Here is a 56453-nt window from a genome sequence, read left to right as displayed (position 1 = left end):
GCAATGGCCAGGTGCTCGCTTCGTCCGTGCCCGTGAAAGCCATCTGGGCCATTCCCGACGACGTGCTGCAGGCATCGCCCGAAAAAATCAATGCGCTGGCCGGCCTGCTGGAAATGAACGTCAACGAATTGCGCAAGAAGCTCGATTCGGACCGCAGCTTCGTTTACCTGAAACGCCAGGTCGAGATGGACGTGGCCGACAAGATCTCCAAGCTGGGCATCGACGGCATCGACGAGCGCAAGGAATACAAGCGCTTCTATCCGCAGGGCGAAGTGATGACCCACGTGGTCGGCTTTACCAACGTGGAAGACGTGGGCCAGGAAAGCATGGAACTGGCGCAGCAAAAAACCCTCGTCGGCACCACCGGCAGCCGCCGCGTGATCAAGGACCGCCTGGGCCACATCGTCGAAGACATCGGCTTCATCCACGAACCGCATGACGGCAAGGACCTGACCCTGTCCGTCGACAGCAAGATCCAGTACATCGCCTTCACGCAGCTGAAGGAAGCGGTGGAGAAATTCAATGCCAAGGCCGGCGGCGCCGTGGTGCTCGACGTGCACACGGGAGAAGTGCTGGCCCTGGCCAATTATCCGAGCTACGACCCGAACGACCGCCGCAAGCTCACGGGCCAGCAGCTGCGCAACCGCGTCATGACCGATACCTTCGAACCCGGTTCGACCCTGAAGCCGATCACGGTCTCGCTGGCGCTCGACACGGGCCGGGTCAAGCCGGGCACCCTGATCGACACGGGCCCGGGCCGCTACACCATCGCCGACCGCACGATCACCGACACCAAGCCGCACGGCGTGATCAATGTCTCGGAAATCATCGAGATGTCGTCGAACATCGGTACCTCGAAAATCGCGCTGGGCATGCCGTCGCAGGAAATGTGGGAAATGTTTACCAAGGTGGGCTTCGGCCAGCAGCCGAAATGGGGCTTCCCCGGTGCCGTGGCCGGCCGTGTGCGTCCATACAAATCGTGGCGCCCGGTGGAACAGGCCACCATGAGCTACGGTAACGGCATTTCCGTCTCGCTGATCCAACTGGCGCGCTCTTACATGATGTTCGCGCGCGATGGCGACACCATTCCCCTGTCGTTCCAGAAGGTCAATGAACTGCCCGTGGGCCAGCAGGTGATCAAGCCGAAGACGGCCGCCGAAATGCGCGCCATGCTCGAACTCGTCGTCTCCGGCGCGCACGGCTCGGCCAAGCGCGCCCAGGTCGCCGGCTACAGAGTCGGCGGCAAGACGGGTACCGCCTATAAAGTGGAAAACGGCCGCTATGCGATGCCGCGCAAATACATCGGCTCTTTCGTGGGCATGGTGCCGATGTCGGCGCCGCGCTTCATCATTGCCGTGATGATCGATGAACCGACCGGCCCAGCCCACTATGGCGGCCAGGTTGCCGCTCCCGCTTTCGCGGCGATTGCGACCAACGCGCTGCGCGCGATGAACGTACCGCCCGATTCCTCCGTTACCGAAATCGTGGTCCCGGCCAATGCCGGCCCGGAGGCCATGTGAAGTCACTCATGACCATACAAGACATCAGTTTGTGGATCAAAACGGCTGCCCCGTCCGGGCAGCTGACGTCCGATTCGCGCCGCGTGCAGCGCGGCGACGTGTTTTTCGCCTATGCGGGCGCCACCGATTTCATCGCCGCCGCCATCGAGCAGGGCGCCGCCGCCATCGTGCATGACGCCGTGGAATGGAACGCCGCATGGAGCCAAGTGCCGCACCTGCTGGTCAGCGACCTGAAACGCCTGGCCGGCCCCGTGGCGCATGCTTTTTACGGCATGCCCGACAGCGCCATGTTCAGCGCCGGCGTGACGGGCACGAATGGCAAGACCTCGTGCGCGCTGTGGCTGGCGCAAGCGCTGGCGCGCCTGGGTGAAACATCGTCCGTCATCGGGACGTTGGGCGTCGGCCTGTGCAAGCCGCGCGGCGCCATCGAATTCGACGTCACCGGCTACACGACGCCGGACGCCGTGCTGCTGGCGCGCAAACTGGCCGCGATGCGCGACGCCGGCGCCAAGGCCGTTGCCATCGAAGTGTCGTCGATCGGCCTGGACCAGGACCGCGCGGCCGGCATGCATTTCGACGTGGCCATGTTTACCAATCTGACGCGCGACCACCTCGACTACCATGGCGACATGGCGGCTTACGAGGCGGCCAAAGTCAAACTGTTCGACTGGCCCGGCCTGAAAACGGCCGTCATCAACCTGGACGACCCCATGGGCCTGCGCCTGGTGCGCCACGTGGATGGCAAGCTGTCCGGCGAATATCCCGTCATCGGCTACACCTTGCAGGATGCGGCAGCCTTGCCCGACTTGCCGGGTGTGCTGATGCTGCGCGCCAGCCAGTTCCGCAGCCGCAATGCAGGCACCGACTTCCATCTGGAATGCGCGCTCGGTGTGGCGCTGGTCAAGACGCAGCTGGTGGGCCACTTCAATATCAGCAACGCGCTGGCCGTGCTGGGCGCCTTGCTAGCGCACGGCACCGGCCTGCGCGCGGCCATCGACGGCATCGAATCGCTGCAGCCGGCCCCGGGTCGCATGCAGCAGGTGGGCGGCCAGGAAGCGCCGATGGTCGTCATCGATTACGCGCATACGCCGGACGCGCTGGAAAAAACCCTGGCTGCCTTGCGCCAGGTGGCGCAGGAGCGTGGCGGCCAGCTGTGGTGCGTGTTCGGCTGCGGCGGCGACCGCGATCCGGGCAAGCGTCCGCAGATGGGCGCCATCGCGCAGCTGGCCGATCACGTGCTGGTCACCAGCGACAATCCGCGCAGTGAAGATCCGCACGCGATCATCGCGCAGATCGTCGCCGGCATGCGCGCAGACGGCCCGCAGCCGCAAGCCATCGAAGACCGCGCCGCCGCGATCCTGTCTGCCATCAAGCACGCGGCCAAGCCGGACGTGATCCTGTTGGCGGGCAAGGGCCATGAGCCGTACCAGGAAATCAAGGGCAAGAAACTGCCGTTCTCCGACGCCGACCATGCGCAGCTGGCCCTGTCCGCGCGCCTGACGATGATGAGGACGAACTGATGGATCGCCTCATGCATGCAAGCCTGGCGGAACTGATGCCATCGCTGCAAGGCGCGCAGCTGACGGGCGACGCCGTTTTTGACGGCGTGTCCACCGACAGCCGCAGCGCCCCGGCCGGCTCGCTGTTCGTCGCCCTGCGCGGCGAGAGTTTCGACGCCCACGACTTCCTCGACCAGGTGGCCGCGCGCGGCGTCGCCGCCGTGGTGGTCGAGCGCCTGCCTGATGGCTGGGACAGCGGCAAGGTGCCGGCCATCGTGGTGGCCGATACCCTGGTCGCGCTGGGCCGCATCGCCAACCATTGGCGCCGCCGCTTCGATGTACCTGTCATCGGCGTCACCGGCAGCAATGGCAAGACCACCGTCAAGGAGATGATTTCGTCCATCCTGGCGGCGGCCTTCGGCGAAGAGGGGCGGCTGGCCACGCGCGGCAACCTGAATAACGAGATCGGCGTGCCACTGACCCTGTTCCGCCTGAGCGAGCAGCACAAGGCGGCCGTCATCGAGATGGGCATGAACCATCCGGGAGAAATTGCCCGCCTGGCCGCAATTGCCGCGCCGACCCTGGCGATGGTCAACAACGCGCAGCGCGAACATCAGGAATTCATGCATACGGTGGAAGCCGTGGCGCGCGAGAATGGCGCCGCGCTGGCGGCCCTGGCAGACGACGGCGTGGCCGTCTTCCCGCATGGCGACGAATTCACGCCCGTGTGGCGCGAGCTGGCCGGCGCGCGTGCCGTCATCACCTTCGGCCTGTCGAAAGACGCCGACGTCAGCTGCACGCACCGCGCTGCCGAGGATTTTGGCAGCGACCTGTTCGTCAGCGTGCGCGCGCAGGACGGCAGTCTGCGCCAGTTCTTTGTCGGCTTGCAGGCGGCCGGTGAACACAATGTGCGCAATGCGCTGGCGGCCGTGGCATGCGCCGTCGGCGCCGGCATCGCCATCGAACATATCAAGCAGGGCCTGGAGGCGTTTTCTCCCGTGAATGGCCGTCTGCAGAAAAAACGTGCCGCCAATGGCGCCACCATCATCGACGACACGTATAACGCCAATCCGGATTCGGCGCGCGCGGCCATCGATGTGCTGGCGCAGGCCGCGGCACCGCGCATCCTGGTGCTGGGCGAGATGGGCGAAGTCGGCACGCAGGGGCAGCAGTTCCACGAAGAGATCGGCGCCTACGCCGCCGCCAAAGGCATCGAACACGTGCTGGCGACGGGCGGCCTGGCGCGCCATCTGGTCAATCCGGCGCAAGCTGCCGCGAGCCAGGAATCGGGCACGGTCGTGGAGTATTTCGAACAGTTCGACGGTTTGCTGGCGGCGCTCGATGCGCATTTGTCCGGCCGTTCGGATGCAACAGTATTAATCAAGGGCTCCCGTTTCATGAAGATGGAACGGGCCGTGCAGCATTTGATTGGTTCAAACAACAATAACAAGGAAGCTCACTAATCATGCTGCTCTGGCTCGCTCATTATTTCCAGGACGACATTGGCCCACTGCGGGTCTTTAACTTCATCACGTTCCGCGCCGTCTTCGCCACCTTGACGGCGATTTTGATCGGCCTGTGCGCCGGTCCCGCCGTGATCCGCATGCTCACGCGCATGAAGGTCGGCCAGGCCGTGCGTACGGACGGCCCGCAAACGCATCTGAAAAAACACGGCACGCCCACCATGGGCGGTGTGCTGATCCTCATCGCCATCGGCATTTCCACCCTGCTGTGGGCCGACCTGTCGAACCGCTTCATCTGGCCGGTCTTGATTGTCACCCTGGGTTTTGGCGCCGTCGGCTGGGCCGACGACTACCGCAAGGTGGTGCACCAGGACCCGGAAGGCATGCGCTCGCGCGAAAAATACTTCTGGCAGTCGCTGATCGGCATCGTCGCCGCGTTTTACCTGGCGTTTTCCGTCTCCGTGTCGGAACCCGACGCGGGCCACGTGTGGAATCTGATCTACGCCTGGGTGCAGTCGGGCTTCGCCATGGACCTGCCGCCGAAGGCCGACCTGATCGTTCCGTTCTTCAAGACCATCAGCTATCCGCTGGGCGTGTGGGGCTTCATCGCGCTGACCTATTGCGTCATCGTCGGCACCAGCAACGCCGTCAATTTCACGGACGGTCTCGATGGCCTGGCCATCATGCCAACCGTGATGGTGGGCACGGCCCTGGGCCTGTTCGCTTACCTGACGGGTAACGCCACGTATGCGCGCTACCTGTTCATCCCGCACATCCCGGGCGCCGGCGAACTGGTGATCTTCTGCGGCGCGCTGGCCGGTTCCGGCCTGGCTTTCCTCTGGTATAACACGCACCCCGCGAAAGTGTTCATGGGCGACGTGGGCGCGCTGGCACTGGGCGGCGCACTGGGCACCATTGCCGTCATCGTGCGCCAGGAAATCGTCCTGTTCATCATGGGCGGCATCTTCGTCGTCGAAACGCTGTCCGTGATCATCCAGGTCGTCTGGTTCAAGTACACGAAGAAGCGCTATGGCGCCGGCCGCCGCGTCTTCCTGATGGCGCCATTGCATCACCATTTTGAACAAAAAGGCTGGAAGGAGACGCAGGTTGTCGTGCGTTTCTGGATCATCACCATGATGCTGGTGCTGCTCGGCCTGACTACCTTGAAGCTGCGCTGATGATGTACGACGCTAAAACCGCACTGGTACTGGGCCTCGGCGAATCGGGGCTGGCCATGGCCCTGTGGCTGGCCCGCAGCGGTGCGCTAGTCCGCGTGGCCGACACGCGCCAGGCGCCCGAGCGCCTGGCCGTGTTGCAGGCCGCCGTGCCGCAGGCGCAGTTCATCGCCGGCGCCTTCACGGCCGACCTGCTCGATGGCGTCGATTTCGTCGTCGTCAGCCCTGGCCTGGCGCCGGGCCGCGAACTGGCGCACATCGCCCCGGCCGCGCAGGAAAAAAATATCCCCGTGTGGGGCGAGATCGAACTGTTCGCGCAGGCGCTGGCCGCGCTCAAGGCGGAACGCGGCTATGCGCCGAAAGTCATCGCCATCACGGGCACGAATGGCAAGACGACCGTCACCAGCCTGGTAGGCCTGCTGTGCGAACGCGCGGGCCTGGCCACGCGCGTAGCCGGCAATATCAGTCCGGCCGCGCTCGACGTGCTGCGTGAAGTGCTTGATGCCGAGCCTGCGCCGCAGCCTGTGGCTGAAGGAGAAGAAGCGGCGGAACCCGTCGCCAGCAGCTTGCCGCAAGCGTGGATACTGGAATTGTCCAGCTTCCAGCTGCACACGACGTTCAGCCTGCAGGCCGATGCGGCCACGGTCTTGAACCTGTCGCAGGACCACCTGGACTGGCATGGCGACATGGCCGCCTACGCAGCCGATAAGGCGCGCATCTTCGGCGAGCAGACCGTGCGCATATTGAACCGCGACGATGCGGCCGTCATGCACATGGCCGATCCGCTGGCCGAGACGATCACCTTCGGCACGGGCGAACCGGTGGACGTGGACAGCTTTGGCCTCGTCAATGAACGCGGCATCTTCTGGCTGGCGCAAGCCGTGCCCAGCGAAGAAGTGATCGAGAAAAAGCGCAAGAAGAACGATCCGGCACCGGAACCGGTGCCGACGATGGCGAAAAAACTGATGCCGGCCGACGCGCTGAAAATCCGCGGCCAGCACAATGCGTCGAACGCGCTGGCGGCGCTGGCCCTGTGCCGCGCCATCGGCTTGCCATTCGCGCCGCTGCTGCACGGCTTGCGCGAATACCAGGGCGAGCCGCACCGCGTGGAGCTGATCACGGCCGTCAATGAAGTCGAATACTACGACGACAGCAAGGGCACGAACGTGGGCGCGACGGTGGCGGCCCTGTTCGGCCTGGGCAAGGCGTTTGGCGGCGCGGAACAGCGTCTGGTGCTGATCGCCGGCGGCGACGGCAAGGGACAGGATTTCTCGCCGCTGGCCGAACCCGTTTCGCGTTATGTGCGCGCCGTGGTGCTGATCGGGCGCGATGCGCCTGCGCTGCGCGCGGCCCTCGAGCCGGCCGGCGTGGACATCGTCGACTGCGCCACCTTGCCGGAAGCCGTCAAGCGCGCCAGCAGCCTGGCGCTGGCCGGCGATGCCGTGCTGCTGTCGCCCGCGTGCGCCAGCCTGGACATGTTCAAGAACTATGCGCACCGCGCGCAGGTGTTTGTCGACGCCGTGCGCGACATCGCCCTGGAAAACGGACAGGATATCTGATGGCCTTCCAACTGCCCTTCAGCTTTGGTTCCGGCTCGGCTGCCAAGCCGCTGGATAGCCGCGCGCGGCAGTCGAAGATGATGGACTACGACAAGCCGCTGGTGTGGGTGGTCCTGCTGCTCATGTTGCTGGGCATGGTGATGGTGTATTCGGCGTCGATCTCGCTGTCGGACGCGCGCAAGTTTGCCGCCTATACGAACAATTACTTTGTCGTGCGCCAGGCGCTGTTCATCGGTATTTCGATCATCGTTGGCGCGCTGGTGTTCCGCATCCCCGTCGCCACCTGGCAAAAGATCGCACCGTGGCTGTTCATCGGCACCCTGGTGCTGCTGGTGATGGTGCTGATACCGGGCCTGGGCGTGTCGGTCAACGGCGGTCGCCGCTGGCTGAACCTGCCGGGCCTGCGGCCGCAGCCGTCCGAGCTGATGAAGGTGGTGATGGTGCTGTATGCGGCCGACTACACGGTGCGCAAGCAGGAATACATGCACAAGCTGACCAAGGGCTTCATGCCGATGGCGCTGGCCGTGAGCTTCGTCGGCCTGCTGCTGCTGATGGAGCCCGATCTGGGCGCTTTCGGCGTGATCGTCTGCATCGCCATGGGCATTCTGTTTTTGGGCGGCGTCAACGCCATCTGGTTCGGCGGCATCGGCGCCATGCTGACGGCGATCTTCGTCACCATCATCGCCTTGTCGAAATTCCGCCGCGAGCGGTTTTTTGCGTATCTCGATCCGTGGCAGGAAGACAATGCGCTGAACAAGGCGTACCAGCTGACGCACTCCTTGATCGCCTTCGGGCGCGGCGAACTGTTTGGCGTGGGCCTGGGCGGCAGCGTGGAAAAACTGCATTACCTGCCCGAAGCGCATACGGACTTCTTGCTGGCCGTGATCGGCGAGGAACTGGGCCTGGTTGGCGTGCTGATCGTGATTGGCATGTTCTACTGGATTATCAAGCGCGCGTTCGACATCGGCCGCCAGGCGATCGCCATCGACCAGACCTTTGCGGGCCTGACGGCGAAGGGCATCGCCATCTGGATCGGCGTGCAGACCTTCATCAACATGGGCGTGAACCTGGGCCTGCTGCCGACCAAGGGCCTGACCTTGCCCCTGATGAGTTATGGCGGCACGGGCGTACTGATTAACTGTATCGGCCTGGCGATTTTGCTGCGCATCGATTACGAAAACCGGATCCTCATGCGCGGAGGCCGGTTATGAACAACGTGACAAATTTGAAAACGACGAAAAGACTGATGATCATGGCGGCCGGCACCGGCGGCCATATCTTCCCGGGCCTGGCGATTGCGCAGACGATGCGCGCGCGCGGCTGGGAAGTGAGCTGGCTGGGCACGACCCACGGCATGGAGCAGGACCTGGTGCCGAAGAGCGGCATTCCCATGGACGCCATTGCGTTCTCGGGCATGCGCGGCAAGGGCCTGGCGCACACGGTCAAGGGCGGCTTCAAGATGCTGGCCAGCTTCTTTGCCATCCGCCGCTTCATCGCGCGCCGCAAGCCGGACGTGGTGATGGGCATGGGCGGCTACGTCACCGTGCCGGGCGGCCTGATGGCGCGCCTCAAGGGCGTGCCGCTGGTGCTGGTCAATGCCGACGCGGCGCTGCTGCTGTCGAACAAGACCCTGGTGCCGCTGGCGCAGCAAGTGTGCTTTGGTTTCCCTGCCGATTTCGGCAGCGCCGCCGGCAAGGCCGTCGTCACGGGCAATCCCGTGCGCGCCGAGATCCTCGCGATGGCGCCGCCGGCGCTTCGCTTCGCGGGCCGCAGCGGACCGCTGCGCATCCTCGTGGTGGGCGGCAGCCTGGGCGCGAAAGCGCTGAACGACAATCTGCCCGCCGCGCTGGCGCTGATGCCGGAGGGCGAACGCCCGCTGGTGACGCACCAGTCGGGCAAGAAGAATATCGACGCCCTCCATGCCGCGTATGCGCAGGCGGGCGTGCAAGCCAATGTGGTCGACTTCATCGACGACATGGCCAAGGCGTATACCGAAGCCGACCTGGTGATTTGCCGCGCAGGCGCCATCACCCTGTCGGAATTGACGGCGGCCGGCGTGGCCAGCGTGCTCGTGCCGCTGGTGGCCTCGACCACCAGCCACCAGCGCGACAACGCGCAATGGATGGCGAAACAAGGCGCGGCGATTCATCTGCCGCAGACGGAAATGAGTGCGGCGTCGCTGAGCACATTGCTGGCGTCCTTGACGCGCGATACCTGCCAGCACATGGCGCAAGCGGCACTGGCAGCAGGCAAGCGCGACGCCAATGAGGCGATCGCACACGTATTGGAAAAACTGGCATGAGGTTAGCTCTGTGAAGCATAAAGTAAACAATATCCACTTTGTCGGCATTGGCGGCAGCGGCATGAGCGGCATCGCCGAAGTGCTGGTCAACCTCGGCTACAAGGTGTCGGGCTCCGACCTGGGCAGCAATGCGGCGACGCAGCGCCTGGCGAGCCTGGGCGCGACCGTCATGCTCGGCCACGCGGCCGAGAACATCGGCGACGCCGATGCGGTGGTGACGTCGGGCGCCGTCCCGCAAGACAATCCGGAAGTGGCGGCCGCGCGCGCGCGCAAGATCCCGCTGGTGCCGCGCGCCGTGATGCTGGGCGAGTTGATGCGTTTGAAACGCGGCATTGCGATTGCCGGCACCCACGGCAAGACGACGACGACCAGCCTGGTCGCTTCTGTGCTGGCGCAGGGCGGTCTCGACCCGACTTTCGTCATCGGCGGCCGTTTGACCAGCGCCGGCGCGAACGCCAAGCTGGGCTCGGGCGACTATCTCGTGGCCGAAGCCGATGAATCGGACGCCTCGTTCTTGAACCTGACGCCGATGATCGAAGTGATCACGAATATCGACGCCGATCACATGGACACCTACGAGCACGATTTCGAAAAGCTCAAGCAGGCCTTCGTGCAGTTCACGCACCGCTTGCCTTTCTATGGCCGCGCCATGCTGTGCATCGACGATCCGCACGTGCGCGCCATCATCCCGTTCGTCACCAAGCCCGTCACCACCTATGGTTTCGCGGAAGACGCGCAAGTGCGCGCCATCAACGCGCGCGCCGTGGGCCTGGAAATGCATTTCACCGTGCTGCAGGAAGGCTATCCGGATCTGGATGTGGTGCTGAACCAGCCCGGCATGCACAATGTGCAGAATGCCTGCTCGGCGATCGCCATCGCGCGCGAAATCGGCATCGCCGACAGCGCCACGCAGCAGGGCCTGGCCGAGTTTTCCGGCGTGGGCCGCCGCTTCACGCGCTATGGCGACGTGGCGCTGCCGAACGGCGGCAGCTTCGCGCTGGTCGACGATTTCGGCCACCATCCGGTGGAAACGGAAGTGACCCTGGCCGCCGCGCGCGCCGCCTATCCTGGCCGCCGCCTCGTGCTGGCGTTCCAGCCGCACCGCTACAGCCGCACGCGCGACCTGTTCGAGGATTTCGTCAAGGTGCTGGGCGCGCCCGACGTGCTGCTCTTGTCCGAAGTGTATGCGGCGGGCGAAGCGCCCATCGTCGCCGCCGACGGCCGCGCCCTGGCGCATGCGCTGCGCGCGCGCGGCAAGATCGAACCGATTTTCGTCGAGTCCATGAAGGACATGGCCGATACCATCATGAGCGTGGCGCGCGACGGCGACGTCGTGCTGACCATGGGCGCGGGCTCCATCAGCGGCATCCCGCAACAACTGACTACGTATCCATCCAACACTGTAAAGGCCTGATGTGAACCAAGCTTCAGCTATCGATGTAAAACAATTGGGCAAGGTAGGCGTCCTGTTCGGCGGCAGCTCGGCCGAGCGCGAAGTGTCGCTGATGTCCGGCACGGGCGTGCTGGCCGCGTTGACAAGCCGCGGCGTGGACGCGCACGCGTTCGACACGGGCGAACGCAGCCTGGCCGAACTGGCCGCTGAAAAATTCGACCGCGTCTTCATCGCGCTGCACGGCCGCTTCGGCGAAGACGGCAGCCTGCAGGGCGCGCTGGAACAGCTGGGCATTCCCTACACGGGTAGCGGCGTGATGGCTTGCGCGGTGGGCATGGACAAGATTTACACCAAGATGATCTGGCTGATGCATCAACTGCCGACGCCAAAGTACGCGGTGCTCGATGACAGCTCCGACCTGGCCAAGGTCGCCGCAGAACTGGGCTTGCCGCTGATCGTCAAGCCGCCGCATGAAGGCTCGAGCATCGGTATCACCACGGTCAACGAGGCGGGCGCCTTCCAGGCAGCCTACGACATCGCCGCCGGTCTCGATGATTCGGTGCTGGCCGAGGAATTCGTCAAGGGCCGCGAATTCACCGTCGCGATCCTGGGCAAGGGCGCCACTGCGCGTGCGCTGCCGCCGATCGAGATCGTCGCGCCGCAAGGCAATTACGATTACCAGAACAAGTACTTCACGGACGACACGCAGTATTTCTGCCCGCCGCAGCTGGACCCGGCAATCGTGGCGGAGATGGAACGCATCGCCGTGGCGGCCTACCGCGCCCTTGGTTGCGAAGGCTGGGGACGGGTCGACGTGCTGATGCGCGCGGCCGACAGCAAGCTGTTCCTGCTGGAAGTGAATACCTCGCCCGGCATGACGGGGCACTCGCTCGTGCCGATGGCGGCGCGCGCGGTGGGCATTAGCTATGAAGACCTGTGCCTGGAAATCGTCGCTGGCGCGCGTCTGAAAATGCACAAGGGACAGCACTGATATGTGGCATGACGCTAAAAGCCTCAATACGACTGCCAACGGCTTGCTGGCCGCGGTTCTGGTCGTGTGCGTGGCCGCCGGCGTCTGGTGGGTGTCGCAGCGTCCCATGTTCGACCTGCGCACGATCAAGGTGGAAAGCGCGGACGACAACGGCTTGCGCCACGTGAATTACCTGACCCTGCGCAGCGGCACTTTGGGCCGCATCAAGGGCAATTTTTTCACGACCAACCTCGATAGCGTGCGCGGCGTGTTCGAATCGGTGCCCTGGGTACGCCGTGCCAGCGTGCGGCGCGAGTGGCCGAACCAGCTGATCGTGGCGCTGGAAGAACACGAAGCGCTGGGCACCTGGGGCGAGGATGGACGCCTGCTGTCGGTCAAGGGCGACGTGTTTACGGCGAACGTGGCCGAAGCCGAAGACGACCATGAATTGCCTGCGTTTGCCGGTCCCGATGGCAGCGAAAAAGAAGTATTGGCCACCTACGTGCAGCTGGCAAAGTGGTTTGCGCCGCTGAAGATGGTGCCGGAAACCCTGTCGCTGTCGAGCCGCTATGCGTGGACAGTGAAACTGAATAACGGCATGAGCGTGGCGCTGGGACGCGAGCAGAATCATACGACCCTGAAGGCGCGGGTCGACCGGCTGGTGGGCATCTACCCGCAACTGGCGAGCCGGCTGGAAAATATCGACACGATCGATATGCGCTACCAGAATGGCCTGGCGCTCAGTTCCGCCGGCCTGGTGATACCGGCCGAAGGCAAGGATGGCAAGCCAGTGATCAAGAAGAAAAACAGCAGTCCGATTAAAAAACCGGCTTAACCGAATACCCAATTAATTAATAGCCCAAAAAACTAGGCGAAAGAAATGACAAAAGACGCGAAAAACCTGATCGTCGGCCTCGACATCGGCACCTCGAAAGTGGTGGCGGTGGTAGCCGAAGTGATGTCCGACGGGCGCCACGAAGTGATCGGGCTGGGCCAGCACGAATCGAAGGGCCTGAAAAAGGGCGTGGTGGTCAATATCGAGGCCACGGTGGAGTCCATCCAGCGCGCGCTGGAAGAGGCCGAGCTGATGGCCGACTGCAAGATCCGCAATGTGTACGCGGGCATTGCGGGCAGCCATATCCGCAGCTTCAATTCCAGCGGCATGGTGGCCATCAAGGACAAGGAAGTGACGGCGACCGACGTGGCGCGCGTCATCGAGACGGCAAAAGCGGTTAACATTCCGACCGATCAGCAATTGCTGCACACGGTGCCGCAAGAGTTCATCGTCGACAGCCAGGAAGATGTGCGCGAGCCTATCGGCATGAGCGGCATCCGCCTGGAGGTGAAGGTGCATATCGTCACCGGCGCCGTGTCGGCGGTGCAGAACATCGTCAAGTGCGTGCGCCGCTGCGGCCTGGAAGTGTCGGACCTGATTCTGCAGCCGATGGCGTCCGCCGATGCCGTGCTCACGCCCGACGAGAAGGAACTGGGCGTGGTGCTGATCGACATCGGCGGCGGCACGACCGATGTGGCGGTATTCTCCGATGGCGCGATCCGCCATACGGCAGTCATTCCCATCGCCGGCGACCAGATCACCAACGACATCGCCATGGCCTTGCGCACCCCGACCGCGGAAGCGGAAGAAATCAAGATCCGCTATGGCGTGGCCAAGCAGGTCCTGGCCGACCCCGGCGAATCGCTGGAGGTGCCTGGCCTGGGCGACCGCGGCCCGCGCAACCTGTCGCGCCAGGCGCTGGCGGCAGTGATCGAGCCGCGCGTCGAGGAGCTGTTCGCCATGGTGCACCAGGTGGTGCGCGAATCCGGTTACGAAGGCGTGCTGTCCTCGGGCATCGTGCTCACGGGCGGCACGTCCATCATGCCCGGCATGGTGGAAATGGCGGAAGACATTTTCCTGAAACCGGCGCGCCTTGGCACGCCCGAGTATCGGGGCCAGCTGGCCGACGTGGTGCGCAGTCCGCGCTATGCCACGGTATTGGGCCTGCTGCTTGAGGCGAAGAAGCAATACCTGCGCGGCCACATCGTGACGCGTCAGGACGGCTCGGTGAAGGCAGTCTGGCAGCGCATGAAGGAATGGTTTTTAGGGAATTTTTAAGGGCATGATTTACGCCCGGCAGTACAGGTTTTTTGGCAGCATCGCAGGTACACACACATAACTTAATTTTATATTTAACCGCAGTTTTCAATCTCCAGTTCTCCTACCAATATGAGGCCTGGCGCTTGGAAACCGCATCTGATAGGAGCACATCATGGAGTTCGATATGGTCGATAACACAGCTTTAGGTACCGTCATCAAGGTCGTCGGCGTCGGCGGTGCGGGTGGCAATGCAGTCCAACACATGATCAACAAAGGCATGTCGGGCGTGGAGTTCATTGCCGCCAACACCGACGCACAGGCCCTGTCGACATCGAAGGCCCACAACATCATCCAGATCGGCGATACCGGTCTGGGCGCAGGCATGAAGCCTGCCGTCGGCCGCCAGCTGGCCGAAGAGTCGCGCACGCGCATCGCCGATTCGCTGCGCGGCGCGCACATGGTCTTCATCGCCGCCGGCATGGGCGGCGGCACCGGTACGGGCGCCGCCCCCATCGTGGCCGAAGTGGCCAAGGAACTGGGCGCGCTGACGGTGGCCGTGGTTTCCAAGCCATTCTCGTACGAAGGCCAGAAGTGCATGGACATCGCCGACGAAGGCCTGGAGCAGCTGTCCCTGCACGTCGATTCGCTGATCATCATCCTCAACGAAAAGCTGGAAGAGATCTACGAAGACGAAAGCATGCTGGAATGGATGCAGCACGCCGATGACGTGCTCAACAACGCGGTGGCCGGCATTGCCGAGATCATCAACGTGCCTGGCCATATCAACGTCGACTTCAACGACGTGAAAACCATCATGGGCGAGCAGGGCAAGGCCATGATGGGTACGGCGACGGCGTCCGGCGTCGACCGCGCGCGCATCGCCGCCGAACAGGCTGTCGCTTCGCCGCTGCTCGATGGCATCGATCTGTCCGGCGCGCGCGGCGTGCTGGTCAACGTCACGGCCAGCCGTGGCTTGAAAGGTAAAGAGATCAAGGAAGTCATGGCTGCCGTGCGCGCGTTTGCCGCGCCGGACGCGTCGATCGCGCAAGGTATCGCCTACGACGACGCCATGGGCGACGACATCCGCGTGACCGTGGTGGCCACGGGCCTGGGCCGCGCCAAGAAGAACATCCAGCTGGTACCGCAGCAAGTGCTGCGCACCGGTACCCACAACAGCCCGCTGACCCCGTCGGCCGCCATGGGTAGCGCGCAAGCGGCGACGACGACGGTAGGCGTGGCCACGCCGGCCGCCGGTTTCGACGGCATGAAGGCGCCGGCAGTATGGCGCCGCGAATCGGCTTCCGAGCAAGTGCGCGCGATGGAAAAGAATGGCATGGAGACGTACGACATTCCAGCCTTCCTGCGCAAACAAGCCGATTAAGTGCAGTGAAAAAAGCCCATGGCGGCGTTGCATAGCCTTGCCGTACATTCGTACTGTCTTCGGCCATGCGCCTTGCCCTGAGCATTTTTCATGCGCTTCAATATGGAAAAGGTGATCTGATGTATGCAACGATGACGGCGGCCTGAGGGTCGCCGTTTTTTTTGCCGGCTTTTGACTTTTGACTTTGCCTTTCCGGCCATTTTCTGCACAAATACGGCAAGTCAGGCATACTATCGCGCAGTGTCGGCATCATGCCGGCAGAACCCTCAACCGACAGTACACAAGGAGTCAACATGACCATCAAGATCGGCGACACCCTGCCAGAAGGCACCCTGGCCGAATTCATCGAAAGCGAAACCGAAGGTTGCGCACTGGGCCCGAACACGTTCAACGTGCAAGACCTGGTCAAGGGCAAGAAGATCGCCATCTTCGGCCTGCCAGGCGCCTACACCCCGACCTGCTCCGCACAGCACGTGCCAGGCTACGTGCAGCACGCTGCCGACCTGAAAGCCAAGGGCGTCGATGAAATCTGGTGCATCTCCGTCAACGATGCGTTCGTGATGGGCGCCTGGGGCCGCGACCAGAAAGCCACCGGCGTCGTGCGCATGATGGCTGACGGCAATGCTGCCTACAGCAAGGCACTGGGCCTGGACGCCGATTTCTCCAAGCACGGCATGGGCACGCGCTCGCAGCGCTACTCGATGCTGGTCGACAATGGCGTCGTGACGCAATTGAACGTCGAGCAGGGCGGCAAGTTTGAAGTGTCGAATGCCGAGACGCTGCTGGGCCAGCTGAAATAATCGTGGCGTAGGTCGGATTAGGCGCAAAGCGCCGTAATCCGACAATATTGTTGACGCCTTCGTGGTGTTGTCGGATTACGCGCTACGCGCTAATCCGACCTACGATGTAAAAAAACGGCGCCATGTTGGCGCCGTTTTTTTTATTGCACCACCGGTTTTGTCGCCTCGAACATGGCCGCATCGATGCTGAACGAATAGTCGTCCTGCAGCGCGAAATACCGGCGCGCTTCCTCGGGCGCGCCATCGAACAGGTTGCGGATGGCTGCCACTCTTTCGCTTGGTGTGCGCATGCGCGCCACCCATTCGTCGAACTGCATCGTCAGTTTCCACACGCTGCGCAAGCTGTGCGTGAATCCCGCGTTGTTGAATTTGGCGCCCCATTCGCAGGTGCGGTAGTCGCGCACGTGGGAAGCATCGCGCAGCATTTCCACCGCCTGCAAGGTGCTGTCGTACAGGGCCGTTTTCGGCGCGACGATGTCGACCACCAGCAAGGTGCCGTTCGGACGCAGCACGCGCCACGCTTCCGCGAGGGCCGCAGCCACGTCGTTCCAGTGGTGCGCGGAAAAGCGCGTGACGACCATGTCGAAGCTGGCGTCGGCAAACGGCAGGCGCGCCACGTCGCCCTGTTGCGTGCTGATGTTGTGCAAGCCGCGCTGCACCTTCGCGTGGTCGACGACGTCGAGCATGGGCTGCGCCAGGTCGTAGGCGACCACCGATTGCGCCACGGGGGCGACGGCAAAGCTGGCGTGGCCGGCGCCGCAGCCCAGGTCCAGGACGACGGGCTTGCCGTGGCGGCGCGCGCATTCCTGCATCAGCACCAGGTCGGCGCCTTGCGCGTGGACAGCGCTGCTCAGGTAGGCGTTGGCCATTTTGCCAAACTGTTCGGTAACGACATCGTGCTGCTGCATGGTTTTCTCCTGTTGATGGGTGAGTTCCTGCAGAATAAGGATAAAATTATCCTGTAACAAGACCATAATTTATACTGGTATATTCACTACCATGCATCCATGTCATGTCGAATAAACTTGCTGAATTCATCCGCGCCAGGCGCGAAGCCGTCACCCCCGTCATGGCTGGCTTGCCCGGCGGCGGGAGGCGGCGCACGCCGGGCTTGCGGCGCGAAGAGTTGGCGCAGCTGTGCGACGTCAGTCCCACGTGGCTGACGTGGTTGGAGCAGGGGCGGCCCGTGTCGGCGTCGGCCAAGATGCTGGCCCGCCTGGCGCAGGTGCTGCAGCTGAGCGCGGCCGAGCGCGCCTATCTGTTCGAGGTGGCCGACAAGCACGACCCCAGCCACGCGACAGGCGAGGGCGGTGGGCCTGCCAGCGCCGAACTGGCCGCCATCGTGTCCGCCATTGACGCGCCCGCCTACATCCTCGACCGCGCATGGAACGCCGTGGCGTGGAACGGCGCCGCGTCCACCTTGTTTGCGGGCTGGCTGCAGGCCGGGGACGGCGCACCGAACCAGTTGCGCTTCATGTTCCTGGAGCCTGGAGCGCGCGACCTGGTCGTCGGCTGGCCCGAGCGGGCACAGCGGCTGGTGGCGGAGTTCCGCGCCGATATCGGCCGGCAGGCGGACCAGGCGCCGCTGGCCGGCCTGATCGCGGAACTGGCCGGCGCCAGTGCGGACTTTCGCCGGTGGTGGGGCGCGCAGCAGGTGCAGGGCCGCGATGGCGGCTTGCGCCAGTTCCAGCATGCGCAACAGGGGCTGCTGGCATTCAACCAGGTGACCTTGCACCTGGCGCGCCAGCATGAACTGAAGCTGGTGATGCTGTTGCCTGTGTCGTAGACGTCACTCGCGTGCTTGCCAGGTCCCGGCGTGCTCGTGCCGCTCTGCACCTGCAATGCGCGCTTGCATGGCTGCTGTCATGTGGACATTACGCTGGGCGTCAACCATCAGCACTTCTTTCAGGTCGAGTTTTTCCGCCATCGCTTGCCAGTCTCGGGGGCCGGTGATGAACAGCGGTTTGGAGTGGCCGTCCGAGCGCAGGCCAGGGTCGCGCCCGCCGCTGGCGATGATGGTGACCGAAGCGACCAGATCGATCGGGTAGCCGCTGCGCGGGTCGATAATGTGCGGGCGGCGCTTGCCGTCCTTCATGAAGTAGCGTTCATAGTCACCGCTGGTGCCGATCGCTTCGTTGTCGCGCAAAGCGATCTGCGCAACTGTCCCGGCGCCACGCGGATCGCGGATGCCGACCTGCCACGGTCGTTCACCGGGCTGGCCTATGGCGATGACGTTGCCACCGATGTTGACCAGCGCCGCCTTGACGTGCGCTTCGCGCAGCAGCGCGGCGGCGCGGTCGAGCGCGTAACCTTTGGCGTAGCCGCCGAGGTCGATCATGACGGCAGGGTTGACGCTGCTGATGATGTTGCCGTTGTAGCGCAGGTCGGACAGCGATGGCCGCGCGTCGACCCAGCGCTTGATCCCGGCGGCCGGCGGTCCCTGCGCGCCGATGTCGTTTTTCTGGAAGCCCCACAGCCTGATCAGATGCCCAATGGTGGGGTTGAACAGCAGGCCGGAACGCACTGACAGCTTCTCGGCCGATTTTAGCAGGCCGACCATTTCAGCGTCGGCGCGCATTGGCTCGCCTTTGGCGATGCTGTCGTTGAGGGCGGTGAGCATGCTTGGCTCCCACGCGTGGAATTTACGGTGCAGGCGATCGAATTCTCTCAATACCTCGGCGCCAAGCAGGTCGGCGCGCTGCTGCGAACCACCGTAGATGGTGATGTCGACCGTGGTGCCGAACACGTGGCCCCGGGTTTTGTAGAGGCGTTCCTCGCCGGAACAAGCAGTCAGGAACAGCAGTAGCGCCAGCAGCGTGCGGGTGAACATGGAATATCTCCGGGTGTGGCCGCCGCGCGCAGGCGGCGGCCAGCAGTCTTAATTGCTCTTGGCGACCATGTAGTCGACCAGTGCTTTCACTTCATCATCCTTCAGGCCTGGATTGCCGCCGCGTGGCGGCATCATTTTCACACCGTTGATGGCGCTCAGGTACAGCGCCGGCTTGCCTTTGGCGATACGCGGTTTCCATCCCGCCTTGTCGCCAACCTTGGGCGCGCCCATGATGCCGCTGCCGTGGCAGGCCAGGCAGGTGGTGGAGTAGGTTTTCTCAACCTTGGCGGCGTCCGGCGCGGCGGCGCTGGTGGCAGAGGTGATGGCTGCCAGCATTGCTGCCAGTGCAAGTAGTTTCTTCATGGTCTGTCTCTTTTCAAAAGTAAGTCGGCAAATGCCGGGGTAAAAACGGACCGGCGCTTTCCGCCGAACGGCAATGCCGGCCCAGGCGGTGGTGTTTCAATGCGCCATGGCGTGCGTCGGCATGGCGCCGCTGGCTTCGTTCAGCAGGGCCGGCGTGATCTGCTTGAAGCGCAGCACGCGGCCGCCTTCCTTGCGAACAAACGCTTCCGCGTCCACCTGCCGGCTGAACGAGGCGATGGCCGGGCCCATCGAGCCCTGCGCCTTGCTGCCTAATACATAGAGCGCGTCGTGTGCCCCGATCCAGTGGCCTTGCGGCTGTTGCCAGTTGGCGCTGCCCATGTCCTGCACGTAGAAGGCGCTGGTGGCGCGACGCTGTTCCGGCGCCAGCATTTCACCGAGCAGTTCTTTTACGTCACAGAAGTAGCTGGTCTTCCCGTCGGCGAAGCGAACCTGCGCTTTCGGCCCAGGGAAGTCGCGCAGCAGCATGCCGTCCAGCGCACACGCGGCTTCGTCGGACGGATCAATGGCTGGCAGGTTGGTGGCGCTGTACGTGCAGGCGGCCAGCGCAAGGGTGGCCAGTGCGGCCAGCGCGCTCCTGCGCAGGTGGAAAATAGTCATGAAAATCTCCTGAGTGCGATAGAAAACGGTAAAAAAATCCAGGCTAGCATCACGCCCGACAGCAGCGCCGGGTGGGTCCAGCCTTGCGGCATCACGGTGGCCAGGCCATACATGGCTTGCGCCTGGTCCGAGCTGAACACGTTCAGCAGGCGAAATACGTCGGCCGGGTTCAGCATCAGCATGGCGGCGAACAGGCCGCTACCGAGCTGGCCCTGGCTGAGCACCATCACCCCCATCAGCAGCAGGTCGAACACCAGCACGAACAGGAACCACAGCGCCAGTGCAATGCCGCTGGCGCGGACGCGGTCGCGGGTGCTGACCGATACCAGCATGGCAATGCTGAGGAAGGCCAGTCCCATCAGCACGGCGCTGGCGACGAATTGGGCGTAGCGCCAGCCCTCGGCCACAGTCAGTTGCGAGAACAGCGGCAGCAGGCCGGCGCCAAAGCCGATCGCGGTGGCGCTGGTGAGCGCCGCCGCCAGGCCGAGATACTTACCGAGCAGCACTTCCAGCGGCGTCACCGGCATCGACAGCAGCAGTTCCAGCGCGCCGCGCTCACGCTCGCCGACAATCGCGTCATAGCCGAGTATCAGGGCGATCAGCGGCACCAGATAGATCACCAGGCTGGACAGGCTGGCGATAGTGGCGTCGATGCCGTGGAAACCAACCTGTCCCTGCTGGGCTGCGCCGAAGTAGGCGATGGCCAGTGCGAAGAAGGCAAACACCAGCGCCACGGCCAGCACCCAGCGGTTGCGCAGCCGCTCACGCCATTCTTTTGCGGCCAGCACGCCGACCTGGCGCCATTCAATGCGTGCGCGCATGAGTGCCTCCGTAGCCGAGAAATACTTGTTCCAATGTCGATTCCTGAATCGCGATGTCGTCGGCGCAAGCGGCCAGCTGGCGCAGCACCGCCATCTTGTCGGCCCTGGCGCAGCGCACGTGCAGCTGTTCGCCATGCACCTCCAGCGTCAGCTCCAGCGGCAACGCGGCCAGCGCCGCGCGCACGCCCGCCTGCAGCGCAGGCGCAATCGTGGCGGTAATGGTCAGCATCCGGGGCGCATGGGTACCCGTCCGCAACTGCCTCAGCGTGCCTTGCGCGGCCACCGTGCCGCTCTGCATGATGAGCAGCTGGTCGACCCTGTGCTCGATCTCTGCCAGGATGTGTGAGGTGATGACGATGGTGGCGCCGCGGTCCTGCGCGGTGCGCAAGATGGCGTAAAAGTCGGCGATGCCTTGCGGGTCCAATCCGTTGGTCGGCTCATCGAGGAAGATCAGGTCCGGCTCGCCCAGCAGAGCCTGCGCCAGGCCGAGCCGCTGGCGCATGCCCTTGGAGTACCCCTGTACCGGCCGCGCGGCGGCATGCGTCAGGCCCACCAGGTCGAGCAACGGTGCGCAAGCAGCGCGCGCAATGTGCTTCAAGTCCGCAAAAAAGTGCAGTACTTCCTGGCCACTCAGGTTATCGTAGGTGAGAAAACTTTCCGGCAGATAGCCGACGCGCCGGCGCGTCTGGCGAAAGGCAGGTTCGGCCGCGTTCTGGCCCAGTACGTGCAGCGTGCCGGCGCAGGGCGTGATCAGACCGAGCATCAGCTTGAATAGCGTGCTCTTGCCGGCGCCATTGTGGCCGATCAGGCCGAACATGGCGCCATGGGCGATGTCAAAGCTGACGTCCTGCAGCACTGTGAGCGCGCCGTAGCGATGCCGGATGCCGCGCAGGCTGACGGCGGCTTCAGTTGTATTCGATGCGGGGAGCGATGTCATTCCATTTCTTCCAATTCTGTGAGAGCGGGCGCATGCGCGGATGGCGGTCGACTACGCTTGGCGCGCGCAGCAGCGGAAACTGACGCGCGGCAAAGCGCAGCGTCTGCAGCGCGGGGCTGGCGCCGAGCAGCTTGAGCAGCGGGTATTGCCAGTTCAGACGGTCAACCAGGTCGTTCGCTTCATACGCCACGTCACCCTGGCCGTCGCCGTTCTGGTCCCAGCCGTTGTAATTGCTCCAGTAGTTGCCTTCCTGTTTGCCCCATTCGACATCGCGCGCGGCAACAAAGCGCACCTGCTCCTGGTTGCCGATGAAGTCGTTGCCATCGACTTGGTTGTTCGACGAGCCGGCCGACAGGTGCACGCCGGTGCGGTTATTGATGATCAGGTTGTGGCGCAGCGTGTTGTACTCGGCGTCATAGATGAAAAAACCACGGTCGTTGCCGGCCACCACGTTGTCTTCGATCAGCGAGTCCTGGATGGTGCGCAGCATGATGCCGTGATCGGTATTGCCCCACGCGATATTGCGGCGCACGGTCAGGCTGCGCACCTCCATCAGCGCCAGCCCGGCCCGGCTCAGATATACCTCGTTGTCTTCCCAAGTACTGTGGTGGGTGTTCATGTAGTGCGTGCCGTAGCGGACATGGTGGATGCGGTTGTGGCGAAATTGCGCGTCGCGCGAGACGTCGACATAGATGCCGTCGCGCGTGCCGCTGATTTCGTTGCCGGTGACGCGCGCTCCGCGCGTGTCGTACACCTGGATGCCATTGCCGCGCTGCGCCGATTGCAGGTCGCGCCGACCGGTGATGGTGTTGTTCAGCAAGCGCGCATCGTCAACGCCTTGCAGCCAGATGCCGAACAGGTTGGCGACCAGTCGACAGTTGTTGATCTGTACGCGATGCGCGCCAGGTACGATATAAATGCCGGCGTTCTGCGCAGTGAGGTCCGCGCCGCTGTCGATCACGACCAGACCGATCAGGGTGACGTCGGGGGCGGTGATGCGGATGGTGTCGCCGTGCCCTCGGCCGCTGATGGTGGGATGGCTGCGCCCTTGCAGCGTCAGCGCCTTGTCGACCAGCACGTGTTCGTTATACCTGCCGGGTGCGATCAGCAGTGTGTCGCCTTTCTGCGCACTGGCGATGGCCGCATTGATCGACGTGCCCGGCGCCACTTCCAGCACGGCGGCGGCCAGGCCCGTCCCATAGCCGGCCAATATGACTGCCAGCACCAGCGCGCGCATCAGCGCCAGCAGGGCGGAAGGCGCCAGCCTCATGCGTCTTCCTTGCCTTGCGACGGCAGCGTTGAGCGCAAGCTGTCGAGCGTAAGGAAGTAGCCGTCGGCGCCGATACGCGTCAGCGCTTCGCCCTTGGCAGCGCGCCGCTTGCGCTCTTTCACCAGGGGTGGACAGGCGTGATCGTCGTAGTACATCACCATGCAGTCCAGGCACAGCATGCATTCCATCTGATCGATTTTGCCTTGGCTGTCGATGGCGTGCGAGCCGCAACCGGCGGCGCAGGCGTGGCAGCTGGTGCATTCTGCCTTGCGCTTCAGACCGAACAGACGGAACTTGCCGGGCAGCGCCAGGCCCGCGCCCATCGGGCACAGGTATTTGCAGTAGGGGCGCTCGCTGAACAGCGACAGGCCCAGAATGGCGCCGATAAAGAGCCAGAATGGCCAGCTGCGGTTCCATACGCCGACCAGGAAAGTGGTCTTGAAGGGTTCGATTTCGGCCAGATGTTCGGCCGTCTCCATTGAGAACAGGGATACGCCGATCAGGCCGAAGAAGATGACGTACTTCAGCCAGCGCAGCTTGTCGTGCAGTGGTTTTGGCAGCAGTTTCTGCCAGCGTTTCAGGCCGATGGCGGAACCGAGTTTCAGCATCAGGTGCTGCAGCGAGCCGAATGGACATAACCAGCCGCAGAACAGGCCGCGTCCCCAGATCAGCACCGTGATGATGATGAACCACCAGAACAGGAAGATGAAGGGATCGGACAGGAACAGCTCCCAGCGCCATTGATGGATCAGCGAATGGAGCCAGGTCATGATCTGCGTGATGCTGGGCTGCGCCTTCAGGTAGAAACCGATGAAGCCGGCGCTGATGATCCACAGCACCAGCCGCGGCCAGCTGATCAAAGGCTTGTGCTTGCGCGTCGATGCACGCACCAGCCGGTCGCGTCGTGCGTACCAGATGGCGGTAAACAACAGGGTGGCGACGAAGAAGCCGATTTGCGCAATCCGGTCCAGCCAGATGTTTTGCCACGCCGGGCGCGCCGTCACCACTTTCGGATGGCCGCCTTCCAGATAGCGGGCCGGCAGCCAGTATGTCTGGTCGTAGTGGGTGAAGGTCTTGGCGCCCTTGGCGTCCAACTGATTGACCAGCAGCGTTAGCGTCCAAGGCCACGCCGGATTGAAGTGTTTCGAGCGGACGATGAAGATGCCCGATTCGCGGTATTGGGGCACATCGCCGGGCTGCAGGTGATACAGATTGAGATAGTCGGTATCGCGGAAGGTGTAGGTTTCAGGATCTTGCCGCACCTGGATGCGGTCGTAGATGCCGCCGCGCACAAAGCCCGAGCCCTTGAACGAGGTCTGGCCGCTGGCGATGACGAAGATCGCATGCTCGTCCGGCTTGAGGTCGCGCATCAGGCGCTGGTAGTTGTCCTCGCCCAGCAGGCTGTTGCCCAGCGTCGGCGTGTTGAGGTAGCCGAAGTAGAGATCGATGTAGTCGCCGCGTGCGCTGTCGGCGCCGACTTCGCGCGCGGTGATCGTCAGGCGGCCGACCGAGCCCTCGTCGGCCAGCTTGCCCCAGTTGAGGCGCTCGTCGAGCGGCGTGAAGCGGGCTGGCGGCCGCGCCGCCGCAGTGAAGATGCCGACCTGGCGGCCGATCTCATAGGCGCTGCGGGAAATTACCTGGTTCTCGGCGATGGCCGTCACGGTGGCGCCGCTGATCGCGTCCAATCCCACGCTGCCATCGCCGCCACGGCCAATTTCCAGCCTGGCGTCACCGCGCAGGCCGACATATTGTCCGATGAACTTGAGCAGCGCCGATTCCGGTATGCCGGCCAGCAGGATCGGTTCGGAATGCTTGATCACGCGCACGCCGGTAATGATGCCTGCGGTGTCCATGCCGATCAGTGTAATGACCGGCTTGCCGGAATAGGCGGGAATGTCCACCACGTCGGTTGACAGGAAAACGTAGCCAACGAGCTTGCCGCCGGCGTCCAGCGCTTGCACATAGCGTGGAGAACCCATGCGCTGCGAGAAGCGCTGCGCTTGCGGCATCACGTCGCGGCAGGCGGCATGCGCGCACAGGTCGGCGCCGTGCAACAGTTCGGAGGAAAGTTCAGCGTCGTAGATGTTGGCGGCGGCGATGGGCGGTGCCAGCATAGCCAGTAACATCAAGCACGACGCCAGCGAATTGAACAAGGTTTTTAAAGTAGTCGTCATGAGAATATGCCATGCCGGCTGACGCATCAGCCGGCATGGACTTGCGGGACAACTCAGGCTTCAACCAGGAAACGGCTACGCATTTCCAGATGCAGGGCGTGGCAGAAGTGCGTGCAATACAACCAGAACGCACCGGCGTGATCGGCCTTGAAAGTGACCGACTTGGTTTCCTGCGGATTGACGATAAAGTTGATGTTGTAGGTCGGGATGGCGCAACCGTGGGTTAAATCTTCGACCTTGTCGTAGTTGGTCAGGGTGAGCGTGACTTCATCGCCTTTTTTGACCTTGATGACCGGCATGCTGAACGCCGGCGCTTGCGACATCAGACGCACATGCACCTTGTTGCCCTTGCGCTCGATGCCGGCGTTTTCCGGCGTGACGGCATTCGGGAAGTCGGTCATGGTGTGGATCTGGCGCGTCTTGACCACGTCGCGGCGCACGATAATGCCATCGTGCGGTTCCGGGTAGGCAGTGTGATCGGCTATCAGCTTCATGCTGGCGCCGCTGATGTCCACCAACTGTTCGGTTTCAGGATGCAGCGGGCCGACTGGCAGGAAGCGGTCCTTGGAGAACTTGTTGCCGGAGTTGAGGTATTTGCCGTCAGCTTCCCTGGTTTCACCCATCGATGAGTAGTTATGGCCCGGCTGGTAGTGCACGTCCAGCTTCTCGATGATGACCTTGGCGTTTTTGTCGCCCTTGAACTGGGCAATGGCTGCATCCACATTCCATTTGACGGCTTGGCTGTCGAGGAACAGCGAGGTATAGGCGTTGCCCCTGCCGTCGAAGGCGGTGTGCAGCGGGCCGAGGCCGATTTCCGGTTCGGCCACCACGGTGTCGCGCGGATCCTTGACGTTACCGTCGAACCACTGCAGCACCTTGCTCAATTCAATCACGGTGGCGGTCGGCGACAGCTTGCCGGAGCAGACGAAGTATTTTCCGTCCGGGCTGGCGTTGACGCCATGCGGGTTCTTGCTGACCGGGACGTACAGCGAGATCGCGCTTTTCGGATCGGCGTTGGCAGCCTTGCGGCCATCGACCACGGGGACCTTGGAACTGCCGATGGTGGTGAACTTGCCTGCCTTGACCAAGGCCTCGACGCGTTCGATATGCAGGAACACGCAGGCATCGCGCTCGGCCGCCATCATGCCGTTCAGGTCGGCGGCGTTTTCCACGTTGTACTGGTTGCAGGCGGCCAGCTTGCCGTCGTACGAGGTGGCGCACAGATCCATATTGCCGTCAACGCGCACCTGCCACATCACTTCCATGGTCTCTGCGCTGACGCAGCTGAACAACGCACCCCACTTGTCCGGATTGTCCAGGTCGCGGCCGTCGTTCGGCAGCGGGATATGGAATTCGGCGCCGCAGAACACGCGGGTGGTGTAGTCAATCTTCTGGTCGACCGGATCGCGCTTGTCAGGGAACAGGCCGTGGAAGCCGGCCACATTCGGCAGTTCGGTGATCTTGTCGCATTCCATGGTGTCCATGCGGATGCGCGCCACGCGTGAATGCAGCTTGTCGTTGATGAACAGCCAGCGGCCGTCATACGTGCCGTTCTTGTAGCTACCGTGGACGTGGTGGGTGTCGCCGGTGATGTATTTCAGCGTGCCGTCGGGCTTGGTGCCGATGATGGCTTTCGATTCATTGGTAATACCCCAGCCGACCATGCAATCGACGTTGAACACCGGGATGCGCTTGAGCGTGCGTCCGGAAGGCAGGCCGAGCACCCGCGCTTCGCCCGAATGGCCGGAACTGATGAAAGCATAGTAGTCGTCCAGCTGGCCTGGCGCGATCTCGGTGCCGTGATGTGCGGCCGGTGCGGCAGCGCTCTTGCCACCGGCGGCAGCTTCCTCCTTGCAGCCGGCCAGGCCCAACGTGACGCCTGCCAGGCCCAGTGCGGCGCTCTTGCCGAGAAAGCCGCGGCGGCTCGACGGCGTGTCGTTGGTGGTATCTATCTTCTTGCTGTCCATCTCTCGTTCTCCATCGTTGCAAAATTATAAACAAGCATTTTACATGCATCTTTTAAAAAAACGATGACGTGGATCAAGCATTTCAGGCACCGCCGCCGCGATTGCGGCAGTACTTGATCCAGGCACTGTTTTCGTCGTCGCCCCTGATGAGCTGGCCGGCTTGCTATAATCAATCCCGGCAGCGCCTCCGCTGTGCTGGCTCCGGACGTCGCCATAATGACGTTCCCAGTGGTCCGCCCCGGACCGGTCGTCAAGGAGCATTCCCTGTCTTCTCGTCAAGAAAATCTGCACAGCATCTATGCGATGCTGATTGCGGTCGCCATGTTCTCGTGCATGGATACCGCCATGAAGCTGCTGTCTGCCCATTATCCCGCCACGCAGGTCACGGCGATGCGCTCGCTCAGTTCGTTGCCACTGCTGTGCGGCTACATGCTGTACCGCGGTGCGTTCAAGGGCATCTTCCGCATACGCTGGCCAATGCACCTGTTGCGCGCCGCACTCGGCATCGCCATGCTGACCACCTTTGCCTTCGGGCTGAAGTCGCTGTCGCTGGCCGAGGCATATTCGATCTTCTTCATCGCGCCGGCTTTGATCACGGCGCTGTCGGTGTGGGTGCTGAAGGAGCACGTGGGCCGCGGGCAGTGGGTGGCGATTGGCGTCGGCCTGCTGGGCGTGCTGGTGGTGCTGCGCCCCGAAGGCACCGGCTTCCTGTCGCTGGGCGGGCTGGCGATTCTGGTGGCAGCTGCCTGCTACGCCGTGTCGGCCATCAGCGCGCGCGTGCTGGCGCGCACCGACAGCACCGAGGCGATGATGTTCTGGCTGCTGACGCTGATGTCGATTGGCGCAGTAACGCTGGCGTGGAATATCTGGGTGCCTGTGCGTGCCGAACACGGCTCGATCTTGATGGTGCTGGCGCTGTCAGGCTTCTTCGGGCAGTTGGCGATCACCAAGGCCTTCAGCACCGGCAAGGCGTCAATCGTGGCGCCGTTCGAGTACACGGCGCTGGCCTGGGGCGTGGCGATAGACTGGCTGCTGTGGCAGGCGCTGCCGGATCGCTATACCTTGCTTGGCGCGGCGATCATTATCGCCAGCGGCATCTACCTGGTGCGGCGCGAAGCCGTGCATGTGGAAAGTGAGCATCCCTAGCATTTCTTTGCCGGTCAGCATTCCACGCCGCAACTGGATATAATCGTGCCATGTTAAAACAACGCACCATCAAACAACAGGTCCGCACCATCGGTGTCGGTTTGCATTCCGGCACCAAGGTCGAGCTGATCCTGCGTCCTGCCGCGATCGACACGGGCATCGTGTTTCGCCGCATCGACCTCGATCCCATCGTCGAGTTTCCCGCCAGCGCCATGGCCGTGGGCGACACGCGCATGGCTTCCGTGCTGATCAAGGATGGCGCCAGGGTGTCCACCGTGGAGCATCTAATGTCGGCGGCGGCGGGCCTGGGGATCGACAATATGTATATCGACGTGAATGCGGAAGAAATTCCCATCATGGACGGTTCCGCCTCGTCCTTCGTCTACCTGCTGCAGCAGGCTGGCGTGGAAGAGCAGCAGGCGGCGAAGAAATTCATCAAGGTCGTGAAGCCCGTGGAAGTGCGTCACGGCAAGGGTGACGCGGAGAAATGGGCGCGTTTGTCGCCATACGACGGCTTCAAGCTTGATTTCTTCATCGAATTCAACCACCCGGCCGTCGATGGCACGATGCAGCGCGCCTCGGTCGACTTCGGCGACGTGTCGTATGTGCACGACGTGGCGCGCGCGCGCACCTTCGGTTTCATGCAGGACGTGGAAAGCTTGCGCGGCATGGGCCTGGCCCGTGGCGGTTCGCTGGAAAACGCCATCGTCATGGACGAGTACCGCATCCTCAACGCCGATGGCTTGCGCTACGAAGACGAGTTCGTGCGCCACAAGATCCTCGACGCCATCGGCGACCTGTACTTGGTCGGCCACCCCTTGCTCGCCTACTACACGGCGCACAAGTCCGGCCACGCGCTGAACAACCAGCTGCTGCTGGCGCTGCTGGAACAGCCCGATGCGTATGAAATCGTCTCGTTCGACACGAACGAGGCGGCGCCACAATCGTATCTCCGTCAAATGGAACGCGAGTGGTCGCTGACGTAGGGCGGATTAGCGGGGCGACGTCCCGCGTAATCCGACAACCATGTTGGCACTGATCGTGGTGTTGTCGGATTACGGCCCGAAGGGCCTAATCCGACCTACGCGATATGCGTTAATTTAGCGCCGTTATTCTCAGTCCTTCGGTTCCCGGTGGTGGCGCACCATGTTGCGCAGCGCCGCGATCAATTGCTCGTTCTGTTTCGACGCGGGCAGGGCCGTGCTCAGCTCTTCCAGGGCCGACATGGCTTTTTCCGGCAAGACCAGCGCCCGCGTATGCACGATGGGCGCGATGCTCTTGATGACTTGCACTTTCAGCTTGATGCCTGAAATCTGCCAGCCCTTTCTTTCCAGTTCCCCTTGCAACTTCGGCAATTGCTGCTTGAGCTTGGCCGCCAGCGCCGCGTTCGGTGTGGCCAGCACCAGTTGGCCGCCCTCGAATTGCAGGATGTCGCAGTGTTCGAACATGGCCGGCAAGGCCTTGGCGCAATCTTTTTGCAAGGCGGCCAGGCGCGTGACGGTGGGCATCAATGAGGCCATCGTCGCGTTGCCGCGCAGAAAATCGGTTGCGCCCGTGACGGCCGGGCCTGAACGGGCAAAGCCGTAGCCGCGGCGCGGCGCCGGAGAATAAGTGGGAGTTCGCATGGCCGAAACATAGCACACTCGCCCGCGCATGACGAGTGCAGCAGCAGGTGCGGCGCAGGCGGGCTGGCCGTATTGCCTTACAGTATGGAAAATGTCCGCAATTTCTGCCATTTGTTTGTCATTAAGCTATTGTTATATGGCGCATTACCCCAACCATGTCGGGAACGCATGATAAAATCATCGTCTTTTGCCATAGTCGAACTCCGTGCGGTGACGCGATACCTACCTCGTTGTTCCCTACCGAGCTTTTTTTAACGGCGTTTTTTCAAGAATTCAAGCATGTCATTACTGACCCAGATTTTCGGTAGCCGCAACCAGCGGCTGCTCAAGCAATACCAAAAAACGGTACGCGAGATCAATGCGCTCGAGCCGGCCATCGAAAAGCTGTCGGATGCCGAGCTGCAAGCGAAAACGCCTGCCTTCAAGGAACGTATCGCCGCTGGCGAATCGCTCGATGCCTTGTTGCCGGAAGCATTTGCCGTCTGCCGCGAGGCCAGCAAGCGCGTCTTGCGCATGCGCCATTTCGATGTGCAGATGATCGGCGGCATGGTCTTGCATTTCGGTAAGATCGCGGAGATGGGCACGGGCGAGGGCAAGACCCTGATGGCAACCTTGCCAGCCTACCTGAATGCCTTGTCAGGCAAGGGCGTGCATATCGTCACCGTCAATGATTACCTGGCGCAGCGCGATGCCGAGACCATGGGCCGCCTGTATGCATGGCTGGGCCTGTCGACTGGCGTGAACATGTCGCAGATGGAGCACAGCGCCAAGCAGCAGGCGTACAACTCCGACATCACGTATGGCACCAACAATGAATTCGGTTTCGACTTCTTGCGCGACAATATGGTCTACGAAGCGCGCGAACGCGTGCAGCGCAGCCTGAACTTCGGCATCGTCGATGAAGTCGACTCGATCCTGATCGATGAGGCGCGTACGCCGTTGATCATTTCGGGCCAGGCCGAGAACCATACGGACCTGTATCACAAGATCAATGAAGTGCCTGCGCGCCTGACTCTGCAGATCGGCGAAGAAACGCCGGACGGCAAGGGCAAGGTTGACGTGCCGGGCGACTACACCAAAGATGAAAAAGCGCACCAGGTGCTGCTGACGGAAGCGGGCCACGAAAAGGCCGAAGGCATCCTGATGGAAATGGGCCTGCTGCCGGAAGGCGCGTCGCTGTACGATTCGGCCAACATCACCCTCGTGCACCACCTGTATGCGGCCCTGCGCGCGCATGCGCTGTACTTCAAGGATCAGCACTATGTGGTGCAGAACAATGAAGTGGTGATCGTCGATGAATTCACGGGCCGTCTGATGACGGGCCGCCGCTGGTCCGATGGCTTGCACCAGGCCGTCGAAGCGAAAGAAGGCGTCAAGATCCAGAACGAGAACCAGACCCTGGCCTCGATCACCTTCCAGAACTACTTCCGCATGTACGCCAAGCTGGCCGGCATGACCGGTACGGCCGATACCGAAGCGTACGAATTCCAGGAAATCTACGGCCTGGAAACGGTCGTGATCCCGCAAAACCGTCCGCTGCAGCGCAAGGACCGCCAGGATCAGGTCTACAAATCGTCGGCGGAAAAATACAACGCGATGTTGAACGACATCCGCGACTGCTACGAGCGCGGCCAGCCCGTGCTGGTCGGTACGACCTCGATCGAAAACTCGGAACTGCTGTCGGGCATCCTGACCAAGGCCGGTTTGCCGCACAACGTGCTGAACGCGAAGCAGCATGCGCGCGAAGCGGAAATCATCGCCCAGGCAGGCCGTCCGAAAGCCATCACCATCGCCACCAACATGGCCGGTCGCGGTACGGACATCGTGTTGGGCGGTAACGTCGAGAACCAGATCAAATTCATCGAAGCCAATGCTGAACTGAGCGACGCCGACAAGGCAGCGCAGTCGCAGACCTTGCGCGACGAATGGCAATCCCTGCACGACCACGTGGTCAATGCGGGCGGCTTGCACATCATCGGCACCGAACGCCACGAATCGCGCCGCGTCGACAATCAGCTGCGTGGCCGTGCCGGCCGCCAGGGCGATCCCGGTTCGTCGCGCTTCTATTTGTCGCTCGACGACGCGCTGCTGCGCATCTTCGCCGGCGACCGCGTGCGCGCCGTGATGGACCGTTTGAAAATGCCGGAAGGCGAACCGATCGAGGCAGGCATCGTCTCGCGTTCGATCGAATCGGCCCAGCGCAAGGTCGAAGCGCGCAACTTCGACATCCGCAAGCAATTGCTGGAATACGATGACGTCGCCAACGACCAGCGTAAAGTCATCTACCAGCAGCGCAACGAGCTGCTGGAAACGACCGACATCTCGGACATGATCGCTTCCCTGCGCCACGGCGTGTTCACCGACCTGGTACACGAGTACGTGCCGCACGAATCGGTGGAAGAGCAGTGGGATATCAAGGGCCTGGAAAACACCCTGGCCAGCGAATGGCAGCTCGACTTGCCGCTGCAGCAATTGCTGGAAGCCGATTCGACCCTGACGGACGAAGAGATCCTGGAAAAAGTGCTGGCCGCGGCCGATGCCGTGTACCAGTCGAAGATCGACATCGTCGGCAAGGAATCGTTTGGCGGCTTCGAGCGCAATGTCATGCTGCAAAGCGTGGACAGCCACTGGCGCGAACACCTGGCGGCACTCGATCACCTGCGCCAGGGTATTCACCTGCGCGGCTATGCGCAGAAGAACCCGAAACAGGAATACAAGCGCGAAGCGTTTGAACTGTTTGGCCAGATGCTCGACATGATCAAGAACGACGTCACGAAACACGTGATGACGGTACGTATCCAGTCGCGCGAAGAAGTCGATGCGGCCGAACAGGCGATGCAGCAGTCGCACGTGGAAAACGTGCACTACCAGCACGCCGAATTCGACCCGAACGCGGCGCCGGAAGAACTGCTGGCGCCTGCGGCCGGCGGCAATATGGACAACGTTGACGACATGAGCGTGAGCATGGGCGTCAAAGTGGGCCGTAACGACCCATGCCCTTGCGGCAGCGGTAAAAAATACAAAGCTTGCCACGGCAAGCTGGCATAAGGCGGTTTGACAGCCTGAACAAAAACGGAGACCGCGGTCTCCGTTTTTTTATGCCTTTTCAATTTGCAGGCGTGCATGTGTGGGCGCGCATGCTCACCGGCGCCGCGAAGGCGCTACAATAGCGCTTCCATTTTCCCTTGCAGAAGAACTCACCATGGCCGTCAATTCTCCCAAGCCCGTCGCCGCCGACTTGAAAGCCGTCGCCGGCATTGAAATCGGTGTTGCCGAAGCCGGCATCAAGAAACCCAACCGCAAGGATTTGCTGGTATTGAAACTGGCGCCGACGGCCACCGTGGCCGGCGTGTTCACATTGAACCGCTTCTGCGCCGCGCCCGTGCAAATTTCGAAAGCCAACCTGGCGGCCGTGACGGCCGGCGCCGCGCCGATCCGCGCGCTGCTGGTCAACACGGGCAACGCGAATGCGGGCACGGGCGAATCGGGTCTGGCCGACGCGCAGGCCAGCTGCGCCGCGCTGGCCGAACTGCTGGGCTGCACGCCGCAGCAAATCCTGCCGTTTTCCACGGGCGTGATCCTCGAACCCTTGCCCGTGCAGCGCCTGGTCGCCGGCTTGCCGCAAGCCGTGGCCGCGCTGACGTCGGATAACTGGTTCTCGGCCGCTGAAGCCATCATGACCACCGACACGCAGCCGAAAGCCGGTTCGCGCACGGTCACCATCGGTGGCCACGCGGTGACCCTGACGGGCATCAGCAAGGGCGCCGGCATGATCAAGCCGAACATGGCCACCATGCTCGGTTTCCTCGCGTTCGACGCCACCGTGGCGCAACCGGTGCTGGACCAGCTGGTGAAACAGGCGGCCGATAAATCGTTCAACTGCATCACCATCGACGGCGACACGTCCACCAATGACTCGTTCATGCTGGTCGCCACGGGCGCCGGCAGCCTGGTCATCGATTCCATCGACTCGCCGCACTATGCGGAACTGGCCGCAGCCGTCACCGAGCTGTCGACCTTTCTGGCACAAGCCATCGTGCGCGATGGCGAAGGCGCGACCAAGTTCATGACCGTGACCGTGGAAGACGGCCGCAACGTGGAAGAGTGCCGCAAGATCGCCTATTCCATCGCCCATTCGCCGCTGGTGAAAACGGCGTTCTTCGCGTCCGACCCGAACCTGGGCCGCATCCTGGCCGCCATCGGCTATGCGGGCGTGGACGATCTGGACGTGGGCCAATTGAATCTGTACCTGGACGACGTGTGGGTGGCCAAGAATGGCGGCCGCAACCCCGACTACCAGGAACAGGATGGCCAGCGCGTGATGCAGCAAAGCGAAATCACCATCCGCGTCAAGCTGGCGCGCGGCGATGCCACGGCCACCCTGTGGACGTGCGACCTGTCGCATGACTACGTGTCGATCAACGCCGACTACCGCTCATGACCGGCCTCGATCAATTCCTGATCCGCGCCGAGCGGGTGCTGGCGCGCCTCGAGTCGATCTTGCCGCCGGCCTTGCCGGCAACCGACTGGAACAGCTTTGCGTTCCGCTGGCGCCGGCGCCAGGGCGCGCTGCCTTATTTGCAGGCCGTGGCCCACGTGTCGAACATCGCGTTGGACGACTTGCACAATATCGGCACGCAAAAAGCGCAGATCGAGCAGAACACGCGCCAGTTCGTCGCTAAGCGTCCGGCCAACAACGTGCTGCTGACGGGCGCGCGCGGCACGGGCAAGTCGTCGCTGATCAAGGCATGCCTGAACCAGTTCGCCGACCAGGGCCTGCGCCTGATCGAAGTCGACAAGGCGGACCTGGCCGACTTGCCCGACATCGTCGACCTGGTGGCGGCACGCCCCGAGCGCTTTATCATCTTTTGCGACGACCTGTCGTTCGAAGAGGGCGAGAGCGGCTACAAGGCGCTGAAAGTGGCGCTCGACGGCAGCATCGCCGCGCAATCGGACAACGTGCTGATCTACGCCACCTCGAACCGCCGTCACCTGATGCCGGAACGGATGTCGGACAACACGAGCTACAAGACGGACGACGATGGCGATCTGCACCCGGGCGAGACGGTGGAAGAGAAAATCTCGCTGTCCGAACGCTTCGGCCTGTGGCTGTCGTTCTATCCGTTCAAGCAGGATGATTACCTCGATATCGCGGCCCATTGGCTCGCCTCGTTCGGTTGCACGCCGGAGCAGATCGCGGCAGCGCGTGGCGATGCCCTGCGCTGGGCCTTGCAGCGCGGTTCCCGGTCGGGCCGGGTGGCGTGGCAATTTGCGCGAGATTATGCGGGGAAACTTCCTGCGGGAAAGTTGCCGCAATGAGCGAAGTGAAAATCAAACCGGTCGACGTCGCCGTCGGCATCCTGATGAAGCCGAATGGCGACGTGCTGCTGGGCCAGCGTCCGGCCGGCAAGCCGTATGACGGCTATTGGGAATTTCCTGGCGGTAAAGTCGAGCCTGGCGAAGCCATTTTTGATGCCTTGAAACGTGAGTTTGTCGAGGAACTGGGCTTGCATATCGACAGTGCCGAAGCCTGGTGCGGCGTCGAATATGTGTATCCGCACGCCCATGTGCGCCTGCATTTCTATATCAGCCGCGAATGGCGGGGCGAGCCGCAAAGCCTGGAAGGACAGGCGTTCGCCTGGCAGGGCACGGTCGGCGTGGAACCCTTGCTGCCGGCCACCATTCCCCTGCTGGAATGGTTAAATGAGGTACGCCGGGAATCGCTGGCACCTGCTTAATCCTTACTTGTGCCAGCGGGCAGCAGCATGCTGCGTGCTGGCGCAAGCTTTGCTGTGACTCTCCTTGTATAGTCGGCGCTTTGCGCTACAGTGCTTTCATCAAGCACCGGGAGTTTCGCATGCCGCTGACACTGACCTTTACCGATACCGATGAATTGCTGATTGCCGCCTTGCACAAGCGTGCCCGCGCGCATGGGCGCAGCATCGAGGACGAGCACCGCGACATCTTGCGCAGCGCCTTGCGGCCGCTGCCGAAGCGTCCGCTCGACGATATTTTGCGCAGCATGCCCGACGTGGGCTTCGATGCGGATTTCGAGCGCCGCTCTTGACCCGCCATGCCTGTGCCAGCCTATCTGGTCGATGCGGATGTGATCGTTGCGGTGCGCAAGGGCAGCGCCGCGCCGGCGGGAGTGGCCGATTTTTTCGAGCGGGTGGCGCCCGAGGCGCGTTATGTGCCGGTGCAGGTGATCGCCCAATTGCGTGCAGGCATACAGTGCTGCTGGCGGCGCGAAGCGGCGCTGGAAGCACTGGCGCTGGAAGGCTGGCTGGAAGCCGTGCTGGCGGAATATGCGCCGCGGCTGCTGGAATTCGACCTCGATTGTGCGCTCGTATGCGCGCGTCTGCATGGTCGCGGCCACGCACATGGCGTCGATGGGCAGATCGCGGCGATGGGCATCGCCTATGGCTTGACGGTGGTCAGTGGCAGGCTCGACAGTTTCGTAGCGCAGGGGCTGCGCCTGGAAAATCCGTTTATTTGAGGCTCATTGCGGTTTACTGCGGCTTGTTGTCTTCATCCGCAAGGGGATCTTCGAACGGATCGGCGGCGGGGATCGTGTATTTCTCTTCGGCCCAGGCGCCCAGGTCGATCTGCTTGCAGCGTTCCGAGCAGAAGGGGCGGAATTTGTTGGCTTCAGTCCATTCGACTTTGGCGGCACAGGTAGGGCAGTTAACGACGGTCATGATGGGGCAAATAAGTAACAGTTAAAAATTACAGAGCGTGAGCTCGAACGGGACATCTTCTTCCAGCGGCTTGGGTTTCAAGTCGCCGCCTTGGGTAGTGAAGCGTACCCACAGCATGTATTTGTTGGCGGAAATTTCCGGGATGGCGCCGCTGTTTTCATCGAGGCTCAGGCGCAGCATCTGGTACACCTTGCCTTGCAGCATTTGCTGGTAGCTGCCGCCATTGGCGATCAGTTTAACGGGTCCGCCGGAATCGCGCAGCAGGCGCAAGACGAGGGCCAGCGCATCGAACAGCGGCGCCAGCGGGGCGAACCACGCGTGAATGTCGGTCAGGCGCTGTTCGGAGCTGCGTTTTTGCCAGGCAAAATACGACGGCAAGTCGAATTCGCAGGCGCCGCCCGGGATGATGGTGCGGCCGCGGATGCTCATCAGCCATTCATTGTCGCGGATATTCTGGCCCGTCTTGCCTTGCGCCGCCACCAGGGCGCCGCTGACACTGTCGAGTTCACCGAGGATGGCATCGAGGGTTTCCGGCTCCACATTCGGATTGCTGCGGTAACCGAGCAGGCTTTGGCGCTGGCGCTCGAGTTCCTGCAGCAGGTCGGACTTCAGGTCGGCGCGGCCCGCCACTTCGAGCATATCGAAAATGGTTGCCAAGGCAACATGGTGCTGCATTGCATGCTCTTGCTGGATGAAGAACTTGAATTTGTCGTACAGGTCTTCCAGCCGCAACAAGGTACGTATGCGTTCGTTGAAAGGGTATTCGTAGACAATCAAAATAATTCCCTTAAGTAAGGACCTGCAAACAATCCCGTGATTTTGAACCAAGCGTCGACAAATTACAAACGTTGCGGGGCCATTCCAGCCATTCTTTTTGAAAATGCCAGATATAAATCGTGCAACTGGGCAATCTGCGGTGCCAGGGACGCCAAATCGCCGTTGTTGTCGATCACATCGTCCGCCGCCGCCAGGCGCATGGCGCGCGTGGCCTGCGTGGCCATGATGGCTTTGACTTGTTCTTCCGATAAGCCATTGCGCGCCATCACGCGCGACACTTGCAGGCTTTCTTGGCAATCGATGACCAGTACCCGGTTGACCCGCTCCACCCAGCCGCCGGACTCGACCAGCAGGGGCACGGCAAAGATCACGTAGCTGCCCGTCGCTGCTTCGGCCGCCGCCAGGGTGGCCTGGCGGATGCGCGGGTGCAGGATGGCTTCCAGTTTCGCCTTGGCCACAGCGTCGGAAAACACGAGGTTGCGCATTTTGCTGCGGTCGAGGGCGCCACGCGCATCGGCGTAGTCGGCGCCAAATTCCGCCACCAGCGCCGGCATGGCCGCGCCATTGGGCGCCGTCAGGCTATGGGCGATCTGGTCGGTGTCGACGATGGAGGCGCCGCGCGCGGCGAACATGTCGGCCACCGTGCTCTTGCCGCAACCGATGCCGCCAGTGAGTCCGACGTTGAAATAAGGGACGTTGTGTCGTTGCATGTATTTATCCATAGGGGCGCAGTGATGCGCTGGTCAGCCGGTCAGGCCTAGCGTGAGCCGCGACAGGGGTGCGCCGTACAGCAGCGCGATCAGGCCCGCCGCCGCCAGGTAGGGGCCGAACGGAATCGGCTTGTCGCGCCCGCGCTTGGCAAACACGATCAGGCCGATGCCGACCACGGCACCCACCAGCGACGACAGCAGGATGATCGTCGGCAGCATGGTCCAGCCCAGCCACGCACCGAGCGCAGCCAGCAATTTGAAGTCACCATAGCCCATTCCCTCCTTGCCTGTCGCCAGCTTGAAGGCCCAGTACACGGCCCACAGGGCCAGGTAGCCGGCGGCCGCGCCGATGACGGCCTCTTGCAGGGGCACGAAAGTACCGTTGATATTGACCAGCAGTCCTGCCCACAGCAGGGGGAAGGTGAGGTCGTCCGGCAGCATTTGCGTATCGGCATCGATGAAGGTCATGGCGATCAGCAAATACGCGAACACAAGCGTGGCCAGGCCCGTCCAGCCGCTGCCGAAGTGCCAGATCAACAGGGCCGACAGCGCGCCCGTCAGCAGCTCGACGAGCGGGTAGCGCACGGAGATGGGCGCGTTGCAGGCGCTGCACTTGCCGCGCAGCAGCAGGTAACTGAGGACGGGAATGTTTTCCGTGGCGGTGATGCGGTGGCCGCAAGCGGTGCAGTTCGAATGCGGCAGCATCAGGTTGTAGCGGTCCGTGTGCGGCAAGGGCAAGCCGCTTTCTTCCGCCACGTAATTGTCGGATTCGCGCTGCATCATTTTCGGCACGCGGTGGATCACCACGTTGAGGAAGCTGCCGACGATCAGGCCGAACAGGGCGGCGACGAGGGCGACGGGCAGGTTGCCGGGCGCGGCGAACAGCAGGGTATCTTGCAGCATGGTGGAATTGTCTGAGGTGATGATGTTGCCGCGCAAACATTGCCTGGCACTGCCGCAGTGTAAAACATCTGCCGGTGCATGGGGACGTTTTGCGCAGGACGAACGGTCAAATCACGGCCCCGAGCTTGAAAATCGGCAAATACAAGGCGATCACGAGGGAACCGACCAGCACGCCCAGCACCACCATCAGCGCCGGTTCCAGCAGGGCCGAGAGGGTGGCCACGGTGGCGTCGATGTCCGCTTCGATGATGTCGGCCGCGCGCGACAGCATGGCGTCGAGGGCGCCCGATTCCTCGCCGATCAGGGCCAGTTGCGTGAGCAGCGGGGGAAACACGGCGCTGTGTTCCATGGCCAGGGCCAGGCTGCCGCCGGCGCGGATTTCGCGTTCGATGCGCGTTGTCGCTTCCTGGTACAGCGTGTGGCCGGAGGCGGCGCCCACCAGGCCGAGCGAGTCGAGCAGCGGTACGCCGGCGGCGAACATGGCGGCCAGGGTGCGCGTCCAGCGGGCGATCGCCGCCTTGCGCAGAAGCGGGCCGAACACAGGTAGCTGCAATGCTCGCAGTTGCGTGTTGCGCCGCAGGGCGGGCCAGCGGCGCCAGGCCAGGTGCAGCAGCACGCAAGCGGACACGAGCGCCGCCAGCAAGGCCAGCCAGTAGCGCACCAGGAAGGCGGACACGCCCATGACGACGAGGGTGGGCAGCGGCAAGGGCGCGCCGAAGCTGTCGAAGACCTGGCGGAACGCGGGCACGACCACGCTCATGATGATGGCCGTGACGACGAGGGCGACGAGCACGATGACCAGAGGATACATCAGCGCGCCGCGCACCTGCCGCCGCAGGGCGATGGCTTTTTCCTGGTGCGTGGCCAGGCGCGCCAGCAATTCCTGCACGATGCCCGCCTGTTCGCCCGCCGCCAGCAGGTTGCAATACAGCTCGTCAAACAGCAGGGGGAACTGGCGGAAGGCCTGCTGCAGGCTGCTGCCCGCTTCGATGTCGTGGCGCAAGTCGCGCATCAGCTCCGTGACGGCCGGTTTGGCATGGCCCTTGCCGGCGATGTCGAAGGCGTGCAGCAGCGGCACGCCGGCCGCCATCATGGTCGACAGCTGGCGTGTGAACAGGGCGATATCCTTGTGCGTGATGGCTTTGCCGGGTGCGGCGCGCGGGGCTTTTACCTTGCTGGCAAGGATGCCCTGGCGTCTGAGAGCGGCCTTGGCAGTGGTGGCGTCGGCCGCCCGCAAGATGCCATCGGCCGCCTTGCCATGGCGGTCCGTGCCCTTCCACGCAAAGCGCCGCTCGGCCGCCATGTGCACCTCCTGCCGTCACGGTAGCAGCGCCAGGGAAAAGCGCCAGCGGCGCCGGCGGCAAGCTTGATGTGGCTCAGCCTTTCTTGGTTTGCACTTCCGTCTGCACAACGGCCTGGGCCTTCACGTCGGCCGCATCTTCCTCGTCGCTGTCCGTGCCCTTGCTGATGCTTTCGCCATCGTCGCGGCGCAAGGTCCAGAACGTCAGCGAAGACAGCACCGTCAAGGCGGCCAGGGTCAGGAAGGCGTGGTGCAGCGCCGTGCTGAGCATGGCGCGGTCCGACTGCGGCATGTCGCCCAGGTACCAGCCCGTGATCAGCGAACCGAAGGCGAGGCCAAAGCTCATCGACAGTTGCTGCATCGAACTGGCGATGGTGCTGGCCATGCTGGAATCGGCCTTGTCGACGTCGGCATACGCGATGGTGTTCATGCTGGAAAACTGCAGCGAATTGAAAAAGCCCATGCACAGGCTGATGGCGACGATCACGTACAGGGGCGTGCCCACGCCCACCTGCGAAAACATGGCGATGGTGACGCCGATCAGTACGGTGTTGACGATCAGCACCTGGCGGTAGCCGAAGCGGGCCAGCACGCGCGCGGAAATGAATTTCATGCCCATGGCGGCGGCGGCCGACGGCATCATCAGCAAGCCCGATTGCCACGCGGGCAAGCCCAGGCCCAGCTGGTACAGCAGTGGCAACAGGAAGGGCAGGCCGCCCACGCCCAGGCGCGTGACGAAGCCGCCCACCACGGAGACGCGGAAGGTGCGGATCTTGAACAGGGTCAGGCGCAGCAGCGGGTGCAGCACTTCGCTCGAATGCCAGGCATACGCGGCCAGCAGGCTGATGGAAATAAACAGCAGCACGGCAAACGAGGTGCCATCGATGCGGTGTTCGCCGAAGATTTCCAGCAGCCACGACAGCAGCGCGATGCCCGTGCCGAACAGCACCAGGCCGATCAGGTCCAGCGGACGGGGCTTGTCGCCATAGTAGTCGGGCATGTAGCGGTGCGCCAGGTATAGCGCCACGAGGCCGACGGGCACGTTGACGAAGAAAATCTCGCGCCACGACAGCCAGTGCACGATCAGCCCGCCCACCGTGGGGCCCAGCAGGGGGCCGATCAGGGCGGGGATGATGACGAAATTCATGGCCGCCAGCAATTGCGACTTGGGAAAGGTGCGGATGATGGTGAGCCTGCCCACCGGCATCATCATGGCCGCGCCCACCCCTTGCAGCAGGCGCGCGGCCACCAGCATGGGGGCATTCACGGACAGGCCGCACAGGATGGAAGCGATGGTAAAGATGGCAACGGCGGCGGAAAACACGCGCCGCGTGCCGAAGCGGTCGGCCATCCAGCCGCTGATGGGAATGCATACGGCCAGGCTCAGGATGTAGCTGGTGACGACGGCCTTCAGACTCAGCGGCGTCACGTTGAGGCTGGCGGCCATGGCGGGGATGGCGGTGTTGACGATGGTGGAGTCGAGTTGCTCCATGAACAGGGCGGTGGCGACCACCCAGGGAAGGTAGCTTTTAATCGGGGAACTGGTCATGGATGCGAGCCTGAGGAGGAAAAACGGAGCCGACAGTACGACGAATTGTCACATAAATGAGGCAGGCGTGCCGCCCGCGCCATCCATTTTGGCAGCGAACCGGGGTCAGAGTCCATGGAACATTTGTTCCATGGCAATAGATTGCGGGCACGGCTAGCATGTGTTTTCCGGCCTCTTCTTTCCCCGAAAGTCACACCACATGAAAAATGCACTTACCTTCCTTGTCCTCGGCGCAGCCCTGTCCGCATGCGGTGGCGGCAGCGACGGCGGCACGCCGGCAGCACCGGTCACGCCGCCTGTCGTGGTGACGCCGCCCGTCGTTTCCGCCGACAGCGTGGCCGTGGCGTCAGCCGCCGTGGCCAAGGAGGCTGGCCTGGCCGTGATCGCCGGCGCCAACGCGGACGAGACGGCGTATGACGTGGCCGCCGATATCGGCGATACGTGGCGCATCACGTTCGACAGCGCAAAGAAAACCTACGCCATCCGCGTGCTGTCGACGCAGTTCGGCTTGAGCGACCGCAGCGGCACGTTCAGCGTTGTCACCACCGGCAATATCACGACATATACCGGCACCGATTTGAGCCTGAGCGTCGACGCGCGCACGCGCCTGCTGACGGGGACCGTGAAACTGGGCAACATGCATTCCAACGTCAGCGGCAGCGGCTATGCCGTCACGGACGTGGCCAAGCTGGCCGGCAACTATATCTTCCTCGGTGCCATGCGCAATGCTTCGAATGGCGGCGACCGTTTCAATCCGAAAGGCAGCCTCAAGGTGGTGGCCGATGGCAGCGCGCAACTGTGCAATGGCGGCGTGTTCAATGCGCAAGGCGCGTGCTCCGCGGTATCGCCACAGCTGGAAGCGGAAAACGCCAGCCTGACTTTGGTCCGTGACGCCGCGCGTGGCCTGATCATTGCCCGCCAGGGTGACCAGGACTTCGGCATCGTCCACGTGCACGCGGGGGACCGGGGGCTGGCGCTGTTCATCGACCGCTACAGCCGCAACCAGCAGAACGTGCTGCGCGTGGGCACCATCGTGGCCGCCAAACAGCAAAAGATCGGCGCCGAAATCGCCGGCAGCTACGCCTGCGCGGCGCCGGGCATCAGCGCGAAGATCATGGTGGCCGGCAGCACCGCCACCATCACCAACAACACCGCCGGCAAGACGCATGCGGAAACCATCACCATCAACAAGCTGGGCCTGGGCGCGCAAGCCGTCGATTTCGATGGCATCGCCGTGTTCAAGGACCCTGCCGACGTGCCGGCGGATTACTCGATGTTCATGCCGGTGTCGTCGAGCATGGCGGTCGAATTTTCGACCGACCGCTCGTATATGGGCACGTGCCTGAAAAATTAAGAGGTGCCGCCACGTGCCTGTTTGAGTAGGTCGGGTTGGCCGGTACGGCGTAACCCGACATTACCATCAGCGTGGCAGTCGTTCCAGCGCATCCATCAACGGCATCGCCGCGTCGGCGATGCGATCCAGGCTCGCCTCGCGCAGGGCTGCGGTATCCACCGTGTGGCCGGAGTCCAGCCCGGCCCAGCGCAGCAGCGCCGAACACGCGGCGGGTGTGTCGAACATGCCGTGCAAATAGCTGCCGAGGATTTGCCCGTCGCCCGACACAGCGCCTTCCGGGCGTCCATCGATGACAAAGGCAGGCTGCGCCAGCGCCGCGCCATGCGAGACGCCCATGTGGATTTCATAGCCTGCCACGGACGCATCGGCCGCGCCGGTAAACGCGCAGTGGCCGCTCACCTGTTCCAGACGTTTTTCGCTTGTCAGTTCCGTCACCATGTCGAGCAGCCCCAGTGCCCCTGACTCGCCCGCCGCGCCTTCCACGCCCAGCGGATCGCGCACGCTTTGCCCCAGCATCTGGAAGCCGCCGCAGATGCCCAGCACCTTGCCGCCGTAGCGCAGGTGTTTTGCCATGTAGGCGGGCCAGCCTTGCTGTTGCAGCCAGGCCAGGTCGCCGCGCGTGTTTTTACTGCCAGGCAGGATCACCAGGTCGGCCGCCGGAATCGGCTGCCCCTGCTGGATGAATTGCAGGTCGATATCGGGGTGGGCGCGCAGCGCGTCGAAGTCCGTGTGGTTGCTGATGCGCGGCAGTTGCGGCACCACTACCTTGAAGGCGCCGCGTTCGGCCTGCATCGCTTCGACGGCGTCTTCCGCGTCGAGGAATAGGCCTTGCAGATAGGGCAGCACGGCCAGCACGGGTTTGCCCGTCTGCTGCTCGAGCCACTCGATGCCCGGTTGCAGCAGCGAGATGTCGCCGCGGAAGCGGTTGATGACGAAGCCGAGGATGCGCGCCCGTTCGCTGTCGGACAAGCACGCCAGAGTGCCGATGATGTGCGCGAAGACGCCGCCCCGGTCGATGTCGGCCACCAGAATCACGGGGCAGTCGACGGCTTCGGCAAAGCCCATGTTGGCGATGTCGCGCGCGCGCAGGTTGACTTCGGCGGGGCTGCCCGCGCCTTCGACGACGACGGCGTCGTACTGCTGGCGCAAGCGCGCGTACGACTCCAGCACGGCGCCCATGGCGATGGTCTTGTATTGCTGGTAGTCGCGGGCATCCATCTCGGCGCGCACCTTGCCGTGGATGATCACCTGTGCGCCCGTGTTCGATGAAGGCTTCAACAGCACCGGATTCATGTCCGTGTGCGGCGCGATGCCGCAAGCCAGCGCCTGCAAGGCTTGCGCGCGGCCGATCTCGCCGCCGTCGCTCGTCACGGCGCTATTCAAGGCCATGTTTTGCGGCTTGAACGGCACTACCGTCACGCCTTGGCGCTTTAACAATCGGCACAGGGCCGCGACGACGGTGCTCTTGCCCGCGTCGGATGTCGTGCCTTGCACCATCAGGGCGGGGAAGGGGCTCTTCATGCCTGCCGCTCCTGCCACTGCGCGATGATGTCGCTGATCTGGCGCAGCCCTTCGGTGATCGCCGCAGGGCCTGGCGACAGGATGTCGGGCGACTTGATCTCGAACAGCATGTCATTGCGTACGGCGGGAATCGCATCCCAGCCCGGGCGTGCCGCCAGTTGTGCCGGCTGGAATTTCTTGCCGCACCAGCTGGCGAGGATGATGTCGGGCGCGCGTGCGACTACCGTCAAAGGATCGGCGATGATGCGTTCCTTCGCGCCCGGCTGCGCGGATAATTCAGGGAAGGCATCCGTGCCGCCGGCGATCCCGATCAATTCCGCCGCCCAGCCGATGCCGCTCATCAGGGGATCGTTCCACTCTTCAAAGTAAATCACGGGCTTGCGCGTCCAGGCGGCGGCGCGGGCCCGGGCAGTGGCGATGTCCGCGCGCAGGCTGGCGATCAATGCGTTGCCCGCTGCCTCGCGCCGCACCAGCGCGGCCAGCACGGCGATCATGCGCAGGATGCCGTCCACCGTGCGCTGGTTGAACTGGTGCACTTCGATGCCTGCCTTGACGAGGTCGCGGCAGATATCGGCCTGCATGTCGCAAAAGCCGATCACGAGGTCCGGTTTCACTGCCAGGATGCGTTCCAGGTTCGTGGACGAAAAGCCGCTGATCTTGGTCTTTTCTTCACGCGCGCGGGGAGGGCGCACGGTAAAGCCGGAGATCCCGGCGATGACGTCTTCGGCGCCCAGCGCGTACAGCGTCTCCACGGCTTCCGTCGACAAACAGGCGATGCGCTGGTAGTGACTCATTGAGCAGCCTTGGTGCGGCGCTGGCGGGCCATTTCCAGCTGTTCGCACATGGCGGCCGTGCCTTCGATCATGCGCGGGCCGGCGCGGTTCAGCAGGTCGCCATTCAGGCGGAACAGATTATTTTTGCGCACGGCCGTCATCGACGGGAAGGCGCGCCACATGGCCAGACCGCCTTCGCTGCGCGGATCGCTTTTTTCGCTGGTGCCGAAGATGACTTCCGGGTCTTCCTGCAACACGCCTTCCGGCGTGACGACGGGCGCCACCACCTTCATCGCGGCGAACACATTCTGGCCGCCGCATACACGCATCGAATCGCTGATGATGCTCGCGCCGCTCAAGGTGTACAAGGGCTTATCCCACACCTGGTAAAACACGCGCACGGGCGGGCGCTGCGCATATTGCGCCGTCAAGCTGGCCAGTTTGGCGCGCAGCTGGGCGGCGGCCGGCTTGGCGGTCTTTTCCGTGCCCATCAGCTGCCCCAGGCGCTCCATGCTGTCGGGGATATCGGCCAGCTTGCGCGGTTCGCTGTGATAGATCGGCACCTTCAACTGGCGCAGCATGGCGATCTGGCGCTCGGCGCTGCCATGCATCCACACGACGATCAGGTCCGGCTTCATGGCGATGATGCGTTCCATGTCGTACTGGCGGTTATCGCCCACCTGCGGAATCTTCTTGGCCGCTTCCGGGTAGTCGCTATAGCTGACGACACCGGCGATCTTCTCGCCGCCACCGGCTGCGAACAGCAGTTCCGTCACATGCGGGGCCAGCGCCAGGATGCGCTGCGCCGGTTTTTCCACGGTGACGGTATTGCCGTCGTCGTCGCGCACGGTGATGGCGGCATGCGTTTGCAGCGAGACCAGTCCGGCCAGCAGCAGCGATATGTTCAGGATTTTCATGTGTGCTTCCATGCGGTGAGGGCCTGCTGCAGGCGCAGCCAGGCGTGTTCGTCGGGGGGCAGGCCCAGGCGGATGCCGTGGGCGGCGTGGCGGAACAGGCGCACCCAGATGCCCGATTCCGCCATGTGGCGCCAGAACGCTTCGGCGCGATCTTCGGGCCACCACTGAAACAGCGCCGTGCCGCTGCTGGCGATGCCGTGCGTGGCCAACAGCTGATGCAAGCGGTCGCCTTCGCCGCGCAGGCGTTCGCGCATCGCGTTTTGCCAGTGCGTATCGGTAAGCGCCGCCAGTGCCACCTGCTGCGCCGGGCCGCTGACGGCCCACGGGCCCAGCATGTCGGCCAGCTGTCCCAGCAGCGCGGGATGGGCGGCGACAAAGCCCAGGCGCAGTCCCGCCAGGCCAAAGAATTTGCCGATGGAGCGCAGCACGATCAGGCCCGGCTGGCCCGAGTGCGGACCGAGACTGGCGTGGGCTTCCGTGTCGCCAAACGCTTCATCGACCACCAGCCAGCCGCCGCGCGCGGCCAGCCGGGTGGCCCATGCCAGCAGCAGTGCGGGGGCAATGCGTTCGCCCGTGGGATTGTTCGGATTGCAGACGACCAGCACGTCGCAGCTGTCCACCGCATCGGCCAGTTGCGCATACGGCACTTGGCGCAATTGGTGGCCTTGCTGGCCCCAGTGGTGTGCGTGTTCCGCATACGAGGGCGCGGCCACCACCACGCGCGACGGCGCGCGCAGCCGGGGCAGGGCCTGGATGGCGGCCTGCGTGCCCGCCACGGGCAGCATGGCTGGCGCGTCATAGTAGATGCAGGCGGCTGCGGCCAGCGCAGGATCGGACTCCGGCAGCCGGTGCCAGGCATTGGCGTCGGGTGCTGGCGCTGCATACCAGTGCGGGTTGATGCCGGTCGACAGGTCGATCCAGTCGGCCAGCGGTCTGCCATATTCGCGCGCGGCGTCGCGCAGGTTGCCGCCATGTTCAAGCAAGGTATTTCCCCTTCAGGTAGAACAGGCCCGCCAGCAGCGCCATCCAGATCAGCCACAGGATGGCCGTTTCCGCCACCAGGCGCCAGGCGCGGTCGATATCGCGTGCTTCGGCCGGGCGGCCGGCACCCAGCGGCGGGCGGCGTTCCAGTTTACCGTCATAGATGGCGTCGCCGCCCAAGGCCAGGCCCAGAGCGCCGGCGCCGCTGGCCATCACGGGGCCTGCGTTCGGGCTGCCCCAGTTGGGGGCCTGGCTACGCCAGCAGTGCCAGGCGCGCTGTTTGTCGGCCATGGTTTTACCCAGTAAAACGTAAGATAGGGCCGTCAGGCGCGCCGGAAGATAGTTCAGAACATCGTCGATGCGCGCGGCGCAGCAGCCGAACCAGTCGTAGCGCTCGTTTCGATAGCCCCACATGGCGTCGAGCGTATTGGCCAGCCTGAATAGTACGGCGCCGGGGCCGCCCGCCACGGCAAACCAGAACAGAGTGCCGAAGACGGCGTCGTTGCCGTTTTCCAGCAGGGATTCCGTGCTGGCCTTGGCCAGGCTGGCCGCGTCGGCGTTGGCCGTGTCGCGGCTGACGATACGCGCCGTCAGCAGGCGCGCGTTGTCCAGGTCATCGATGGCCAGGGCATCGGCGATCGGTTGATTGTGGTCGCGCAGGCTGCGCAGGCCCAGACATAGATAGAGCAGGAAGACGTGGAGCGCCGCACCGGCCAGGCCGCACAGCCAGTAGGCCGCATAGCTGATCGGCAGCACGGCCAGCGACCAGGCCAGCGCGCCGCGCAGCAAACGCCCGCGGCCCCGGTTCAGCAGGTGCTCGAGCGCGCTGGCGAGGCGGCCAAAGCCGACCAGCGGATGCCAGCGGCGCGTTTCTCCCAGCAGCATGTCGAGCAGCACGCCGGCCGTCATCAAGGCGGCCAGCATGGGCAGCGACAGGCCGCTCAGCATGGGCCGCCTTTCAGGTACAGGGGCAGGCCGGCGGCGACAAAGACGGCCTTGTCGCACACGGCCGCCACGGCCTGGTTCAAGCGGCCCGCTTCATCGGTGAAGCAGCGCGAGATGGCGCCGTAGGGCACGATACCCATGCCTACTTCGTTCGAGACCAGTACAAGATCACAGCCGGTGTCTTCGACTTCGGCCAGCGCGTACAGCAGGTGGGCGCGCTCGCTGTGGAATAGTTCTGGCAGGGCGATGTCGCCCACGTCCGGGTACGTCTCGCCAGTGGAAAACATCAGGTTCGTCAGCCACAGGGTCAGGCAGTCGACCAGCAGCAGGCGGCCGGGCCGTGCTTCCCGCAGGATGGCGTCGCCCAGGCGCAGCGGTTCTTCCAAGGTGGCCCACTCGGCCGGGCGCTGCGCACGGTGATGCGCGATGCGCGTGGCCATTTCGCCATCGCCCGCCTGCGCGGTGGCGATGTAGAGTACTTCCCTGCCGGACTCGCGGGCCAGCTTTTCTGCATGGGCGCTCTTGCCGGAACGGGCGCCGCCGAAGACCAGGGTGCGCGTCATGGCGCTGTTACCACTCGGTGCCGATTTGTGCGCCGATGCCGGCCGCATACGCATGCTTGACGACGGCCATTTCGGTGACGGTGTCGGCGATCGCGATCAGTTCGTCCGGTGCGCCGCGGCCCGTGATGACCACGTGCTGCATGGCCGGGCGTTCCAGCAGGTCGGCGATGACTTTATGCACGTCGAGGTAGTTGTACTTGAGGGCGATATTGAGTTCGTCGAACAGCACCAGGCCATAGCTTGGGTCGGCCAGGAAGGTCTTCGCCTGCTCCCATGCCAGTTCCGCTTTTTCGATGTCGCGCTCGCGGTTCTGCGTTTCCCAGGTATAGCCTTCGCCCATCGCATGAAAACTGATTTCGTCGGGGAAGCGGCGCAGGAATTTTTCTTCGCCCGTCGACATGGCGCCCTTGATGAACTGCACCACGCCCACTTTCATGCCGTGGCCCATGGCGCGGATGGCCATGCCGAAGCCGCTCGAACTCTTGCCCTTGCCATTGCCCGTGTTGACGATGATGATGCCGATTTCCTTGTCGGCCTTGGCGATGGCCGCGTCGATGATGGCCTTCTTGCGTTCCATGCGCACGCGGTGGCGCTCGTTGATGGCGGCGGTGTCCGCATTGATGTTTTTGTTTTCGCTCATGTCAGTCCTCTTTTGGTATGAATATCTTGCGTTTGCCGTGCTCGATGATCTCGATAGGGTGGCCCAGGTAGTCGCCCAGGATGGACGCCTGCATCACGTCGGCCACGGGGCCAGCCAGCCAGCCGCCATCGCCCATCAGCAGCAGCGCATGGGTCGAGACGCTGTGCGCCAGGTTCAGGTCATGCCCCACCATGACCACGGTTTTATTCTGTTCGCGGCACAGTCTGGCCAGCAGGCCCATGACGCTGACCTGGTGCGCCAGGTCCAGCGCGTTGGCCGGTTCATCGAGCAGCAGCAAGGGCGTATCTTGCGCGAGCATGGCGGCGATCGCCACGCGCTGGCGTTCGCCACCAGACAGGCTGCGCACGTCGCGCTCGGCCAGGTGCTCCACTTCCATCGAGGCCAGCGCCGCCAGGGCGATGCGCTGGTCGTCGCTGCCTTCCCAATAGTGATTGTCGTGATACGGGTGGCGCGCCGACAGCACCGTTTCAATGACGCGGTACGAGAACGCGTCGTGGCGCGCCTGCGCCAGGAAAGCCCGTTCCCGCGCCAGCTCTTCCAATGGCCAGTCTATCAGGGCGCGGCCCTGTATCGTCACGTGGCCGGCATCCGGTTCGCGCAAGCCGGCCAGGGTGCGCAGCAAGGTGCTTTTGCCAGCGCCGTTGCGGCCGATCACGCTCCAGCATTCGCCATCCTTGATTTGCCAGATGAGGTTTTCCACGAGGGAGCGCGTGCCCGCTTTCAGGCCGAGTTGGTAGGTGCGTATCATGCTTGTTTCATCCCCTGCGCAAGCGGTGCAATTGGTACAGGAAGACGGGCGCACCGATCATGGCCGTGACCACGCCGACAGGCAGCTGCAAGGGTGCCAGCACGGTGCGCGCCAAGGTATCGGCCAGTACGAGGAAGGTGCCGCCAGCCAGCGCGGCAGCCGGTATCAGCAGGCGGTGATCGGGGCCGCAGGCAAAGCGCAGCGCATGCGGCACGATCAGACCGACGAAGCCCACGCTGCCGGCGCTGGTGACGGCGCTGGCCGTAAGCAGGCCGGAACAGAAGAACAGTCCCTTGCGCAGCGCGCCCACGCGCACGCCCAAGGTGCTGGCCGCTTCCGCGTGCAGCGCCATGACGTTCAGCGAGCGCGCGCAGCGCAAGGCGAAGACCAGGGCGCCGGCCAGGACCAGCCAGGGCATCAGCCGCGCCGGTGCGCCGGACAGGTCGCCGATCATCCAGAACACCATGCTGCGCAAGCGGCTTTCCGGGGCGATGGACAGCATCAGGGTGACGATGGCCATGCAGGCCGAGGCCAGGATCACGCCCGTCAGCAGCAAGAGCGAGGCGCCGCCTTCGGCCGCCGTGCCGCCGCGCAGGTCGCGCCGGGCAAAGAAGTACAGCAGCATGGAGACGCCGACGGCGCCGGCAAAGGCGGCCGCATCGACCACCCACAGCGCGCACATGAACAGCAGCGCGGCCAGCGCACCGACGGAAGCGCCGGCGGAAATGCCCAGCACATACGGGTCGGCCAGAGGGTTGCGCAGGAGAGCCTGCATCATCAGACCCGCCAGCGACAGCGCCGCGCCGGTGACAAAGGCGGTCAGCGCGCGGCCCAGGCGCAGGTCGAGCAAGGTGGCGGCGAGAGTGTCGGTCTTGCCCTGCAGGACATGGAACAGGGCGGAAGGCAGGTCGGCGAGCGGAATGGCGATCGAACCGATCATGCCGGAGAAAATCAGGCTGGCAATCGCGCACACGATCAGCACCGTGAGGATCACGGTGGCGCGGTGGCACATATTGCGGAAAAATGGGTGCATGTACTGCCTTAAAAACGGGGACTGCAGAACTGCATCTGCGGGCGATGACAACAATGCCATCGTCCGCAGCTTACATCATTACTACGTGCTTATTTCATGCCGTAGCGCACACCGACGAAGACTTTCGAGCCTGGTGTCGCGTAGAAGCGGGCCAGTTCGTAGTCCTTGTTGGCGATATTGTTCCAGCGTGCCAGCACCGACCAGTCGCGGGCGAACTGGTAGGTGGCGTACAGATTGACCAGGCCATAGCCGCCCAGGACGTTCTTGTTGGCGGCATCGTCGAAACGCTTGCCCGACAGCTGCCATTCGGCGCCCGAGGTCAGCGCGCCCAGCGTGTAGTCGACGGCGAAGTTGGCGTGTTTCTTGGCGCGGCGTACCAGTTGCTTGTCCTTGGTTTCATCGCGTGGATCTTGCAGATCGATGTTGCCGCTGACGTTGAACGCGCCGAACTTGCGTGCACCCGCGATCGTCAGGCCTTCCAGCAGCGCCTTGTTGACGTTGTAGGCGCAGCCGTAGCCGGTGAACAGCGGATCGGGACAAGGCGAGGTATTGACCAGCAGGTCGGTGACCTTGTTGTGGTAGTAGCTGGCGCTCAGTTTCGACACGCCGTCGTCGTAACGCAGACCCACTTCGACGTTGCGGCCCTGTTCCGGTTTGTTCGTCGCCAGGCCATAGCCCGGGTAGTACAGTTCATTGAAGGTCGGTGCGCGGAAGCTGGTGCCGTAGCTGGCGCTGGCGCGCAATGCGTTGGTGATGCGGTAGCCGTAGGCGACGCTGCCCGTGTTGTGCGTGCCGAATGCGGAACTGTCGTCACTGCGGCCGCTGATGTTGAACAGATGCGCGCCGCGCACCATGTTGTACGCCGCTGCGAAGGACTTGGTATGGCGTGCGCCCGTGACTTCCGGCGTGCTGCTCGACGTGACGTCTTCATCGCGGTAGCTGGCCAGCAGCTGCAGGTTGTCGCGCCCGATGCGGATGTCGTTCTGCCAGGTGATATCGGACTGCTTGGTGTCGATCTGGCTCTTGCCCCACGAGCCGGCGCTGCTGTCGTCGCCCGACTTGTCGCGTGCTTCCGCATAACGCAGTTCGCTGGTCCAGTTGGGCAGGAATTCGTTCTTCGTGAAGACCGAAATGTTTTCCAGTTTCTGGTTGCTGCGCGCATCGTAGCCAGGACCGGCGTCGTACTGGGCTTTCAGCTTGCTGTTCAACAGGACCAGGCCGACTTCATGGCCCTTGGCCATCTGGTAGCCGAACTGGCCGCTGAAGCTTTCCTTGTCGTAGCCGTCTTTGTCCGGATTGTAGGTGTACTCAGGCGATGCACCGATCTTCGAAGCCGAGAAGCCATCCGATTTTTCCTTGCCAGCCGCCAGCGCATAGCTGAAGCTGTTCGGACCGCCGGTGGAACCTGCCACCTGGGCTTCGACCTGGCGCGTGTTGTTGCTGCCGTAACCGGCGAAAGCAGAGACGCGCGCGGCGCCGTCGCCTTTCTTCGTGAAGATCTGGATCACACCACCGATGGCGTCCGCACCGTACATGGTGCTCAGTGGGCCGTAGACGATTTCAATGTGGTCGATGCTGGAAAGGGGCAGGGCGCTCCAGTTGGCCGTACCCAGGGTGGACGAACCAATGCGCACGCCGTCAACCAGCACGATATTCTGGTTGCTGTTCGCGCCGCGAATGAAGACGCTGGCCGCGGTGCCTGCGCCGCCGTTGCGCGCCACTTCGATGCCGCGTTGTTTTTGCAGCAGGTCGACAATCGAGCTGGCGCCCGAGCGCGCGATGTCGTCCGAGCTGATGGTCTGCGTATCGCTCAATACTTCGCTCAGGTGTTGCGGGTAGCGGCTGGCGGTGACGACGACGGGATCGAAGGTGTCTGGCGTGGCTTGGGCGAAAGCGGCAGGCGCGGCAATGGCTAGCGCGAGCGACGTGAGCGCCGCGTGGCGGGAAACAGCATGGGTCATGATAGTTTTCAGTAAGTAATATGCAACCAGCCGACGTCCCCGTAGGCCAGATTGAACAGAAGTGGGAACTGAAGATGACGATCGAAGATGGCCATGGGCCATTCGGATCGCGAACATCCCCGTTCGCACACTTCCACCTGTCCTGGCCGGTATCCGGGCTGGCAAGTGCGGCTATCCCACCTTCCCATGCTCAATGATTGCAAGCACAGTGGTTGTCAGAGATAGCTTGTCGCCCGCGTCCTGTTGGGAGGGGCGACACTTGCTTACCGTTGCGGGGGCAGCACACGTTCGCCGCGAGTGCGGCATCGTGTTTCCCGTTTAACTGCGCTCATGGACATGAACGCGGGCACCAAAACCCCGCCATTATACGTGCAGTGGGCGTGGACTGAAATGGCTGGCTGGGCGCTTCGATATCAGAAATCGACGACGACCGTCGCACCGTAGGCGATTTTATGGGCGGAACGGGCGGCCAGCAGGGCCGTTTCCTCCAATGGCAGCCGGGCTTGCAATGCCGACAGCAGGCGGATGGTGCCCGCATGGCAGATGATGATGGCCGTTTCGTGTTGTTCGCGCAACAGATCGCCTAAAAACGCATCGACGCGGGCAGCCATCGCCAGCACGTTCTCGCCGCCGCCGGGCCGGTACCAGGCAAGGTCGGCCGCCCAGGCATCGATGTCCGCGCGCGCAATCGCGTGCCAGGGCTGCATTTCCCATGCGCCAAAATCCATTTCGACCAGCCGCGCATCAAGGTGCAGGGCGCTGGAGGGCAAGTCTTGCGCCAATGCTGACGCCAGGCCGGCGCAGCGGCGCAGCGGACTGGCGTAGAGCGGCACACCGGCTGGCAGCGTTGCTTGCAAATGGGCGTGCACCGTGGCCATTTCATGCGGCGCCACCGCCACGTCGCTGCGGCCATAGCAGGTGCCGCTGGTCACTTGCGGCGTGGGGTGGCGAACGAGGATCAGGCGCATGCTTGTTCAGTAGAAGCGCAATGGAAGCTGGAAAGGATTGCCAGGTAAATCGCTACTTCCGCCACCTGCTGCACGGCGCCCAGGCAGTCGCCCGTATAGCCTTGCAGGCGGCGCTGGCATTTGCGGCCCAGCCAGAATGCGGCAGCTGCCGCCGCCACGATGGCAAAGACCAGCGTGGCCCAGTAGAATATTCCCAGCAGGCCGCAGGCGATGGCGGGTAGCAGACCACAGACGGCGGCGATGATGAATTCTCCCGTAGTCATCTCCTGCGCCATCGGCTTGGCCTTGCCTTCATCGCGCGCATAGTCCATGGCCCAGATCAGCGAGACGGCGGCCAGGCGCGAGAGTGGATGGGCGATGAGTAAGGTTGCCACCACCGTGGCAGGCGGCAGCGATGCGAGCGCCGCGCATTTGATGGCCAGCAGGCACAGGATGCCGATCGCGCCATACGCGCCGATGCGCGAATCCTTCATGATTTCCAGCACCCGTTCGCGCGTCAGGCCGCCGCCGAAACCGTCGCACATGTCGGCAAAGCCGTCTTCATGGAAAGCGCCCGTCAGGTAAATGCCGGCGGCGACGGCCAGCAGCACGGCCACGGCCGAAGGCAGGAGCCAGCTTGCCAGCAGATACACGACGCCACTGATGGCGGCCACCACGACGCCCACCAATGGAAAGTAGCGCGAAGCGTGCTGCAGCCATGCTGGCTCGAAACCCACCCAGCGAGGGATGGGCAGGCGCGTGAAGAACTGCAGCGCGATGAAGAATAATCGGCATTGATGGATGGCGGCGGAAACGGGATTGGCCATGGTCTTAGTCTGGCGTGGACTTTTCGCTGACCTGGGCCGAGGCAAACGTCGCCATCTCGCGCATGAAATTGACGGCCGCGTGCAGCAGCGGCAAGGCCAGCGCCGAACCCGTGCCTTCACCGAGGCGCAAATCGAGCTGCAACAGCGGACGCGCTTCCAGGCTGGCCAGCAACTGGCGGTGGCCATTTTCATCGGAGCAGTGCGAAAACACGCAGTAATCGAGAATGGCCGGCTGCAAACGGGCCGCCACCAGCAGGGCGCTGCTGACGATAAAGCCGTCGATCAGCAAGATCATGCGCCGTTCGGCCGCTTTGAGCATGGCGCCGGCCATCATGGCGATTTCGAAGCCGCCAAAGGTGGCCAGCACGTCGAGTGGCGCATTGACTGCCGCATGATGGGCGACGGCCGCTTCGATCACCTGCTGTTTGTGCAGTATCCCTTCCTTCGACAGGCCGGTGCCGGCGCCCACGCAGTCGGCGACCGGTGTTCGCGTCAGCTTGTGCATCAGTGCGGCGGCGGCCGTGGTGTTGCCGATGCCCATTTCGCCAAAGCCCAGCACATTGCCGTCCAGGCTGGCTGCCAGATCCATTCCCGCCTGCATGGCGGCCAGGCATTGCTCCTCGCTCATGGCGGGCTCTTTGGCAAAGTTGCGGGTGCCTGGGCCTTGCTTGCGGTCGAGCAAGCCGTCGCGTGGGCCAAAGTCATGGTTCACGCCGGCGTCTACTATATAGAGGGAGCAATCGCTCTGGCGGGCGAAGACGTTGATGGCGGCGCCGTTGCCGAGGAAGTTCTCCACCATTTGCCACGTCACGCTTTGCGGATAGGCGGAAATGCCTTCGGCGACGACGCCATGGTCGGCCGCGAAAACGATGATGGCGGGCTGGCGCAATGCCAGTTGCGTGCTTTGCTGGATCAGGCCGATCTGGCGGGCCAGGGTTTCCAGCATGCCGAGACTGCCCAGCGGCTTGGTCTTGCTATTGATGGCGTGTTCGAGGGCGCTGGACAGGGTGGGATTGGCGGTAGAGGTAATGTGTGGGATAGGCATGGGAATCTATATGGATGAGGCAGGGTATGGTTGGCACTACGATATCACACAGCAATATTTGCCCAGATGCAAATTAGCGCTTGCGGGGAGTTCGGGGCAGGGCTATAATTCGCCCCCTCGCTGAACGACGCATGCAAATGCTGAATGAGACGAGAAAAAAAGAAGGAGTTGACGGATTTAGCGAAATGCTTCATACTCTTCCTTCTTCGCAGCTGACAAACACAACGCTTTGTCGATAGCGCGAAAGCAGTAACCGAATACAGTTCTTTAACAATTAACAGTCGATAAGTGTGGGCATTTGATGTAAGTGCAGCGTCAATCTTCGGATTGTC

At 63.3% G+C, this 56453-nt stretch carries 53 protein-coding genes and 1 riboswitch (1 of these 54 running past the window's edge); of the genes, 23 read left to right on the top strand and 30 right to left on the bottom strand.

The genetic code is table 11. The annotated features are described in order from the left end of the window. From SKZ59_RS25750 to SKZ59_RS25690, 13 genes are all read left to right on the top strand, one after another. Positions 1-1520, top strand: partial view of a peptidoglycan D,D-transpeptidase FtsI family protein gene (locus tag SKZ59_RS25750; RefSeq protein ID WP_034748891.1) — the 3' portion only. The gene continues 259 nt to the left of window position 1, outside the view; only the last 1520 of its 1779 coding nucleotides appear in the window; the start codon falls outside the window, past its left edge; it ends in the stop codon at positions 1518-1520. Between the two features lie 8 nt (positions 1521-1528). After that, a complete protein-coding gene (locus SKZ59_RS25745) occupies positions 1529-3040 on the top strand; it encodes a UDP-N-acetylmuramoyl-L-alanyl-D-glutamate--2,6-diaminopimelate ligase (protein ID WP_070305669.1) in 1512 nt (503 codons plus the stop codon). 11 nt (positions 3041-3051) lie between these two features. Then, positions 3052-4482: a UDP-N-acetylmuramoyl-tripeptide--D-alanyl-D-alanine ligase gene (locus SKZ59_RS25740; RefSeq protein ID WP_319993362.1), complete on the top strand. Its 1431-nt coding sequence runs from the start codon at positions 3052-3054 to the stop codon at positions 4480-4482. Positions 4483-4484: 2 nt separating this feature from the next. Beyond that, on the top strand, positions 4485-5660 hold the full coding sequence (gene mraY / locus SKZ59_RS25735; protein WP_034748886.1) for a phospho-N-acetylmuramoyl-pentapeptide-transferase: 1176 nt from the start codon (positions 4485-4487) through the stop codon (positions 5658-5660). Beyond that, positions 5660-7216, top strand: coding sequence for a UDP-N-acetylmuramoyl-L-alanine--D-glutamate ligase (gene murD, locus SKZ59_RS25730; protein ID WP_319993361.1), 1557 nt, complete (start codon positions 5660-5662; stop codon positions 7214-7216). Before mraY ends, murD begins: the two co-directional genes overlap by 1 nt. Next, positions 7216-8427, top strand: a complete 1212-nt coding sequence (gene ftsW / locus SKZ59_RS25725) for a putative lipid II flippase FtsW (RefSeq protein WP_034748882.1) — start codon at positions 7216-7218, stop codon at positions 8425-8427. Before murD ends, ftsW begins: the two co-directional genes overlap by 1 nt. Continuing rightward, positions 8424-9518: an undecaprenyldiphospho-muramoylpentapeptide beta-N-acetylglucosaminyltransferase gene (gene murG / locus SKZ59_RS25720; RefSeq protein ID WP_083293042.1), complete on the top strand. Its 1095-nt coding sequence runs from the start codon at positions 8424-8426 to the stop codon at positions 9516-9518. The genes ftsW and murG overlap by 4 nt, the downstream gene beginning before the upstream one ends. Positions 9519-9528: 10 nt before the next feature. Continuing rightward, positions 9529-10932, top strand: coding sequence for a UDP-N-acetylmuramate--L-alanine ligase (gene murC / locus SKZ59_RS25715; protein WP_058050719.1), 1404 nt, complete (start codon positions 9529-9531; stop codon positions 10930-10932). A 1-nt stretch (position 10933) separates the two neighbouring features. Next, positions 10934-11902: a D-alanine--D-alanine ligase gene (locus tag SKZ59_RS25710; protein ID WP_319993360.1), complete on the top strand. Its 969-nt coding sequence runs from the start codon at positions 10934-10936 to the stop codon at positions 11900-11902. A gap of 1 nt (position 11903) precedes the next feature. After that, positions 11904-12716, top strand: a complete 813-nt coding sequence (locus SKZ59_RS25705; RefSeq protein WP_319993359.1) for a cell division protein FtsQ/DivIB — start codon at positions 11904-11906, stop codon at positions 12714-12716. A gap of 45 nt (positions 12717-12761) precedes the next feature. After that, the gene (ftsA, locus tag SKZ59_RS25700) at positions 12762-13994 is read left to right on the top strand and encodes a cell division protein FtsA (protein WP_010394955.1); all 1233 of its coding nucleotides are present in this window, start codon (positions 12762-12764) and stop codon (positions 13992-13994) included. A gap of 154 nt (positions 13995-14148) precedes the next feature. Further along, positions 14149-15357, top strand: a complete 1209-nt coding sequence (gene ftsZ / locus SKZ59_RS25695) for a cell division protein FtsZ (protein WP_034748865.1) — start codon at positions 14149-14151, stop codon at positions 15355-15357. Between the two features lie 293 nt (positions 15358-15650). After that, positions 15651-16157 (top strand): peroxiredoxin, encoded by a 507-nt coding sequence (locus SKZ59_RS25690; RefSeq protein ID WP_070305663.1) that lies wholly within the window; start codon positions 15651-15653, stop codon positions 16155-16157. 140 nt (positions 16158-16297) lie between these two features. Here SKZ59_RS25690 and SKZ59_RS25685 read toward each other — a convergent pair whose 3' ends face one another. Further along, entirely contained in the window at positions 16298-17065 is a 768-nt protein-coding gene (locus SKZ59_RS25685) for a class I SAM-dependent methyltransferase (RefSeq protein WP_319993358.1), read from the bottom strand. A gap of 104 nt (positions 17066-17169) precedes the next feature. On the opposite strand from SKZ59_RS25685, the gene SKZ59_RS25680 reads away from it, so the two are divergent. Next, the gene (locus tag SKZ59_RS25680; protein ID WP_319993357.1) at positions 17170-17943 is read left to right on the top strand and encodes a helix-turn-helix transcriptional regulator; all 774 of its coding nucleotides are present in this window, start codon (positions 17170-17172) and stop codon (positions 17941-17943) included. A 3-nt stretch (positions 17944-17946) separates the two neighbouring features. Here SKZ59_RS25680 and SKZ59_RS25675 read toward each other — a convergent pair whose 3' ends face one another. The 8 genes from SKZ59_RS25675 to nosZ form a co-directional block, all read right to left on the bottom strand. Next, positions 17947-18987: an FAD:protein FMN transferase gene (locus SKZ59_RS25675; protein WP_319993356.1), complete on the bottom strand. Its 1041-nt coding sequence runs from the start codon at positions 18985-18987 to the stop codon at positions 17947-17949. Positions 18988-19035: 48 nt separating this feature from the next. Then, complete coding sequence (locus SKZ59_RS25670) at positions 19036-19350, bottom strand: c-type cytochrome (protein WP_072456930.1); 315 nt, start codon at positions 19348-19350, stop codon at positions 19036-19038. A gap of 96 nt (positions 19351-19446) precedes the next feature. Next, on the bottom strand, positions 19447-19968 hold the full coding sequence (locus tag SKZ59_RS25665; RefSeq protein ID WP_070305655.1) for a nitrous oxide reductase accessory protein NosL: 522 nt from the start codon (positions 19966-19968) through the stop codon (positions 19447-19449). Continuing rightward, the gene (locus SKZ59_RS25660; RefSeq protein WP_200872998.1) at positions 19965-20789 is read right to left on the bottom strand and encodes an ABC transporter permease; all 825 of its coding nucleotides are present in this window, start codon (positions 20787-20789) and stop codon (positions 19965-19967) included. Before SKZ59_RS25660 ends, SKZ59_RS25665 begins: the two co-directional genes overlap by 4 nt. Beyond that, positions 20773-21726 carry an ABC transporter ATP-binding protein gene (locus SKZ59_RS25655; RefSeq protein ID WP_319993355.1) on the bottom strand — a complete coding sequence of 318 codons (954 nt, stop codon included), beginning with the start codon at positions 21724-21726 and terminating at the stop codon, positions 20773-20775. Before SKZ59_RS25655 ends, SKZ59_RS25660 begins: the two co-directional genes overlap by 17 nt. Then, positions 21695-22972: a nitrous oxide reductase family maturation protein NosD gene (locus tag SKZ59_RS25650; RefSeq protein WP_413774606.1), complete on the bottom strand. Its 1278-nt coding sequence runs from the start codon at positions 22970-22972 to the stop codon at positions 21695-21697. The genes SKZ59_RS25655 and SKZ59_RS25650 overlap by 32 nt, the downstream gene beginning before the upstream one ends. A gap of 20 nt (positions 22973-22992) precedes the next feature. Continuing rightward, positions 22993-25170 carry a 4Fe-4S binding protein gene (locus tag SKZ59_RS25645; protein WP_319993354.1) on the bottom strand — a complete coding sequence of 726 codons (2178 nt, stop codon included), beginning with the start codon at positions 25168-25170 and terminating at the stop codon, positions 22993-22995. Positions 25171-25223: 53 nt separating this feature from the next. Beyond that, positions 25224-27137, bottom strand: a complete 1914-nt coding sequence (gene nosZ, locus SKZ59_RS25640; RefSeq protein WP_034748840.1) for a TAT-dependent nitrous-oxide reductase — start codon at positions 27135-27137, stop codon at positions 25224-25226. 303 nt (positions 27138-27440) lie between these two features. Between nosZ and SKZ59_RS25635 the strand changes: the two genes are divergently transcribed. Next, positions 27441-28283: a DMT family transporter gene (locus SKZ59_RS25635; protein WP_034748837.1), complete on the top strand. Its 843-nt coding sequence runs from the start codon at positions 27441-27443 to the stop codon at positions 28281-28283. A gap of 50 nt (positions 28284-28333) precedes the next feature. Next, positions 28334-29269, top strand: coding sequence for a UDP-3-O-acyl-N-acetylglucosamine deacetylase (lpxC, locus tag SKZ59_RS25630; RefSeq protein ID WP_034748834.1), 936 nt, complete (start codon positions 28334-28336; stop codon positions 29267-29269). A 129-nt stretch (positions 29270-29398) separates the two neighbouring features. On the opposite strand, the gene SKZ59_RS25625 is transcribed toward lpxC, so the two are convergent. Beyond that, positions 29399-29908 (bottom strand): DciA family protein, encoded by a 510-nt coding sequence (locus SKZ59_RS25625; protein WP_034748833.1) that lies wholly within the window; start codon positions 29906-29908, stop codon positions 29399-29401. Between the two features lie 279 nt (positions 29909-30187). Here SKZ59_RS25625 and secA point away from each other — a divergent pair, with 279 nt between their 5' ends. From secA to SKZ59_RS25595, 6 genes are all read left to right on the top strand, one after another. Then, on the top strand, positions 30188-32956 hold the full coding sequence (secA, locus tag SKZ59_RS25620; protein WP_319993353.1) for a preprotein translocase subunit SecA: 2769 nt from the start codon (positions 30188-30190) through the stop codon (positions 32954-32956). Between the two features lie 154 nt (positions 32957-33110). After that, on the top strand, positions 33111-34349 hold the full coding sequence (gene argJ / locus SKZ59_RS25615; RefSeq protein WP_034784989.1) for a bifunctional glutamate N-acetyltransferase/amino-acid acetyltransferase ArgJ: 1239 nt from the start codon (positions 33111-33113) through the stop codon (positions 34347-34349). After that, the gene (locus SKZ59_RS25610; RefSeq protein ID WP_070305647.1) at positions 34346-35227 is read left to right on the top strand and encodes an ATP-binding protein; all 882 of its coding nucleotides are present in this window, start codon (positions 34346-34348) and stop codon (positions 35225-35227) included. Before argJ ends, SKZ59_RS25610 begins: the two co-directional genes overlap by 4 nt. Next, a complete protein-coding gene (locus SKZ59_RS25605; RefSeq protein WP_070305645.1) occupies positions 35224-35646 on the top strand; it encodes an NUDIX domain-containing protein in 423 nt (140 codons plus the stop codon). The genes SKZ59_RS25610 and SKZ59_RS25605 overlap by 4 nt, the downstream gene beginning before the upstream one ends. Before the next feature lie 119 nt (positions 35647-35765). Then, a complete protein-coding gene (locus SKZ59_RS25600; RefSeq protein WP_319993352.1) occupies positions 35766-35975 on the top strand; it encodes a FitA-like ribbon-helix-helix domain-containing protein in 210 nt (69 codons plus the stop codon). Positions 35976-35981: 6 nt separating this feature from the next. Further along, positions 35982-36404 carry a hypothetical protein gene (locus SKZ59_RS25595; protein ID WP_319993351.1) on the top strand — a complete coding sequence of 141 codons (423 nt, stop codon included), beginning with the start codon at positions 35982-35984 and terminating at the stop codon, positions 36402-36404. 13 nt (positions 36405-36417) lie between these two features. Here the strand turns inward: SKZ59_RS25595 and yacG are convergent, their stop codons facing one another. The 6 genes from yacG to SKZ59_RS25565 all read right to left on the bottom strand — a co-directional run bounded on the left by yacG (position 36418) and on the right by SKZ59_RS25565 (position 41845). Next, positions 36418-36609, bottom strand: coding sequence for a DNA gyrase inhibitor YacG (gene yacG / locus SKZ59_RS25590; protein ID WP_034748814.1), 192 nt, complete (start codon positions 36607-36609; stop codon positions 36418-36420). Between the two features lie 18 nt (positions 36610-36627). Further along, positions 36628-37383 carry a cell division protein ZapD gene (gene zapD, locus SKZ59_RS25585; protein WP_034748811.1) on the bottom strand — a complete coding sequence of 252 codons (756 nt, stop codon included), beginning with the start codon at positions 37381-37383 and terminating at the stop codon, positions 36628-36630. A gap of 62 nt (positions 37384-37445) precedes the next feature. Next, positions 37446-38093: a dephospho-CoA kinase gene (gene coaE, locus SKZ59_RS25580; RefSeq protein ID WP_319993350.1), complete on the bottom strand. Its 648-nt coding sequence runs from the start codon at positions 38091-38093 to the stop codon at positions 37446-37448. A 33-nt stretch (positions 38094-38126) separates the two neighbouring features. Beyond that, positions 38127-38996, bottom strand: a complete 870-nt coding sequence (locus SKZ59_RS25575) for an A24 family peptidase (RefSeq protein ID WP_319993455.1) — start codon at positions 38994-38996, stop codon at positions 38127-38129. A 106-nt stretch (positions 38997-39102) separates the two neighbouring features. Then, positions 39103-40299, bottom strand: a complete 1197-nt coding sequence (locus SKZ59_RS25570) for a type II secretion system F family protein (RefSeq protein WP_319993349.1) — start codon at positions 40297-40299, stop codon at positions 39103-39105. A 73-nt stretch (positions 40300-40372) separates the two neighbouring features. Continuing rightward, the gene (locus tag SKZ59_RS25565) at positions 40373-41845 is read right to left on the bottom strand and encodes a DHA2 family efflux MFS transporter permease subunit (protein WP_254798666.1); all 1473 of its coding nucleotides are present in this window, start codon (positions 41843-41845) and stop codon (positions 40373-40375) included. A 199-nt stretch (positions 41846-42044) separates the two neighbouring features. On the opposite strand from SKZ59_RS25565, the gene SKZ59_RS25560 reads away from it, so the two are divergent. Further along, entirely contained in the window at positions 42045-43199 is a 1155-nt protein-coding gene (locus tag SKZ59_RS25560) for a hypothetical protein (protein ID WP_319993348.1), read from the top strand. 66 nt (positions 43200-43265) lie between these two features. Here SKZ59_RS25560 and SKZ59_RS25555 read toward each other — a convergent pair whose 3' ends face one another. The 14 genes from SKZ59_RS25555 to SKZ59_RS25490 form a co-directional block, all read right to left on the bottom strand. Further along, entirely contained in the window at positions 43266-44720 is a 1455-nt protein-coding gene (locus SKZ59_RS25555; RefSeq protein WP_319993347.1) for a cobyric acid synthase, read from the bottom strand. After that, positions 44717-45514 (bottom strand): ABC transporter substrate-binding protein, encoded by a 798-nt coding sequence (locus SKZ59_RS25550; RefSeq protein ID WP_319993346.1) that lies wholly within the window; start codon positions 45512-45514, stop codon positions 44717-44719. Before SKZ59_RS25550 ends, SKZ59_RS25555 begins: the two co-directional genes overlap by 4 nt. Beyond that, entirely contained in the window at positions 45511-46410 is a 900-nt protein-coding gene (locus SKZ59_RS25545; RefSeq protein WP_034748791.1) for a cobalamin-binding protein, read from the bottom strand. Before SKZ59_RS25545 ends, SKZ59_RS25550 begins: the two co-directional genes overlap by 4 nt. Continuing rightward, on the bottom strand, positions 46407-47393 hold the full coding sequence (gene cobD / locus SKZ59_RS25540; RefSeq protein ID WP_319993345.1) for a threonine-phosphate decarboxylase CobD: 987 nt from the start codon (positions 47391-47393) through the stop codon (positions 46407-46409). Before cobD ends, SKZ59_RS25545 begins: the two co-directional genes overlap by 4 nt. Beyond that, positions 47386-48339 (bottom strand): adenosylcobinamide-phosphate synthase CbiB, encoded by a 954-nt coding sequence (gene cbiB / locus SKZ59_RS25535; protein ID WP_319993344.1) that lies wholly within the window; start codon positions 48337-48339, stop codon positions 47386-47388. The genes cobD and cbiB overlap by 8 nt, the downstream gene beginning before the upstream one ends. Beyond that, positions 48333-48899, bottom strand: coding sequence for a bifunctional adenosylcobinamide kinase/adenosylcobinamide-phosphate guanylyltransferase (gene cobU / locus SKZ59_RS25530; protein WP_034748782.1), 567 nt, complete (start codon positions 48897-48899; stop codon positions 48333-48335). Before cobU ends, cbiB begins: the two co-directional genes overlap by 7 nt. 7 nt (positions 48900-48906) lie before the next feature. Then, a complete protein-coding gene (gene cobO, locus SKZ59_RS25525) occupies positions 48907-49539 on the bottom strand; it encodes a cob(I)yrinic acid a,c-diamide adenosyltransferase (RefSeq protein ID WP_319993343.1) in 633 nt (210 codons plus the stop codon). Between the two features lies 1 nt (position 49540). Further along, a complete protein-coding gene (locus SKZ59_RS25520) occupies positions 49541-50308 on the bottom strand; it encodes an ABC transporter ATP-binding protein (protein ID WP_072456966.1) in 768 nt (255 codons plus the stop codon). A gap of 7 nt (positions 50309-50315) precedes the next feature. Then, positions 50316-51341: an iron ABC transporter permease gene (locus tag SKZ59_RS25515; protein WP_319993342.1), complete on the bottom strand. Its 1026-nt coding sequence runs from the start codon at positions 51339-51341 to the stop codon at positions 50316-50318. An 89-nt stretch (positions 51342-51430) separates the two neighbouring features. After that, positions 51431-53302 (bottom strand): TonB-dependent receptor domain-containing protein, encoded by a 1872-nt coding sequence (locus SKZ59_RS25510; RefSeq protein ID WP_319993341.1) that lies wholly within the window; start codon positions 53300-53302, stop codon positions 51431-51433. Positions 53303-53428: 126 nt separating this feature from the next. Further along, positions 53429-53671: riboswitch (cobalamin riboswitch) on the bottom strand. A gap of 44 nt (positions 53672-53715) precedes the next feature. Then, positions 53716-54270: a histidine phosphatase family protein gene (locus SKZ59_RS25505; RefSeq protein ID WP_072456972.1), complete on the bottom strand. Its 555-nt coding sequence runs from the start codon at positions 54268-54270 to the stop codon at positions 53716-53718. Next, a complete protein-coding gene (locus tag SKZ59_RS25500; protein ID WP_319993340.1) occupies positions 54261-55076 on the bottom strand; it encodes an adenosylcobinamide-GDP ribazoletransferase in 816 nt (271 codons plus the stop codon). Before SKZ59_RS25500 ends, SKZ59_RS25505 begins: the two co-directional genes overlap by 10 nt. 4 nt (positions 55077-55080) lie before the next feature. After that, complete coding sequence (cobT, locus tag SKZ59_RS25495) at positions 55081-56121, bottom strand: nicotinate-nucleotide--dimethylbenzimidazole phosphoribosyltransferase (protein ID WP_319993339.1); 1041 nt, start codon at positions 56119-56121, stop codon at positions 55081-55083. Positions 56122-56165: 44 nt separating this feature from the next. Next, the coding region (locus SKZ59_RS25490; protein ID WP_319993338.1) for a hypothetical protein at positions 56166-56453 on the bottom strand (288 nt) is incomplete at its 5' end.

The organism is Janthinobacterium sp. GMG2 (assembly GCF_033949445.1).
GTDB classification, from domain to species: Bacteria; Pseudomonadota; Gammaproteobacteria; order Burkholderiales; family Burkholderiaceae_D; genus Janthinobacterium; species Janthinobacterium aestuarii.
Note: the sequence above shows the minus strand (reverse complement) of the source record. Positions and strands in the feature narration are given on the sequence as shown.

Bases quoted from the DNA above. Each gene is read 5' to 3' on its own strand.
- SKZ59_RS25560 (WP_319993348.1), top strand. From the start codon at position 42,045: ATGAAAAATGCACTTACCTTCCTTGTCCTCGGCGCAGCCCTGTCCGCA.
- SKZ59_RS25520 (WP_072456966.1), bottom strand. From the start codon at position 50,308: ATGATACGCACCTACCAACTCGGCCTGAAAGCGGGCACGCGCTCCCTC.
- cobU (WP_034748782.1), bottom strand. From the start codon at position 48,899: ATGACGCGCACCCTGGTCTTCGGCGGCGCCCGTTCCGGCAAGAGCGCC.
- SKZ59_RS25675 (WP_319993356.1), bottom strand. From the start codon at position 18,987: ATGTTCACCCGCACGCTGCTGGCGCTACTGCTGTTCCTGACTGCTTGT.
- SKZ59_RS25660 (WP_200872998.1), bottom strand. From the start codon at position 20,789: ATGCGCGCACGCATTGAATGGCGCCAGGTCGGCGTGCTGGCCGCAAAA.
- mraY (WP_034748886.1), top strand. From the start codon at position 4,485: ATGCTGCTCTGGCTCGCTCATTATTTCCAGGACGACATTGGCCCACTG.
- cobO (WP_319993343.1), bottom strand. From the start codon at position 49,539: ATGAGCGAAAACAAAAACATCAATGCGGACACCGCCGCCATCAACGAG.
- nosZ (WP_034748840.1), bottom strand. From the start codon at position 27,137: ATGGACAGCAAGAAGATAGATACCACCAACGACACGCCGTCGAGCCGC.
- SKZ59_RS25745 (WP_070305669.1), top strand. From the start codon at position 1,529: ATGACCATACAAGACATCAGTTTGTGGATCAAAACGGCTGCCCCGTCC.
- argJ (WP_034784989.1), top strand. From the start codon at position 33,111: ATGGCCGTCAATTCTCCCAAGCCCGTCGCCGCCGACTTGAAAGCCGTC.
- SKZ59_RS25670 (WP_072456930.1), bottom strand. From the start codon at position 19,350: ATGAAGAAACTACTTGCACTGGCAGCAATGCTGGCAGCCATCACCTCT.
- coaE (WP_319993350.1), bottom strand. From the start codon at position 38,093: ATGCAACGACACAACGTCCCTTATTTCAACGTCGGACTCACTGGCGGC.
- SKZ59_RS25685 (WP_319993358.1), bottom strand. From the start codon at position 17,065: ATGCAGCAGCACGATGTCGTTACCGAACAGTTTGGCAAAATGGCCAAC.
- SKZ59_RS25505 (WP_072456972.1), bottom strand. From the start codon at position 54,270: ATGCGCCTGATCCTCGTTCGCCACCCCACGCCGCAAGTGACCAGCGGC.
- cobT (WP_319993339.1), bottom strand. From the start codon at position 56,121: ATGCCTATCCCACACATTACCTCTACCGCCAATCCCACCCTGTCCAGC.
- SKZ59_RS25680 (WP_319993357.1), top strand. From the start codon at position 17,170: ATGTCGAATAAACTTGCTGAATTCATCCGCGCCAGGCGCGAAGCCGTC.
- SKZ59_RS25600 (WP_319993352.1), top strand. From the start codon at position 35,766: ATGCCGCTGACACTGACCTTTACCGATACCGATGAATTGCTGATTGCC.
- SKZ59_RS25515 (WP_319993342.1), bottom strand. From the start codon at position 51,341: ATGCACCCATTTTTCCGCAATATGTGCCACCGCGCCACCGTGATCCTC.
- SKZ59_RS25625 (WP_034748833.1), bottom strand. From the start codon at position 29,908: ATGCGAACTCCCACTTATTCTCCGGCGCCGCGCCGCGGCTACGGCTTT.
- ftsA (WP_010394955.1), top strand. From the start codon at position 12,762: ATGACAAAAGACGCGAAAAACCTGATCGTCGGCCTCGACATCGGCACC.
- SKZ59_RS25645 (WP_319993354.1), bottom strand. From the start codon at position 25,170: ATGACGACTACTTTAAAAACCTTGTTCAATTCGCTGGCGTCGTGCTTG.
- SKZ59_RS25610 (WP_070305647.1), top strand. From the start codon at position 34,346: ATGACCGGCCTCGATCAATTCCTGATCCGCGCCGAGCGGGTGCTGGCG.
- murD (WP_319993361.1), top strand. From the start codon at position 5,660: ATGATGTACGACGCTAAAACCGCACTGGTACTGGGCCTCGGCGAATCG.
- SKZ59_RS25705 (WP_319993359.1), top strand. From the start codon at position 11,904: ATGTGGCATGACGCTAAAAGCCTCAATACGACTGCCAACGGCTTGCTG.
- SKZ59_RS25500 (WP_319993340.1), bottom strand. From the start codon at position 55,076: ATGGCCAATCCCGTTTCCGCCGCCATCCATCAATGCCGATTATTCTTC.
- lpxC (WP_034748834.1), top strand. From the start codon at position 28,334: ATGTTAAAACAACGCACCATCAAACAACAGGTCCGCACCATCGGTGTC.
- SKZ59_RS25565 (WP_254798666.1), bottom strand. From the start codon at position 41,845: ATGACCAGTTCCCCGATTAAAAGCTACCTTCCCTGGGTGGTCGCCACC.
- SKZ59_RS25570 (WP_319993349.1), bottom strand. From the start codon at position 40,299: ATGGCGGCCGAGCGGCGCTTTGCGTGGAAGGGCACGGACCGCCATGGC.
- SKZ59_RS25550 (WP_319993346.1), bottom strand. From the start codon at position 45,514: ATGAGTCACTACCAGCGCATCGCCTGTTTGTCGACGGAAGCCGTGGAG.
- SKZ59_RS25545 (WP_034748791.1), bottom strand. From the start codon at position 46,410: ATGAAAATCCTGAACATATCGCTGCTGCTGGCCGGACTGGTCTCGCTG.
- SKZ59_RS25655 (WP_319993355.1), bottom strand. From the start codon at position 21,726: ATGACATCGCTCCCCGCATCGAATACAACTGAAGCCGCCGTCAGCCTG.
- secA (WP_319993353.1), top strand. From the start codon at position 30,188: ATGTCATTACTGACCCAGATTTTCGGTAGCCGCAACCAGCGGCTGCTC.
- SKZ59_RS25595 (WP_319993351.1), top strand. From the start codon at position 35,982: ATGCCTGTGCCAGCCTATCTGGTCGATGCGGATGTGATCGTTGCGGTG.
- ftsW (WP_034748882.1), top strand. From the start codon at position 7,216: ATGGCCTTCCAACTGCCCTTCAGCTTTGGTTCCGGCTCGGCTGCCAAG.
- ftsZ (WP_034748865.1), top strand. From the start codon at position 14,149: ATGGAGTTCGATATGGTCGATAACACAGCTTTAGGTACCGTCATCAAG.
- cbiB (WP_319993344.1), bottom strand. From the start codon at position 48,339: ATGCTGAGCGGCCTGTCGCTGCCCATGCTGGCCGCCTTGATGACGGCC.
- SKZ59_RS25635 (WP_034748837.1), top strand. From the start codon at position 27,441: ATGCTGATTGCGGTCGCCATGTTCTCGTGCATGGATACCGCCATGAAG.
- SKZ59_RS25575 (WP_319993455.1), bottom strand. From the start codon at position 38,996: ATGCTGCAAGATACCCTGCTGTTCGCCGCGCCCGGCAACCTGCCCGTC.
- SKZ59_RS25605 (WP_070305645.1), top strand. From the start codon at position 35,224: ATGAGCGAAGTGAAAATCAAACCGGTCGACGTCGCCGTCGGCATCCTG.
- SKZ59_RS25510 (WP_319993341.1), bottom strand. From the start codon at position 53,302: ATGACCCATGCTGTTTCCCGCCACGCGGCGCTCACGTCGCTCGCGCTA.
- SKZ59_RS25740 (WP_319993362.1), top strand. From the start codon at position 3,052: ATGCATGCAAGCCTGGCGGAACTGATGCCATCGCTGCAAGGCGCGCAG.
- murG (WP_083293042.1), top strand. From the start codon at position 8,424: ATGAACAACGTGACAAATTTGAAAACGACGAAAAGACTGATGATCATG.
- SKZ59_RS25690 (WP_070305663.1), top strand. From the start codon at position 15,651: ATGACCATCAAGATCGGCGACACCCTGCCAGAAGGCACCCTGGCCGAA.
- SKZ59_RS25665 (WP_070305655.1), bottom strand. From the start codon at position 19,968: ATGACTATTTTCCACCTGCGCAGGAGCGCGCTGGCCGCACTGGCCACC.
- SKZ59_RS25555 (WP_319993347.1), bottom strand. From the start codon at position 44,720: ATGAAGAGCCCCTTCCCCGCCCTGATGGTGCAAGGCACGACATCCGAC.